A 57,671-nucleotide genomic window follows, 5' to 3' on the forward strand; every position below is an offset into this window, starting at 1 on the left:
AGTCGCGCCTGTACCGTGAGCGGACCGCTGACGCCCGCGACCGGAATGCTGTAGCGGGCCATATCGACATTGCGTAAGCGCTCGGAACCGGGTCGTTCTGGCGGATAGATCGCGCCCACCGGGGCGATCTCGACATCGTTGCCACCCGTGAACCCCAGCGGAGGAATGCGATTGTCCTTCGCCACGCAGTTGTTCAAGACGAAATGGAAGCTCGCCCTGCCCTGTGCGTCGGCGATGCGACAGCTGCCTGAGCCCGGATCCCAGATGCCCTGCTTGATCTCGTAGACGCGCGTCTGCGCATCCCGCTGCAGCTCGCCGGTCGCGGGATCCCAACTGCCGTTGCTGTAGACGAGGCTGCCCTGGGCATCGCGCACTTCCAACTCGATCCACATGCGACGGCCTTCGGAGTAGCCCGTGGGCAGCTTGTGGCCTGACCGATTGGTGACTTCAACCTCCACCTCCAGCGTCTGTCCATCGGCCGAGCGCTGGCCGCGCGCGGACAGCAGCGCGGTGCGCTGGGTGAGGAGTTGCGTCGACCACAGGATCGCCTGATCGAAGGCCTCGTCGTAGCCCAGGCCCGGGAACTCGCCCTTCAGGATCTTCGGGACCCAAGCGTTGGCGCCGGAGAAGTTGTGCACGGACAGCGTGCCGTTGCGGTTGGGGCCGTAGAAACAGGCCAGGAACTGCTCCTCGGGATTGTCGCTGCGCGCGATTTCCATGTGGCAGTCCTGGCAGGTCTGCTGCTGCTTGACCACGACGCCGGGCTGATTGCGCATCGGCGCAGCCTCCGCACCATCGGCGAACAGCGCGGAGCCGTAATCACTCTTGCGCCATTCGCTGTAGGTGCGCTCGATCGGGAAGGCGATGCCCGTGTCCACTCCGGCAGCGCTGACCAGCGTGCGCAGCGGTACACCGTTGTTGAGGGGCGAAGTCACGTCGTGGCAGCTGCCGCACATCTCGCTGCTCGACAGATGCGACGACTGCTTCCAAGGATGGGGCGGCGGTGAAGTGCCCTCGCGGGCATAGTCGTAGGGTCCGCCGCGGCACGGGCCGCTACCACCGTTCTCGCAGGGCTCGTCGTCCAGCCAGACGTCCCCGCTCTCCAGGTGGTTCGGCTCGCCGTTCGGGCCGTTCGGCTGGGCGCGATGACAGTAGTGACAGCCAACGCCCGCGTAATCGTTGCCAAAACCGGGCACGTCATCATGCTTGCCCTGCAGAAGGCAGCCATCGGTACCCTCCACGCGGGTGCCGCTCGCGGTCTTGCTGACGCGGCCGGCGAACCAGCCCTCGGGCACGTGGCAGCGGAGACACCAGTCGCCCACGCCGGGCACCCCGATGCTTTCTCCGTCGGCATTGGCAACGTCCAGCGCGGCCCAGAACACCGGGTCGCGGCCGGCATTGGCCATCATCGAACCCTTCCAGCTGGTGGCCGGGTAGTGGAATTCGAGGGTGCCACCGGCATGGCAGCCCATGCAGTCGCCGGAAGTCTCGATGGGATGCAGCAGCCCGGGCTGCGAGCCCCGCGCGGTCAGATCGGGCAGCAGAGTGCCCGCGTAGACCGCCAGCCCGAAGGCCAGCCCCACCAGCAGCGCCAGCGCGCCACCCCACAGCTTGCTTGCCCCCACGCCTTCCCCCACGGAAGTACGGCGCCCTGCAGGGCGCCGTCTGTCAAGAATCCGTCGAGGTTATGCGCGAAAACCGGACAGGGCAACAACCAGAAGGCGTGTACAGCGCGTCGCGCGGGCCGGGGAAGAATGCCACGCCCCGCATCTGCGAACCGGTTCGCGGTTCACTCCACGATGCTGAGCTCGCCCTGCATTTCCTCGGCGGCCTCCACTGCCAGCTTGCCGTCACGCACCACCACGGTGACGCGGCCACCGTTGACCAGCTTGCCGAACAGCAGCTCATCGGCCAGCGGACGCTTGACCTGGTCCTGGATGACGCGGGCCATGGGACGCGCGCCCATCTGCGGATCGAAGCCGTTCTGCGCCAGCCAGCGGCGGGCCTCCGGCTCGACGCTGAGCGCGACGTGCTTCTCCTGCAGCTGGGTCTCAAGCTCGATGATGAACTTGTCGACCACGCGCAGGATGTGGTCGAAGTCGAGTCCACCAAACTGCACCACGGCGTCGAGGCGGTTGCGGAACTCCGGCGAAAAGCTCTTGCGGATCACTTCCATGGCGTCGGTGGCGTGGTTCTGCTCGACGAAGCCGATGCTGCGGCGCGCAGCCTGGGCGGCACCCGCATTGGTGGTCATCACCAGGATCACGTTGCGGAAGTTGGCCTCGCGTCCATTGGTGTCGGTGAGCGTGCCGCGGTCCATCACCTGCAGCAGGATGTTGAAGACATCCGGATGGGCCTTCTCGATCTCGTCGAGCAACAGCACGCAGTGCGGGGTCTTGACGATCTTCTCGGTCAACAGGCCACCCTGGTCGAAGCCGACATAGCCCGGAGGCGCGCCGATCAAGCGGCTGACCGAGTGGGCCTCCATGTACTCGGACATGTCGAAACGCACCAGCTCGATACCGAGCTGCATGGCCAGCTGGCGGGTCACTTCGGTCTTGCCGACGCCAGTGGGGCCGGCGAACAGGAAGCTGCCGATCGGCTTGTCGGGGTTGGCGAGGCCCGAGCGCGCCATCTTGATGGCGGATGCGAGGGTGTCGATGGCCTCGTCCTGGCCGAACACGACCATCTTCAGGTTGCGATCGAGGTTGCGCAGCACATCACGGTCCGAGGCCGAGACCTGCTTCGCCGGGATGCGCGCCATGCGGGCGACGATGTACTCGATCTCGGCGACATCGATGATCGCCTTGCGCTTGTCCTCGGGCAGCAGGCGCTGGCGCGCACCGGCCTCATCGATGACGTCGATGGCCTTGTCCGGCAGCAGGCGGTCGCCGATGTGCTTGACCGAGAGGTCGACCGCCGCCTGCAGCGCCTCGCCGAGGTACTCGACCCGGTGGTGCTCCTCGAACTTGGTCTTCAACCCATTGAGGATGGCGACCGCATCGGCCACCGAAGGCTCGACCACGTCGATCTTCTGGAAGCGCCGCGCCAGCGCGCGGTCCTTCTCGAACACGCCGCGGTATTCCTGGAACGTGGTCGAGCCGATGCAGCGCAGCTCGCCGGAGGCCAGTACGGGCTTGATCAGGTTCGACGCATCCATGGTGCCGCCCGAGGCCGAGCCGGCGCCGATGATGGTGTGGATTTCGTCGATGAACAGGACGGCGCCCGGCTCCTTCCTGAGCTGGGCGAGCACGGCCTTCAGGCGCTTCTCGAAGTCGCCGCGGTACTTGGTGCCGGCGACCAGGGCGCCCAGGTCCAGCGCATAGATGGTCGCGTCCGCCAGCACCTCGGGCACCTCGCCATCGACGATGCGCTTGGCCAGCCCTTCCGCCAGCGCGGTCTTGCCGACGCCGGCTTCGCCGACCAGCAGCGGGTTGTTCTTGCGGCGGCGGCAGAGCACCTGGATGACGCGCTCGATTTCCTCGGCGCGGCCGATCAGGGGGTCGATCTTGCCGGCTTTGGCCTGCTCGTTGAGGTTGGCGGCGTACTCGGACAGCGGATTGGCCTTGCCCTCCTCGCCCTCGCCCTCCTTCTGCGCCTCTGGCTCGGCGGGCTTGACCTGCTCACTGCTCAACTTGGCGACGCCGTGGCTGATGTAGTTGACGACGTCCAGCCGGCTGATCTCCTGCTGGCCGAGGAAATAGACCGCGTGGCTGTCCTTTTCGCCGAAGATCGCGACCAGCACGTTGGCGCCGGTCACCTCCTTACGGCCCGAGGACTGCACGTGATAGACCGCGCGCTGCAGCACGCGCTGGAAACCCAGGGTCGGCTGGGTGTCGCGGGTGTCATCGGCGGCCAGCACGGGCACGGTCTCGCTGATGATGTTGCGCAGCTCCTGGCCAAGCCGGGTGAGGTCGGCCCCACAGGCGCGGAGCACGGCCACAGCGGAGGGGTTCTCCAGCAGCGACAGCAGCAGGTGCTCGACCGTCATGAACTCATGGCGCGCCTCGCGGGCCTGCTTGTAGCACTGGCCGATGCTGAACTCGAGATCTTTGCTGAACATGCCGGGGCTCCTTGCGCCTGACGGATATCGCTGCTGCCGCTGACTGCCGGTGCCCTCACCGGCAGACGAAGATTGCACTCTTACGCTTTTTCCATGCTGCACAGCAGCGGGTGCTGGTGCGCGCGCGAGAATTCATTGACCTGCTGGACCTTGGTTTCTGCCACTTCACGTGTATACACCCCGCAGACGCCCTTGCCGCGGGTGTGTACATGCAGCATCACCTGGGTGGCGCGCTCCGAGTTCATGCCGAAGAAGACTTGCAAGACCTCGACCACAAAATCCATTGGCGTGTAGTCGTCGTTCAGCAGGACCACTTGGTAGAGCGGCGGACGAGTGACCTCCGGTCGTGCTTCCTCCACCGCCAGACCGCGCTGCTGGGCTTCATCCGGAGCGCCGTCGGGGTCGCCGGCCATACGTGGAGACTGCGCCTGCGATGGCATCGGGAAACTGTGTAGGAAGTCAGGCAGTACGGTCATGGTGTGCTATGTGGTTGCGTTGCGGCCGGATGCAAGAGCCTGCTTCAGCTGCAGTCTGGCCCGCATCCCGTCGACCCGGCTTGAACCTGTGCAGGGAACGCGCTGCGGCCTGTTGTAAAGTTCCGCCTCTTTGCCAGCCGGCGTGTCTCGTGCCCAAGAGCGACATCCAGTTCAACCCGGACATCACCGTGGCCTGCGTCATCGTACGCGAGGGGCGCTTCCTGCTGGTGGAGGAGGAGGTTCGCGGTCGTCTGGTGCTGAACCAGCCGGCCGGCCACCTGGAACCCGGCGAGGGCCTGGTCGAGGCCGCCGCTCGCGAGGCGCTGGAGGAAACCGGCTGGCAGGTGCGCCCGCAGTGCTTCGTCGGCAGCTATCTGTGGCGGGCCGAGACTGGCAAGACCTACATCCGCTTCGCCTTCGGCGCCGAGGCCGTGCGCCATGATCCAGCGCGGCCGCTCGATGCGGGCATCACCCGCTGCCTGTGGCTGGCGCCCGCCGAAATCGACGCCGAAGCCGACCGCCTGCGCAGCCCGCTGGTGCAGGCGGTGGTGCGCGATTTCCTGGCCGGCCAGCGCGCGCCGCTCCAGCACGTGCGCCACGTGCTGGGCTGAGCCTGCATGCAGCCGGGAACCGTCATCGTCGGCATGTCCGGGGGCGTGGACTCCTCGGTCGCCGCGCTGCTGCTGCAGCGCGCGGGCACGCCGATCGAAGGCCTGTTCATGCAGAACTGGGAAGAAGATTCGCGCGAGGGCGGCTGTCGCGCCGAGGAGGACCGCAAGGACGCGATCGCGGTCTGCGGGCGCCTGGGCATCCGCTGCCACACCCGCAACTTCGCCGCCGAGTACTGGGACGGCGTGTTCGCGCACTTCGTCGCTGAATACCGCGCCGGCCGCACGCCCAACCCGGACATCCTCTGCAATCGCGAGATCAAGTTCCGCACCTTCCTCGATCACGCCCGCGCGCTCGGCGCCGAGCGCATCGCCACCGGTCACTACGCGCGCGTGCGCTGCGAGAACGGCCGCTGGCAGCTGCTGCGCGGCCTCGATGCGGCCAAGGACCAGAGCTATTTCCTCTACACCCTGGGTCAGGAGGCGCTCTCCGCCACCCTGTTTCCGGTCGGTGAGCTACCGAAGTCGGAAGTGCGCCGCCTCGCCGCCGAGGCCGCCCTACCCACCCATGCCAAGAAGGACTCGACCGGCATCTGCTTCATCGGCGAGCGCGATTTTCGCGAGTTCCTCGGCCGCTACCTGCCCGCCCGGGAAGGCGAGATCGTCGATCCGGAGGGCGTGGTGCTTGGCCGCCACGGCGGGGCCTTCTTCTACACTCTCGGCCAGCGTGAGGGCCTCAACCTGGGCGGCGTGCGTGGCCGGCCGCAGGCACCCTGGTTCGTGGTCGGCAAGGACATCGCCCGCAACCGCCTGGTCGTCGATCAGGGCCACGACAGCCCCTACCTGATGAGCCGGCGCCTGCGCACCGCCCGCCCCGACTTCGCCGACGGCGCACCGCCCGCCACCCGTTTTGAATGCACGGCCAAGACTCGCTATCGCCAGGCCGACGAATCCTGCAGCGTCGAAGTGCGCGAGGACGGTAGCCTGCGCGTCGAGTTCGCTCGCCCGCAGCGCGCCGTCACTCCTGGCCAATCCATCGTTTTCTATGCTGGCGAGGTCTGCCTGGGCGGGGCGGTCATCGAAGCCACCGATGCCCCGCTCGAGATCCATGCCATGGAGGTTGAATGAAAGACCGCGTGCTCGCGCTCGCCGGCCTGCTGCAGGCACTGACAGCCGTGCGCCAGATCGCCCACGAAGGCCGCGCCGACGCCGATCTGGTGCAGCCCTGCCTCGACAGCGTTTTCCGCCTCGATGCGGAAAGTGTCGAAGCGGTCTACGGCGGCGCCCCGCGCCTGCAGCCGGGGTTGATCTGTCTGCTGCGCCAGATCAGCGGCCAGGGTCGCGACGTTGCCCTATCGCGGATGGCCGTCACCGTCCTGCAGTTGGAGCGTCAGCTGGTCAAACAGCCGAAGATGCTGGACGCCCTGCGCCAGGGCATCGAGTCGATCGAGCGCCAGCGCGAGCACTTTGGCAGCGAGCACGGCAGCGTCAGCCAGCGCCTTGCCGACCTCTACGCCGATACGCTCAGCCAGCTCAAGCCGCGCGTGATGGTTCAGGGTAACCCGCTGCAGCTCGCTCAGTCGGCCGTGGTGGCGCAAATACGCGCCGCCCTTCTGGCCGCTGTGCGTTCGGCGGTGCTGTGGCGCCAGCTCGGCGGCAGCTACTGGGATTTCGCCCTGCGCCGCGGCGCGATGACGCGGGTCGCGAAAGGCCTGCTCGACGACTTTCCGAGGAGCTGACCACCGCTGGGGTGATGGACCCGCGCCTTGGCGCCTGCTCGGCACGGTGCGCCTTCAGCGCTTTCGCTCAAGCTCCGCGAGCAGGTCGAGCTGGATCTCCTGGATCTGCGCGAGGCGCTCCCACTGGTGGGAGAGCAGGTGGTCCATTTTCTCGTGCAAATGGCGAATCTCGAGCTCGGCCTTCATGTTGATCTGGTAGTCGTGCTGCGCCCTGGCACGGTCCTTCGCCTCCTGTCGGTTCTGGCTCATCATGATGATCGGAGCCTGGATCGCGGCGAGACAGGAGAGCAGAAGGTTCAACAGGATGAAGGGATACGGATCCGGCGGGCGCGCCACCAAGACGAACGTGTTGAGCGCGATCCAGGCCGCGAGGAACAGGCCGAAGCAGATCAGGAAGGCCCAGCTTCCACCGAAGGTCGCGATCCGATCCGCCAGGCGCTCGCCGAGCGTCCACTGCTGCTGCACGTCGAGGTCGACGTTGCGACTCAACAGATCATGGTCGCGCAGGCTGAGCAGCACTTCCTGTTCCAGCTGGGTCAGCTCGCCCCGCTCGGCCTGGAGCAGTGAGCGGACGTAGCGGGTCCGATAGGCCTGCAGATCCGGGGAACAGATCAGCGAGTCCTCGTTCCAATCCGGGTGGCTCTCGCGGATCAGCTCGGCGATGCCGTCACGCACCGCCAGTGCATGTGTGAGCTGGCGGCGCGCGAACCTGCGTCCACAGACTGCGCAGAAAGCGCTCGTGTCCTTGCCGGTCCCCATGCGCGCTCCAGAAACGAACCAAGCCCCAAGTGTGCATGAGGCGGGAGCCACGTGGGCGCAGCTGCCTCGCTCAGCGTCCCTCTCGCTCGGCGATGGTCTGCGCCACCTTGTCGCGGAGGTACAGAGGCTGGACGTCTTCCGGGTGCTCGGAATAGGCGCCGAGGTCGTATGCGCGCAGCGCCAGACGGGCCAGATCGGTGGCAGCTGGCAGGGCACCCGGCTCCAACCGCCAGCCCTGGGCCTGCAGACGCTGGCCGACTTCGCCCTGGCCTGCGGCGAGCCCGGTGCCGCGGGCCCAGCCATAGCTGTCCTCGGGCAGGCGCACCTCGTCGGGCCGCGCCAGCTGCGGCGCGTCGACGGGTTCGGGCAGGCCATCACGATGGATACGGAAGGCCGCGGCGTAGACCTCGCCCATGCGCGCATCGATGCTGGCGAACACGCCGTCACCCGGCTGCGCGCCGCGTGCGCCGGCCGCGAGGATCTGCAGGCTGCTGATGCCGATCAGCGGGCGCCCCAGCGTAAGCGCCAGGCCCTGCCCCAACGCCACCGCCAGACGCACGCCAGTGAACGCGCCGGGGCCGATGCCGACGGCGATCGCATCCAGTTGATTGCGGGCGATTCCGGCTTCCGACAGCAGCGCATCCGCCCACGGCAAGACCAGCTCGGCATGGCGGCGCGGCGCGATCTCGAAGCGCTCCAGCACGGCGTCGCCGCAGCGCAGGGCGACGCTGCAGGCTTCGGTGGTGGTGTCGATGGCGAGCAGGTTCATCGCGGGGCCGGACAACGGGAAACCGCCGAGTGTACGTGCAGGGGCCGGTCTGTCCAGCCGCGGGCCGCGCGAGATGCGGATTCGCGACCCTGCCCGCACTCAGACTGGATCGGGCTCGTCGATGTCGAAGCTGCGGATCAGGCTGGCGCTCGCCGCTGAACAGACGCCTTCGATGGGGAGGGGCGAAGCCGCGAAGAACGCGCGCACATCCTCGATGCGCTCGGTGCGCGGCAGCGGCGGCAGGCTGCTGAGGAAGCTGCGCCCATAGCCCTTGCGGTTCAGTCGCGGGTCGCCGAGCACCAGCACGCCGCGGTCGCTCTCGCTGCGGATGAGCCGCCCCACCCCCTGCTTGAAGGCGATCACCGCGGTCGGCAGCTGCCAGTCGCGGAAGGGGTTGCCGCCGTTGCGGCGGATGTGGTCCAGCCGCGCTTCGAGCACCGGGTCATCGGGCGCCGCAAACGGCAGCTTGTCGATCAGCACCAGCGACAGCGCCTCGCCGGCCACGTCGACACCCTCCCAGAAGCTGGCCGCCCCCAGCAGCAGGCCATTGCCCGACTCGCGAAAGGCCTGCAGCAGGCGATGTCGGGGCTGGCTCCCCTGCACGAACAGCGGAAAGCCGGGTGCGTTCGCTGCGAGCCACTCGGCGGCCTCGCGCAGGGCACGATGGCTGGTGAACAGCAGGAAGGCGCGCCCCTGCGAGGCCTCCAGCGCCGGCAGGCTGGCGCGCAGCAGGGCCGCGGTGTAACCGCGCTCGATCGGATCCGGCAGCGCCGGCGGCAGCCAGGCCAGCGACTGCTGTCCGTAGTCGAAGGGGCTGGGCTCCAGCAGGGTGCGTGGCTCGATCAGGCCCAGCTGATCGGCGAAGTGGCTGAAGCTGCCGCTGACCGCCAGCGTGGCCGAGGTGAAGATCCAGGCCGCATGCGCCTTCGCGCGGAACTCGGTGAGCGGCCCGGCGATATCCAGTGGAGTCACATGCAGGCTGAAGCCGCGCGACGCCAACTCGTACCAGCGCACCTGCGGCACGCTGTCGTCGCCCCGCGGATGCAGGGCCTGCATCCGCTGCTGCAGCGACTGCGCACGTACCAGGCAGGCTTCGAGGCCTGGGCTGCGTTCGGCCTGGCCTTCGATCGCGTGCAGCAGGTCGTCGAGCGCATGCTCCAGCACCTCCAGGCTGTCGGCACAGGGATCGTGGCGCAGGGCCTGTTCGATCGGACCGCGCGCGGGCAGCGGGTCCCAGGCCAGGCGGAACTCACGCAGGGCCTTGTCCATCGCCTCCACCGCCGGCTGCAGCGCGCCGGTGGCGCCGGAGGCCTGCTGCGCTTCGGCGAGCGCATCGCGGCCCAGCTCCTGCAGCTGGCGCGCGGAAAGGCTGCTGCCGAAGAAGCGCGTGGCGAGCTCGGGCAGCTGGTGCGCCTCGTCGATCACGAAGGCATGTGCGCCGGGCAGGATCTCGCCGAAGCCCTCCCGCTTCAGGGCCAAATCGGCGAACAGCAGATGGTGATTGACCACCACCAGATCGGCCGCCTGCGCGCGGGCCCGGGCCTTGGCGACGAAGCACTCGCCGTAGAAGGGACACTCGCTGCCGAGGCAGTTGTCCGGCGTCGAGGTGATCTGCGGCCACAGGGCCGAGTCCTCGGTGACGAAGTCGATGCCGGCGATGTCGCCGTCCTCGCTGGCACCGGCGAAGCTCCAGACCCGCGCAAGCTGGGCGGCCTGCTCACGCGAGCCGAACAGGCGATCGCTGCGCGCGCGGTCCATGCGGTACCAGCACAGGTAGTTGCTGCGGCCTTTCAGCAGGGCGGTCTTGAGGCCGACGCCCAGAGCCTCGCGCAGTCGCGGCAGGTCGCGGTGATAGAGCTGGTCCTGCAGGGCGCGGGTGCCGGTGGAGACGATCACCCGCAGGCCGGACAGAAGCGCTGGCACCAGGTAGGCGTAGGTCTTGCCGGTGCCGGTGCCGGCTTCGGCGATGAGTTCGCCGCGCTCCAGCATGGCGGTGGAGACGGCTTCAGCGAGCCGCTGCTGCGCCTCGCGCGCACGGAATTCCGGCCAGGCCCGCGCCAGCGGGCCCTGCGCGGACAGTGCCGCGGCCGTGGCGTCGAGCAGTTCCATGGGCCCGCATCTTAGCGGCTGCGCGTGAGGCTGCAGCCTTGGAGGACATCGAAGCGGTCAGGCGCGAGGAGAGCGCCGGACCTCACATGCGAATGACGGGCTCCGCCGTGCAGCGCTGCGACTGCGCGCGCGCGGTCTCGGCTTCAGCAGCGTTGCCACGCACTTCGCGGGCCAGTTGGATCGCGGCCCAGTTGCGGCGGCACAGTGGTCCCAGTCGTGGACCGTTCTCGAACGAGGCGATGGCGTACTGCTCGGCCTCGTCCAGCAGCTGCTGACCCAGGGCGACTTCGGCACGCAGCTGCAGCAGGTCCGGGCGGCCTGGGCGGATCTCCAGCGCCTGCGCGAGGTTGCGGGCGGCGAGCTCCAGGTCACGCAGGGCCAGTGCCTCATGCGCGGCGGCCCGCAGATCCTCGATTTCCGGGTCGGGCAGCGGCTCGACCACGATCGCGTCTTCAGCCTCGACCATCGCATAGAGCTCAGCGATCAGGTCGCGGGCCGGCGGTTCGGGCTCGGGCGCCTGCACGGTTTGCACCGGCTGGAACGTTGCGCAGCCGGAGAGCAGCAGGCCGGTGCACACAAGCAGGGTCAGACGCTTCACTGTTCGGGATCTCCGCCGCCGAACCATTCGCGCACGCGCGCCATCGGGCAGCCGTCATAGGTTTCTGGGGTATAGCCGCGGATGAAGGCGAAGCGGCGTGCGCCGGGACAGCCTTCATCGGTGAGCGCGAAATTGTCGGCGGCGAGCCAGGCGAACTCCAGCCCGTCCTCGCCGACGTTCAGCGGGGAGCTGGGTAGACGCTTGAACAGGTCGGTCCAGACCCGCATTGCACCGGAAGCGCCGTACAGCCCGGTCGGTGCATTGCCGTCGTTGCCCACCCACACCACAGCGAGATGGGACCCTGTGTAGCCGGCGAACCAGCTGTCCCGGCTGTCATTGCTGGTGCCGGTCTTGCCTGCCGGCTGCAGATGCCCCAAGCCTTCGGCGTACAGGCGCCGGCCGGTGCCGCTGCGCGCGGCTTCCTGCAGGGCCATGCCGATCAGGCGGGCGGCCAGCGCATCGCCCGGCTGCGCCGGATCGGACGCCTTCTCGTAGCGGGTCAGCGTCGAACCCTGTGCGTCCAGCACGCCGCGGACCGCGCGCAGCGGCTGCAAACGTCCACCGGAAGCGAGGAACTGGTAGAGCTGGGCCATCTGATAAGGGCTCATGTCGACCGCGCCGAGCAGCAGCGAAGGGTGCGCCGGCGGGCGGGTTCCGGACAGCGCTTCGATCAGCCGACTGGCGCGGTCCACCCCGAGCTCCATGCCCAACCGCACCGTCGCCTGGTTGTAGGACTGCGCCAGCGCCTGCAGCAGGGTCACCGTGCCGTGGCTGACGTCATCCGCGTTGGTGGGGGCCCAGGTCTGGCCATTCGGCAGGCGCAGCTCGATCGGCGCGTCCTCGAGTGGTGTGGCCAGGGCGAAGCGCCCCGGTTGGGCCAGCGCCAGCAGATAGACGAAGGGTTTGATCAGCGAGCCGACGGGGCGCTGCGCATCAAGCGCGCGGTTGAAGCCACTGCCCTCGCCTTCGCGGTCGCCGACCAGGGCGAGCACTTCGCCGCGCTCGCTGTCGGTGAGCACCACCGCGGTTTGCAGCTCGGGGCGCCCCTGCGTCTGCAGCTCGGCGAGCTGCTCGCGCGCGGCGCGCTCGGCCAGCGACTGCGCCAGCGGCGACAGCGTGGTGTGGATGGTGAGCCCTGCGCCGCGCAGGTCCTCGGCCTTGTAGTCCCGCTCCAGCTGGGTGCGCACCAAGGCCAGAAAGGACGGCGCACGGTTGCCGGCCAGCCCGACCTGGCGCTTGATGCCGAGTGGCAAGGCAGCCTCACGTTCGGCGGTCGCGGCATCGATCAGGCCGGTCTCGGCCATCTGGTTCAGCACGCGATTGCGTCGAGTCAGGGCACGTTCGGGGTGGCGGCGCGGGTCGTAGTAGGACGGCCCGCGGATCATGCCGATGATCAGGGCGATCTCATGCGGCTTGAGCTGGCCCAGCTCGCGACCGAACCAGAAATCCGCGGCTGCGGCCACGCCGTGGATGGCCTGGTTGCCCTGCTGGCCGAGGAAGATCTCGTTGAGGTAGGCCTCCAGGATCTGCGCCTTGGAGAAGCGGCGCTCCATCGCCAGCGCGTGCAGGGCTTCCTTGACCTTGCGCCACAGCGCCTGCTCGCGGCTCAGGTAGAGGTTGCGGGCGAGCTGCTGGGTGAGCGTGCTGGCGCCCTGCCGCACCTCACCCTCGCGCAGGTTGATCCAGGCGGCGCGCACGATGCCGCTGAAGTCGACGCCGATGTGATGCTTGAAGTCGCGGTCCTCGACCGCCTGCAGGCTCATCACGAACAGCGGCGGCACATCCTCCAGCCGAACCAGCCGGCGCTCCTCGCGCTTTTCGCCGTACAGGGTCGCGATGCGGGCGGGGTCGACTCGGAGTTCCCGCACCGCAGTGCCCGAGAGATTGGTGAGCGAGCGCACCTTCCCTTGCGCCAGCTGGACGCGCACGCTGCGTGACGATTGCGGGCCATCGACGTCGATGAAGGCGCGCGTGGTCAGCTGCACCGAACCGCCGTCCACGCCGTAGCTGCCGGCCTCGCGGCCCTGCCCGTCCTCGCGGTAGCCGGCCGCGTCCAGCTCGGCGCGCAGTCCGGCCAGATCCATCGGGACACCCACGTCAAGCCGCAGCGGCCGGGCCATGACCCGCGTCGGCACCTGCCAGGTCAGCGCCGCGAAGTCGGCGGCGACGCGCTGGTCGATCACGTAGAAGTAGGGCGCGAGGAAGCCCGCGCCGAAACCTAGACCGAGCAGCAGCACGGGCGCCAACAGTCGCCACAGAAGGCCTGGCCAGCGTCGTTGCTCGGCAGGGACGGGCGCCCTGCGGGTGGTGTTCTGTCGACTCAAGGGAGGGGTCCGATGCGGCTGCAGCCACTTGTCCAGCGCCGCAGTGTAGCGACCCAAGGGGGCCGGGCTGGCGTCCTGGCCGAGACCGGTTCTGGCAGGCGTCGGGCAGCGTCGCCTGCCTGCCGCTGGATCGTCCGCGCTGGCCTCGCCTGCACGCGGTTGCGATAATCCGCGCCGTCAATGCGCCCCACGCGCAGGAATCGCGCCCGCGGCCGCCTCACCGCCGCATCCAGCCATCGGAATTTCCTTGAACTCCAGTCTCCCCTCGGACGGCACCCACCCCGCCCTGCTCTGCGTTTACGCCAAGCATCTCGCGCCCGGCCAGACCCGTCTCGAGGCCCTGCCCCCGCTGCCCTGCCTCGCGGGTTTGCCCGCTGATCTGCAGGTGCTGCAGGCCAGCGACGCGGCCTCCGCGCTGCAGGCTGCGCTGCTGGCGCAGCCGGGCTGTCCAGTGCTGCTGCTGGACCTTGATGCGGAACTGCCGCCCTACACGGCGCTGCGCCTGCTGCGGCTGCCGCGGAGCGAGCGTGTGCTGAGCGTGCTGGATGCTGGTGCGCTCGCGCTCCAAGCCGGCGCTAGCGGCGTGGTCGATGCGGATAGCCTCGACCGGCTGTGCTGGCTGGCTGCGCCTGCCGAGCCCCTGCCCGACACCGGCTTCGATCCGCGCTGCTGCCGCCTGCCGGCGGCGCGCGTCGGCCAGTTTGCGGCACTGCTGGCCGCCGAGCCGTGGCCAGCCCTTCCTGCTGACTGCGAGGCCGAGCTCTATGCCCGTGTCTGCCTGCCGGCTGCGGACCAGGGCGCCCACCCCACCCGGTTTGATCCGCCAGTGCTGGCGGGGCTGCGTGCGCGGCTGCAGCCGCTGACCTCGGAATCCTTGCCCAAGGGCTATCCGGGACTCGACGGCAGGCCCGTCCTGCTGCATGCCCTGCACGGCTGGGGCGGCGGCAGCGAGCGTTTCGTCGGCGATTTGATTGAGTCCGACCTGCATGCGCATCACCTGCTGCTGCAAGCGGTGAGCGCACCGGACAGCAGGTTGACCGGAGTCGCCCTGGCGCTGCGACTGCGTCCCGGGGGCAGCGCCCTGCGCGAGCAGCCGCTGGCCGCGCCGATCGCAGCGACGGCGCTGCATTCGCGCGAGTGCGTCGACTTCCTCTCCGCAGTCTGCGTGGACTATGGCGTGGGGGGCGTGCTGGTGTCCTCGCTGATCGGGCTCAGCCTCGATCTGCTGCGCAGCGGACTGCCGACCGCGGTCGTCTGCCACGACTATCACCCCTTGTGGCCCAGCCTGCACGCTGACTTTGGCGCCGCCGACTTCGATGGCTCGGAGCCTGCGCTACGCGCCTGCGTCGCCGCGCAGGGCGCGGATTACCCCTTCGGCGAACGCCGGGCCGAGGCCTGGCTGGCGCTGCGCGCCGCCTACATCGAAGCGCTGCTGAAGGCCCGGGCGCGCCTGATCGCCCCCACCCGCGCCGTGCTCGGCAACTACCTGCGGCTGGCGCCGGCGCTTTCGGAACTGCCGCAGCAGTGCATTCCCCACGGCATCGCGCCCTTCGCTGCGCCGCTGCCGCCGCCGGCCAGCCGCGCCGGGCGTGCGCGCCTGCGGGTGCTGGTTCCGGGCCGGATCAACGGGGGCAAGGGTGAGCATCTGCTGGCGGAGCTGATTCCGCGCCTGCCCGAGCAGGTCGAACTGGTCCTGCTCGGTTGCGGCGCGGCGGGCATGCGCTTCTTCGGCGCCGATCGCGTGCATCTGCTGATGGACTACCAGCGCGAGGATCTGCCGCGCCTCGTCGCCGAGCTGAATCCCGACATCGCCCTGCTGCCGGCCAGCGTGGCCGAAACCTTCAGCTACACCTTGAGCGAGCTGCGCCTGCTGGGCCTGCCGGTGTTGGCGACCCGTCTTGGCAGTTACCTCGAACGCATCCAGCACGGCCGCGACGGACTGCTGGTCGAGCCCGATGCCGGCGCCATCGCGCGCGCCCTCGAGTTCATCGCCCGTAGCCCCGCCGCGCTGGCCAGCCTGCGTGCGCGGCCAGTAGCCGTGCAGAGCCTCGCCGACATGGCGGCTGCCTATGCCGAGGCCCTGAACATTCAGATCCGCTCGGCGCTGGCCGCTGCGAATGGCGTGCGCCCGCTGGTCGAGATCTCTGCGCTGGGCTTGGCCGCACGGCTCGCGGAGGCCAAGGCGCACATCGATGCCTTGAGCGCGCGCAGCCTCCATTGGGAAGCGCAGGCCGCCGAGCGGGCCCGCTGGGCACGCGACCAGGAAAAGCTCGCGCAGGAGCGCACCGCCTGGGCCGAGAACCAGGGGCTACGCATCACGGCGCTGGAGCGGGAGCTCGAAAGCGCTGGCGAATCGGTCGAGGCCTCGCGCCTGCGGCTGCTGCAGGTGCTACGTGCCGCCGGCGAATCCTCGGAACAGCTCGGCGACCGCACCAGCCTGAGCGAAGCCGCCGAGGTCGCCGCCGGTCGACTCGACGCGCTCGACCATGAAGTGCGCCGGCTCGGCGAGTGGGTGCAGTCGCTGGAGCGCCAGCGCGACGAGTTCGAGGCAGAGCGCAATCGCATCCTGCAGAGCAGCTCGTGGAAGCTGACCCGGCCGCTGCGCGGCGCCCGCAAGCTGATCGAGCGTGGCCTGGCCAGCTTGGGCTTCCGCCGCCAGCGCGCGGGCTCACTGGTGAGCCGCGGTCTGCGCAGCCTGCGCACGCGCGGGGTCAGCGGCACCCTGCAGCGCATCCGCGCCGAAGTGCGCCCCGAACTGCCGCCGACCGTGCTCGACATTCCAACGAGCCTGCCCTTCGCGCCCTTCGCCCTGCCCTGCCCCGAGACGCCGCGCGTCAGCGTGGTGATTCCGGTCTACAACCACCTCGATCACAGCCTGACCTGCCTGCGCTCGATCGCAGCGCACCCCTCGCTGATCGCCGCCGAGATCATCGTCGTCGACGACTGCTCCGCGGATGACACCGAAGCGACCCTGCCGCAGATCGAGGGCCTGCGCTACCAGCGCAATCCGCAGAACCTCGGCTTCATCGGCGCCTGCAATGCCGGCGCCGAGGCTGCGCGCGGCGAGTACCTGGTCTTCCTCAACAACGACACGGCGGTGCAGCCGGGCTGGCTGGACGCGCTGATCGAGACCTTCGAGACGGAAGCGCGCGTCGGCCTGGTCGGCGCCAAGCTCATCTACCCCGACGGCCGCCTGCAGGAAGCCGGAGGCATCGTCTTCAACGATGCTTCGGGATGGAACTACGGCCGCTTCGGCGACCCCGGCGCGCCGGAATACAACTATCTGCGCGAGGTCGACTACTGCTCGGGCGCGGCGATCGCCATCCGCGCCGAGCTGTTCGCCGAGTTCGGCGGCTTCGACCGCCACTACGCACCGGCCTACTACGAAGACACCGACCTCGCCATGAAGGTCTGGGCCCACGGCCTGCGCGTGCTCTACCAGCCGAAGTCGGCGGTGGTGCATTTCGAGGGCGTGAGCTCGGGCACCGACACCTCGACCGGGGTCAAGGCCTACCAGGTCGTCAACCAACAGAAATTCCTCGAACGCTGGGCCGAGCGGCTCAAAGCCCATCCGGCGCCGGGCACGCCGATCGAGTTGGCGCGTCAGCACCGCGACAGCCGCCGCGTGCTGATCATCGATGCCACCACGCCGACGCCCGACCAGGATTCCGGCTCGCTGCGCATGGTCAACCTGATGCGCGTGCTGCGCGCCGAGGGCGTGGCGGTGAGCTTCTTCGCCGACAACCGCGCCTTCGTCGAGCGCTACACCACCGATCTGCAGCAGCTTGGCGTCGAGGTGCTGTGGCACCCCTTCCTGGCCGACGTGCCGGGCTGGTTCGCCGAGCACGGGCGGCACTTCGACTTGATCGTGCTGAGCCGGCACTACATCGCCATCCAGTACGTCGACCTGGTGCGCCTGCACGCGCCACAGGCGCGGCTGGTGTTCGATACCGTCGACCTGCACTACCTGCGCGAGCAGCGCGAGGCCGAGCTGTCGGGGCGCGATGACCTGCGCCGCCAGGCCGCGCAGACCCGCGATAAAGAGCTGGATCTCATCCGGCGCAGCGACATCACGCTCGTGGTCAGCCCGGTCGAGCAGGCCCTGCTGGCCACGGAAGCCCCCGGCGCGCGCGTCGACATCCTCTCGAACGTCCACGAGGTGTTTGGCTGTCGCAAGCCCTTCGAGCAGCGCCACGACCTCGTGTTCATGGGCGGCTACCAGCACACCCCGAACGTCGATGCGGTGCTGTGGTTCGCCGATGAAGTGCTGCCGCTGATCCGCGCCGAGGCGCCGGAGATCACCTTCCATATCGTCGGCAGCAAGGCCCCCGAGTCCGTACGCGCGCTCGGCGAGCGCCCCGGCATCGTGTTCCAGGGCTTCGTCCCGGACGTCGCGCCCTTCATGGACGACTGCCGGCTGGCGGTGGCGCCCCTGCGCTACGGCGCCGGCGTCAAGGGCAAGGTCAACATGAGCATGAGCTATGGCCAGCCGGTGGTGGCCACCCCGATTGCGATCGAGGGCATGCACGCCGAGCCCGGGGTGGATGTGCTGGTCGCCGAGAGCGCAGAAGACTTCGCCAGGCAGGTTCTACGCGCTTATCGCGATCGCGAGCTCTGGCACACGCTGTCGGCGGGTGGCCTCGCCAATGTCGAGCGTCATTTCGGCTTCGAGAGCGCTCGCCGGGCCGTGCGCGGGCTGTTCGCAGGCTGAGCGCCCAGAGCCAACACCGCCGGATCTCCCCGCACCAGTGAAGCTCGCGGCGAGAGTCGAGCGACCCATGCCCCCGCTCCGGCGGCTGAAATCGAGAAGCGGCGCGCGTCGTGAGTCAGCGCTCGACCGGGGAGTCGCGCTCGGCAGCCGTGGCCTGCGGGCGCTCGGGGCCGCGATCGATCACCTCGATCTTGGGCGCATCCCAGCTGCCTTCGACGCTGTAGAGCGTGCGGTTCATCTGCTTCATCGGCGCTTGCAGAACGGCCTGCGCGACGGCGCCCACCGCCGCGCCGGCCGGCCCCGCGGTGATGGCCCCCAACGCCGGCAACACACTGCCGGTGCGCGGCAGAACTTCCACCTGCAGGGCGTAGTCGCGGGTGGCGAGGCCGGTGCGCCCGCGCAGCTTGATCTCGGCGGCCGGACCGTCTATCCGCAGGTCGTCGGTCACGGCATTACCGCCGAGCAGCTGGAAGCTGCCCTCGATGCTGTTGAAGGCCAGCCCGGAGCGGAAGAAGTCACTGAAATCCAGGGCCAGACGACGCGGGATCTCGGCGAGGCTGAGCAGGCCGATGAAGCGCCCGGCCCCCGGCTCCAGTTCGGGCACGCGGCCCTTGCCCACGGTCAGGCGCAGCTGGCCATCAGCCACCGAGAAGGCGAAGTTGGCCGGGCCGCCCTGCCAGCGCAGGTCCATGTCGGCGCGGGTCTTCCCGCCCTGCACCAGCGGCGTGATGCCCAGCGCGGCCAGCATGCGGCCGAGGTCATCGCCGCTGAAGCCGAGGGTGAAGCGGCTTTCGCTGCCCTGCAGGGTCCGGCTCCAGTCGCCGCGGATGTCGATGGCCAGATCGGGCGAGCGCGTCTGCAGGCGCTCGACCAGCTGGCCGTCCGGGCCACGGCGAGTCAGCAGCTCCAGTCGGCCCAGCTTCATCTTGCCGAAGCTGGCATCCTCGACCAGCAGGTCAAGGGGCGGCAGCGCGGTGGGATCGGGCTCCTGCACCTGCCGCGGCGGTGCGTTCGGATCCTCGTCCGGGCCCGGCGGCCAGGACAGGCGCTCGAAACGCCCCAGCACCGGCAGCGTCGCGTCCACGGGCCATTCGATGCGTCCCTGCGCGGACGCACCATCGAGCAGGATCTCGCGGACGCCATCCTCGCGCAGGCGGTAGCGCAGGCGCTGGTCGACCAAGCTCCGCTCGCCCACGCGCAGCTGTCCGGCGACGAGATCGATGCTGTCGAGCGCGACGCCCTGTCCACCGCCGGCACCGGCGACGGCGATCCAGGCCGGCGCATCCAGCACCGAGGCGCTGCCGCGCACGGCCAGCCCGTGCTCCGGCAGGTCGAACGGCGGCTCGCCGCCAAATGCGGCAAGGCCGCGGAACTCGGCAGCGCTGGCGCCCGGTCGGCCCAGCAGCCGCAACAGCTGGCCCAAGCGCAGATCGATTGAACCGCCTGCCAGCGGCATGTCGATGCGCAGGTCCAGCGGCAGGGCGTCATTGGCGGTCTTGCGCAGCGGCGCTGGCAGGCGCAGTTCCGTGCCGGCGAGGTCGGAGCGCACGCGCAGCTGCGGGCCGGGAGCGTCAGTGCGGGGGGCGGCGGCAACGGCATCTGCAGCGGTGGACTCGGTCACGCCCGGCGACGGCACGTGGAAATCGAGCGACCAGGTCGAGAGCCCGGCGAGATAGGGTTCGAGCCAGTGCAGCTCCGGGCGCAGCGCCAGCAGCGAGTCCGGGCTGAAGCTGCCGCTCAGGCTGGCCTCGAACACGTGGGCAGGTTCAGCACAGAAGCGCCCGGCGGCCAGGCTCAGGCTGGCCGGCTGGCCGTCAAAGCGGACGCCGAGCGCATCCGCACTGAAGCCTTCGCGGGTGAAGCGAAGCCGTCCCGAGGCCTCGCCGAAGCGCAGGCCCCATTGGGTGTCGACCAGGTCGGCCTGGGCGAGGTCGACCTGGCCTTCCAGCGCCAGCTCTCCAAGCTCGCGGCGCAGCGGTGCCTCGATGCGCACCCGCGCCTCGCCGCGACCACCGACGCTCAAGCCGCGCATGTGCGGGCCGAAGCGCTGCCACAGGGGCGTTTCGCGCAGCAGGGCCAGCAGCCGTCCGCCTTCGGCGCCGCCCTCCAGATCGAGACGCAGCACGGGGGCGCCGAAGTCGGCGATGCCGCCAGCGGCGCGCCGCACCGGCACGCCCAGCACGCGCGCGGACACTTCACCGTCGAGGCTGGTGTTGAGGAAGCGCGCCCAGCCCTCCAGGCGGGTACCGATCGGCCAGTCGGGCAAATAGTCCATGACGACCTCGCGCACCTCAGCGCGGGCATCGAACACGCCCTCGAAATTGCGGAAGGGCCAGTCGTCGAGATCGCCGCGGATCAGGGCCACGCCGGACACCAGTTCGCCCTCGACCAGCGCCCGCTGCAGCCACTCGACGGTCTTTGGCGGCATCCGGTTGCGCACCCAGAAGCGGCGGGCCGCGCTGATCGGGCCGGGATCGACGACCGCGCGCAGGTCCAGGCTGGGCCTGCGGCCCGTGCCGTCCAGCCAGGCCATGCCCTCGATCGTGGCGCCGAAGTCGGGGCCGGTGATGCGCAGCGGACTGAGCTCGATGTAAGGCACCTCGTCCTCGCGCCAGACGCTGATCTGGCCCGACAGTGCGGCCGGCACCGGGCCGCGCAGGCTCTCCGGCGCATCGAGGATGAAGGCCGGCGCATCCAGCTCGACGGACAGCAGGCCGCCCTCGCCCTGCACCCGGCCGCTCAAGCCGGAAAAGCCCGGCCGCGCACCGACCGCCGACAGGCCCAGATCGGACAGCCGTGCCGACAGCGCGACCTGGCCGGCGCCGTCCACGCCCAGCTCCAGCGCCTCCAGCCGGCCGCGCGGATGTGCCGCATGCAGCCAGGCGAGCAGCTCGGGGTCGATCGGCATGAGCGCCGGCAGCAGTTCGGCGAATGCCGCGAACTCCAGCGCATCGAGGCGCAGGGCGAGGCGATCGTCCTGCCAGCGCAGGTCGAGCCCGCTCAGCGAGCGCGCGTCGTCCGAACTCAGCTCGAAGCGCGGCAGGCTGAGCCGCCAGCCCTCGCCCTCGCGTTTGAGCCACAGCTGCAGGGCGAGCGACTTTAGTTCGGCGGCGGGTGCCTCCGGGCCGGCCGAGGCCGCGCGCATCCGCAATTCGCTGAGCTGGGCGACGCTGTCGACCTCGACCAGCCGGCCCGCCTCGACGCGCAGCCAGAGATCGATGTCCGAGTGCCCGGATTCGAGTCCCAGGCCCGCGAGGCGGCTGCCCTGCAGCCACGCCGGCAGGTCGAGGCCACGAGCACCAAGGTGCAACTCTCCGTCCTGCAGCCGAGTGTCCAGCTGGCCGGTCAGGCGCAAGGGCGCGCTGTCCTCGGCGTGCACGCGCAGGGCGAAGCGAAAGCTGCCGCCCGCCGTTCGCAAGCGCGCGTCGATGCGGTCCAGCTCGACATCGAAGTCGGCGTAGCGGTCTTCGAGCACCAGCGCGCCATCGAAAAGTTCGATCTCGCCGACACGCTCCAGCTGGGCGAGGGCCTGCTCGATGTCGATACCGGCACCGCCCGCGAAACCGCGCGCCTGCCATTGCCCTTCCAGGGTGCGCGCCAGTTCGAGGCGCAGGCCTTCGACGCGGAGGCTCAGCAGAGGCAGGCCCGGCAGAATCCCGGTGTAGACATTGACCCGCACCCGCGCACTGCCGATGTCGAGCCCGGAGCCCGGGCTGCCGTCACCACCGATGCGCAGATCGCGCAGGTCCAGCAGCGGGCCGCGCCGGCTCCAGCGTGCGCTGACGCCGCTGATGCTCACCGGCTGACCGATGCGCGCCTCAAGCCATTGCGCGACCTCCGCCGGATGGCGCTCCAGCACGGGCAGCAGCTGATGCGCGAGCGCCACCAGCACCGCCATACAGATGAGCAGCAGGGCCGCCGACAGCCCCAGCCACCGACGCAATCGCCGCCCAAGGCGGCGCAGCGGCTGGGTCACAGCAGGACCACGTCGTACTGCTCCTGCGCGTAGTTCTCATCCGGCTGGAAGCGGATGGTCTTGCCGATGAACTCCTCGAGTTCGGCCACCGCGCTCGACTCCTCGTCGAGGATGCGCGCCACCACCTTGGGCGAGGCCAGCACCAGCAGCTTCTGCGCGTCGAACTGGCGCACCGCGCGGGTGATCTCGCGGAAGATCTCATAGGTGACCGTCTCGGCGGTCTTGACCGTGCCGCGCCCGCCGCAGGCATTGCAGGGCTCGCAGAGCTGTCGCTCCAGGCTGTCGATGGTGCGTTTGCGGGTCATCTCGACCAGGCCCAGCGGCGAGAACTCGTAGACCGTGGTCTTGGCGTGGTCGCGGGTCAGCGACTTCTCGAGCTGGCGCAGCACCTGACGGCGGTGCTCGGCGTCGGTCATGTCGATGAAATCGATGATGATGATGCCGCCGAGGTTGCGCAGGCGCAGCTGCCGCGCCACCGCCTGCGCCGCCTCGAGGTTGGTCCGGTAGACGGTCTCCTCAAGGTTGCGGCTGCCGAGGAAGGCGCCGGTGTTGACGTCGACCGTGGTCATCGCTTCGGTCTGGTCGATCACGAGATAGCCGCCGGACTTCAACGGCACCTCCTTCTGCATGGCGCGCTGGATCTCGTCCTCGACGCCATAGAGGTCGAAGATCGGCCGCTCGCCGGGGTAATGCTCGATGCGCGGCGCCAGCTCGGGCATGAACTGGCTGGCAAAGCGCAGGGTGCGCTCGAAGGTCTCTCGTGAATCGACACGCACCTTCTCGACCTCGTCGTGCAGCAGGTCACGCAGCGCGCGCAGCGGCAGGGAAAGGTCCTCGTAGATGCAGCTGCCGACCTTGCTCTGCTGCGAGCCCGCCTGGATCGCATCCCAGAGCTTGCCGAGATAGGCGAGGTCGTCGGCCAGGGCTTCGGCCGGCTGGCCATCGGCATTGGTGCGGACGATGTAGCCCAGGCTGGCCCCCTGCGAGAGCTCGGCGATCGCCGCCTTCAGCCGCGCCCGCTCGGTCTCGTCCTCGATGCGCGCCGATACGCCCAGAACACGGCTGTAGGGAAGCAGCACCAGATAGCGCGAGGGAATGCTGAGCTGGGTGGTCAGACGCGCGCCCTTGCTGCCGATAGGATCCTTCACCACCTGCACGACCACTTCTTGGCCTTCGCGCACAAGCTCCGAGATCGGCGGCGTGGGCGCCGGCGCCGGCGGCTCCTCGCCGTCGGGCGGCAGCGGCAGCGCCGTGGGCAGGCGCAGGATGTCCGAGGCGTGCAGGAAGGCTGCCCGCTGCAGGCCGATCTCGACGAAGGCGGCCTGCATGCCCGGCATCACCCGGATCACCTTGCCCTTGTAGATGTTGCCGACGTAGCCGCGGCGCGAGGCCCGCTCGATGTGGACCTCCTGCAGCATGCCGTTTTCCACAACCGCCACCCGCGTCTCGCGGGGGGTGACATTGATCAGGATCTCTTCGGACAAGGGAGGGCCGCGGACAGAAGTCGGAATCCCGGCACTTATAGCCGACGCGGACTGAACCGGCCAGAGCAGCCTGTGCACCGCATCGCGCTTTCAAACGCGGCGGCGAGATCTGCCCCCCCCGGCCGCCCGGGCGACGCACAGGTGCCAGTCCCGCCTGCCGTCGGCTCGGCCGGCGCAGCCGCGATCAAGCCTCCGGGACGGCCGCGCCGGCACTCTCCGCAGTCTCCCGCTTCGGAACGATCACCGCGAAGCGCGCGGTGCGCATTTCCGGCCGCAATTCCGCGAGCCTCCGCGCGAAACCCTGGCGTATCTCATAGCCGGCCGGCGCGAGCAGCTGGCCGCCCTCGGTGTACAGCGGCTTGGCCAGCACCATGCCGGCCTCCAGCGCCGCCAGTCCCACCTCGCGCAGCTCACCGCCCTGATCACCGCTGCCGACCAGGGCCGCCAGCGCTTCGGTGAGCGTCGGATCGAGGCTCGGTCGCAGCTTGGCCACCGCGGCATCCGCCGGGAAGCCGTTGGCCTCCAGCCGCACGAAGCTGCGCGCCGTGCGCAGGATGGCCGACCACTGCCGGATCGCCTCGCGCTGGTCCGGCTGCCATTCGAGGTTGCCGCCAGACAGCGGCTCGGCAAGACGGATCACGTCACGCACCGGGCCCAGCCTCGGGACCTGCTGCAGGCTCTCCAGGGCGTGGCTGAAGCCTTGCGCGACCAGCTGCCGCTGCCGTGGATCGGGGTCCTCGCCCTGCAGCAGGCGTTTCTGGATGTCTTCCGGCAGGCTGACCAGGCCGAGGTGCAGCAGCATGGCCGCGATCTCCAGCACCCAGTCGCTGCGCCCATTGAGCCGCACGGCGAGCGCGGCGCACAGGCTGCGCACGCGCTGGGCCTGCCCGAACACCGCCGGGCTCGCCATCGCCAGGGCATCGGTCATGGCGTCTATCGCCCCCTTCAGCGTGTGCTCCAGCAACTCGCGCTCGGCGCGGACCAGCTCGTGCTGGCGCAGCCCATCGCGCACCGAGGCGTGAAGCACCTCACGCTCGCAGGGTTTGGTAAGGAAGCGGAAGATGCGGCCGTGGTTCACGGCCGCGATCGCGTCGGAGATGTCGGTGTAGCCGGTCAGCAGAATGCGGGTGGCGTCCGGATGGGCCTGGTGGAAGTCCTGGAGGACCCGCGCGCCATCGCGCACCGGCATGCGCATGTCGCAGATCACAAGGGCGAGCCGTGGCAGGCGGGACGCGATATCGAGCGCCTCCGCTCCGGATTCGGCGGTATGCACTTCGCCCGCGCCATGCAGGCTGAGTTCCAGACCCTCGAGCACGGCGGGTTCGTCGTCGATGCAGAGAATCTGTGGTCTCAAAGCCATGACTCCCCTCAGGTCTGCCAGTCGGCAGCAGCGCGTTCAGCCGCATCCAATCGCGCCTCATCGATCCGCCCCGTGGCGAGCAGGTCGCCGTCGAACCCCGGTTGCCCGGACCATGCCACCCGCTCTGCCGTGGCCAGCCGGCGCGTGAGCACGAGCGCGAGGTGCAGGGTCACCGCCGGGTGGTCGCCGTCGCAGCCGAGCAGGGACGGCCGATCAGCAAAGGCCACCGTCTGCACGAGACCGAAGGGCAACCCCCAGAGCGACAGCAGGTAGCCCGCGAGTTCGCCATCGGCGACGTCGGCATGGCCCAGCTCGGGAAGGGAAAGCCGCTGCAGTCGTCCCACGCCGTAGAGGACGGCGGCGGTGAACAGCCGTCGCCGGTCCTGCGACGGCAGGGCGATGGCCGAGGCGATATAGGCGCAGCGCAGGGTTTCCCGCTGGCACTCGGCGACGCGGGCGTGCAGCGCGCTGCCGCGCTCGATGCGCGAGTACAGCTCCTCGCTCAGCACCAGTCCGCGGATCAGCTCGAAGCCGAGGCGGGTGATGGCGGTGCGCAGGTCGGTGACCTCGCCGGCGCCCCGGAAGAAGGGCGAGTTGGCCACATGCAGGATGCGCGACACGATGGCCGGGTCCTCTTCCAGGATGTCGGCCACGTCCTGCGCGAAGGTGCCTTCGTCCAACAGCGCGATTTCAAGCCGGGCGCTGATCTCAGGCAGGCTCGGCAGCACCATCAGGTCGTGCACGGCGCTGACCACTTCCTCGCTGTGCAGGCGCCCCTGCAGCTGCAGGGTTTCGACCATCAGGCGCTGCAGGGCAACGAGGTCGCAGGGTTTGGCCAGCACCTGGTGGGCGACCGCGGCGGCGCGCAGGAAGCCCCGCGCGCCTGTTTCGCCGGACAGGATGATGCGAACCGTGGTGGGAAAACGCAGCTTGACCACTTCCAGCAGTTCCGCGCCGTCCATTCCGGGCATGCGCATGTCGGACACCACCACGTCTGCGGGCTTCTGGTTCAGCAGTCTCAGGGCTTCGACGCCGGATTCGGCGAAACGGCAGCGCCAATCCGAGCGAATGGCATAGAGCCGGTTCTCGATGCCTTCCAGCACGTCCGGCTCGTCGTCGACGAACAGCACTTCGATGGCCATCAGGCGCCCTCCTTTGGCGGGCCTGCGATCGGCAGGCGGATCAGGAAGCGCGTGCCGTGCGGGACGACCCTCACGAAACCGAGTTCGCCACGCAGCTTGTCGACCACGATGGCGCGCGAGATCGAAAGGCCCTGCCCTGTCCCGGTGCCCACCGGCTTGGTGGTGAAGAACGGATCGAACACGCGATGCGCGATGGCCTCGGGGATACCGCAGCCGTTGTCTTCCACCGCGATCTCGACCTGCCCCTGGTCAGGCAGATGGCGCGTGCTGATGCGCAGCAGGCCGCGCTCGCCACGCTCGCCGAATTCAGTCTCCATGGCGTGCGCGGCATTGGTGATCAGGTTCAGCAGCACCTGGCCGAGGTCACCACGCACGGCGGGCACGGTGGGCACGTCGGACAACTGCAGGTCGAGATCCGCGATGTACTTGAACGCGTTGGCGGAGACGGTCACCGCGTTCTCGATCAGTGCGTTGACATCGACATGCTCCAGGGCCACGCCCGGATGCGCGAACAGGCGCATGGCGCCGACAATCCGGCTGACCCTCAGCACGCCGTCGTGGGCGCGTTCGATGGCGCGAGGCAGGCGCCGGCGCAGGAAATCGAGGTCGAGGTCCTCCCGCCGACGCTGGCCGTCAGCAAGGGCAAGCAGGTCGTTGGCGCACTGCTCGATGAAATGCAGGTTGTCGCTGATGAACTGCATGGGCGTGTTGATCTCATGCGCCACCCCCGCCGCCAACTGGCCGATCGACTCGAGCTTCTGCGCATGCCGCAGCTCCAGCTCCAGCCGCTTGCGCTCGCGCAGGTCGAGCCCGACCAGCAGCAGGCTCTGCAACTGCCCATCCTCGTCGTACTGGGCAGCGCTGCTGAGCAGCACGGGCAGATCGCTGCCATCCGCGCAGCGGAAGGCGAACTCGCCTCGACGGGAGGCGCGCTCGCAGCCGCTGAGGAAGGGCTGGGTGACTTCGGCGGCCGCGGGCAGCAGCCGGTCCAAGGGCCTGCCCTTGAGCGCGACTTCGGCGTAGCCCAGGAGCTTGCTTGCTTCGGTGTTCGCGCGCGTGACCCGCAGGCTTCCATCCAGCACCAGCAACAGGCCGGGAATCAGATCGTAGAGCCCCGCCAGGTAGGAGAACACCCGCGACATCTGGCTTTCGGTGACCTGCAACTCAAGCAGTTTCGCCTGCAGTTCACGGCGCAGAGAGGCGTTCTCGGCACGCAGCGACTCGGGGCTGGGCTGCGGCGTGTCGCTGTCTGGACTGGCGTTCATGACGGGCTTCTCGCGCGGGCGCTTTCCAGCGAGTGCAAGTCCCGTTCCGTGCTTTGAGGGATGGCGTTGCCGGATTTCGTGTCGGTGCCGCTCCTACCGCCGGCACTGCTGGCCGCTAGGCCCCACCGTGCGCGCCGCCGCGTGGCTGAGCCTCTCTGCGCCTTCGGGTCGAGGACAGATCCCCGCGCACTCAAGCGCCGCGAGCCCATGCACCGCGGCAAGTGGCATGACAGATCTCCGGCCCTGCTTCAGACTGAAGCGGCCTCGCGTCGGCGGTGCAGCACCGAGGACCAGATCGACAGCGCGATCAGCACCACGCCGGCCAGACCGGTGAACACCTCGGGGATGTGGTGGAAGGTGCTGACCAGCATCAGCACCGCGAGGATGCCGATCGCGTAGTGCGCGCCATGTTCGAGATAGATGAACTTGTCGAGCGTGCCGCGGTTGACCAGATGCACGGTCATCGAGCGCACGAACATGGCACCGATCGCGAGCCCCAGCATGATGATCACCACGTCCTGGGTGATCGCGAACGCGCCGATCACGCCGTCGAAGGAGAACGAGGCGTCCAGCACCTCCAAATAGATGAAGCCGGCAGCGCCGGAGCGGCGCACGGTCTGCACGGCGGCCGCGCCCTCCTCCGGGCTTTCGAAGAACACATCCAGGCTGCCCACGCCTACGTAGAGCAGGATGCCCCAGGCGCCGGCGATCAGCGCATCCATGCGCGACTCCGCCGGCAGGAAGCCCTGCAGCGTCAGCAGGGCCAGGATGGCGAGGCCGACATTGACCGAATCGGCGCGGCCCACCGCGGACAGTCGGCGCTCCAGTGGGCCGAACCAGTGGGTGTCCTTGTCGGCATCGATCAGAAAGTTCAGGAACACCAACAGGAGGAACATGCCGCCGAAGGCGGCGATCGGCACGTGGCTTTCCATCAGGTGCCGCGAGTACTCCGCGGGCGACTGCAGCGCCATGTCGATCACTTCGAGCGCGCCAAGCCCCGTGGCCACGGCGACGATCACGATCGGGAAAACAAGACGCATACCGAACACCGCGATCAGGATGCCGACGGTGAGGAACATCTGCCGCCACCATTCGTCCATGTCGCGCAGCACGCGCGCGTTCACCACCGCATTGTCGAAGGACAGGCTGACCTCGAGGACCCCGAGGATCACCGTGATCAGCAGCGCCGACCATAGGCCATCGGCGGTATGCGCGCCCCACCAGGCGGCCAGCACGAGACAGATCGCGGTGACGAGGAAGGAGTAGCGGAAATCTTTCACGCGTGCGGCCCGGGGCGGGAGGTAGCGGCGCGCAGTCTACGCCTCTGCCCGATGTGGACAGGCAGCAGGGCCACTCGGCCTGCTGCCTTCAGGGCTCGACAGCCGGGGGCACGACGGGCACAGGGGCCGCGACCGCCGTTGCCCGCCTGCTACAAACGCAAGGCCCCGCTGTGCGGGGCCTTGGCGAATGGGACGCTGCGCCCAGGAAGATGTGCGGCTCAGAACGGGATGTCGTCTTCTTCGAAGTTGTCCACCGGCGGCGCCTGGCGCGACGGTGCCGGGGCGCCGCCGCGCGGCGCCGAGGCGCGCTCGCCGCCGCGCGAATAGCCGCCACCCTGCTCACGCATGCCGCCGGAGTCACCGCTGCGCATGCCGCCGCCCTCACCCCCGGCACCGCCCAGCATCTGCATCTCGTTGGCGATGATGTCGGTGCTGTAGCGCTCGATGCCGTCCTTGTCCGTGTACTTGTCGGTGCGAAGACTGCCTTCGATATAGACCTGCTTGCCCTTCTTGAGGTACTCGGCAGCGATCTCGGCCAGTCGGCCGAACATCTTCACGCGGTGCCACTCGGTGCGCTCCTGCTTCTGGCCGGTCTGCTTGTCGGTCCAACTCTCGTTGGTGGCCAGCCGCATGCTGGTGATGGCCGAGCCGGAGGCGGTGTAGCGGGTTTCGGGATCGGCGCCGAGGGTGCCGACGATGATGACCTTATTGATGCCACGGGCCATGGGCGCTGTGTCCTTGTATCTTGCGGCCGCCGGCGCGGCCTGGTTGCGGAGAGCCCAAGCGGGCTCCAAGGTGGGGCGCAGTATACCGGGCAGGCTTCGGCGACGGGCCGCCAGCCCAGCGCCGGGTCTTCGCGCCGGAGGGTAGGAAAAGCGCCCGCAATCGCATCGGCCTCGCGCACCCCCTCGCTATAATCGCGCCCCATGAACGCCGCCGTCCTGACTGAGAGCCCCCGCCCCGCCCTGCGCCTGCCCGAGATCCAGCAGCTGGTGGCGGCCGACATGGAAGCGGTCAACCGCCTGATCCGCCAGCGCCTGTCTTCCGACGTGGTGCTGATCAACCAGATCTCAGAGCACATCATTGCCGCCGGCGGCAAGCGTCTGCGACCGATGCTGGTGCTGCTGGCCGCGCGCGCCCTGGGCTATGCGGGCTCGGACCATCTGCAGATGGCGGCGATCATCGAGTTCATCCACACCTCGACCCTGCTGCACGACGACGTGGTGGACGAGTCCGACCTGCGGCGCGGCCGCAAGACCGCCAACGCGCTGTGGGGCAATGCGGCCAGCGTGCTGGTCGGCGATTTCCTCTACTCGCGCAGCTTCCAGTTGATGGTCGAGCTCGATCGCATGCCGGTCATGCGCATCCTCGCCAACACCACCAATGCCATCGCCGAAGGCGAGGTGCTGCAGCTGCTGCATGTCCACAATCCGGACACTGACGAAGCCGCCTACCTGCGCGTCATCGAGCGCAAGACCGCCGTGCTGTTCGCAGCCGCCACGCGGCTCGGCGCCCTGCTGGCCGGCGCTTCTGAAGACCAGCAGACCGCAATGGAGCGCTTCGGGCTGGCGCTCGGCTATGCCTTCCAGATCGCCGACGACGTGCTCGACTACACGGCGGACGCCAGCACGCTCGGCAAGAACCTCGGCGACGACCTCGCCGAAGGCAAGGCGACCCTGCCCCTGATCCATGCCCTGACCCGCGTCGACGCCGACTGCCGTGCGCGCATGGCGCGGGCGATTGAACACGGCGATACCGAAGCCCTGCCCGAGATCGTCGCCGCGATCCGCGCCAGCGGCAGCCTTGACTACAGCCAGCGCGTCGCTCGGCGGTATGCCGACGAGGCGATCGAAGCGCTCGACGGCTTGCCGGAAAGCCCGCAACTCGCGGCCCTGCGTGGGCTGGCGCTGTACTCGGTGGAGCGGGAGTACTGAAGGGCCGGGAATAGAGAAACGGGAATCGAGAATCGTGGAAGCATGCTTCGATTCCCGATTCCCGATTCCCGATTCCCGGCTCTCAAAACACCTCGGCGAAGAAGTCGTCCATCATCCGGTAGGCGCGTTTGGCGCTGCGCTCGTGGTACTGGCAGCCGGGCGAATTGGCGTCCGCCTCGGCGAAGCAGTGCACGGCATCAGCGAAGTTGACGAACTGCCAGTCGGCGCCGGCTTCGGTCATTTCCTTCTGCAGGCCGGCGATCTCCTCGGCACTGACATAGGTGTCGGCGGCGCCGTTCAGCACCAGCACGCTGGCCTGCACTTCACCGGCCTTGGCCGGCAACGATGTGCCGAGGCTGCCGTGGAAGCTGACCACGCCGGCGATGTCCTCGCGGCCGCTGCGGGCCAGCTCCAGCACCGTGGCGCCGCCGAAGCAGAAGCCGATCGCACCGATCTTGCCCTCGGCGAAAGTGCTGGCCTCGGGCTGGGCCTTGAGCTGGTCGACCGCTGCGCCGGCGCGGGCGCGCAGCAGCGCGCGATTGTCGTACATGGAGCGCGCCGCCTGACCGGCCTCCTGCGCGTTGGCCGGGCGCAGGTCGGCACCGTAGACGTCGGCCAGCAGCACCGCATAGCCGCGACCGGCGATGGCCTTCGCCTTGTCGAGCGCGGAGTCGGTGACGCCCATCCAGTTCGGCACCATCACCAGGCCGCCGCGCGAAGGCGCCGCATCATCGTGGACGAAGTGCCCACGCATGGGCACGCCCTCGACTTCCCAGCTGAGTTCGCGGGAGACGATCTCGGCCTGCGCGGGCAGGGACAAGGCAAGCACAGTCGCAGCAAGCAGCAGTCGCATGGCGCACTCCGTCATCGTGGGAAACAGCCCACAGTGTAGGAGCCACCGACGTCGCGGCGACGTGTGCGCTGCACCTCAGTCGGCGTCCGGATCGAGGGCGCGCGCCTGGATCCGGTCGAGGTAGCTGTCGAGCTCTTCCACCGAGCGGAATATTTCCCGTACCGGCACCGCCTTGACGATGTCGAACACCTTCTGCACCTGGGGCTGCGGGTTGACCACCAGCACCCTGCCCTCGCGCAGACCGAGCGCCTTGCGCGCCCGGAAGATCGAACGCAGGCCGGCGCTGCTGATGTAGTCCAGGTCCTGCAGGTCGAGCACCAGGTTCTGCAGGTTCGTATCGTCCAGCAGCGGCTGCAGCTCGCGGTCGAGGTCGGCGTGGTTGCTGCCATCCAGCCGCCCGACGATCCACACGTGGGCGCGCGCGGGCTCGGATTTCTGGATGCGGATCTCAAGGCTCATGTCGGGCGTCCGGTTTCACGGGGTTCTGGGGTCGATGGAGCGGCACGCGGCGCGTGGCGGGGCAGCCAGAGGATGAGGCGGTTCAGGCCGTCGCGGCGCTCGTAGTGGGCATCTCGCGCCAGCTCCCGTACCAGCAGCACGCCGAGGCCGCCGATGCCGCGTTCCTCGATCGGGATGTCCACGTCAGGCAGGTTCTGTGCCAGAGGATCGAAGGGCGATCCGTCGTCTTCAAAGCGCAGGCGCACGCGCTCGGGCAAGAGCTCGAAGCCGACGCGGGCGCCGACGCCGAAGGTGCTGTGGCAGCCGTGTGTGAGCGCGTTGCTGACGATCTCCTCGGCGACCAGGCGGACATCGTGCAGGGTTTCGGCATCAAGGCCGCGTCCGGCGAGCTCGGCTTCCAGCTCCAGCAGCAGGTCAGGCAGGGCGGCCACGCCGAGCGAAGGCAGCAGGCCGACCTCGCCACAATGGACTTCGGCATCCAGGGGCCGCTGTAGACACAGCAGGGTCAGGTCATCGGCCGGGCTGGCCTGGCGGTGCTGCTGGACGGCCGCAGTCAAGGCATCGACCAGGCGTTGCGGTGCGATCTCCGGCACGGCGGCCATCACCTCGGCGATGCGCGCCTCGCCGAAAGCTGTGCCCCGCGCGTCCTCGGCCTCGCTGAGGCCGTCGGTGAACATCAGCAGAGCGTCGCCGGGGCGCAGGCGCAGCTGCACCTGCGGATACTCCGCCTCTTCCTCGAAGCCGAGTGCCGGTCCGGTGTCCAGCTCCACCCGCTGGACCCGACCATCGCCAGTGCGCAGCAGCGGCGGGTCGTGGCCGGCACTGGCGAGCACCAGCAGGCCCGAATCGAGGTCCATGCGCCCGATCAGGACGGTGACGAACATGCCGTTCGGATTGTCCTGGGCGAGCACCCGGCCGACGCGCTGCAGAGTCTCGGAAGGTGACTCGCCGCGCCCCGCACCGGGCTCCAGCAGGGTCATGGTGCGCGCCATGAAAAGCGCCGCTGGCACGCCTTTGTCGGACACGTCACCAATGAAGAACGCCACCCTCTCGCTGTCCAGCGGCAGCACGTTGAAGAAATCGCCGCCGACCGCCCGCATCGGCTCCAGCAGGGCGGCCAGCCTGAGCCCGGGCCAGCCCTGCAGGCGACTGCGCGAGGGCAGCATCGCCATCTGGATCTCGCGCGCGGCATCCAGTTCGCCCTCCGCCCGCAGGGCCTCGGCGCGCGCCTCGGCGAGCTCCGCGCGCAAGGCCGATTCCTTCGCGAACTCCTCCTGCAGCTGCTGGTAGCTGTCGCCGAGGCGCTGGCCGAGGCGCAGGAACGCACCTTCCAGCCGCGCGAGCTCGCTCAGATCGCTGCGATGGCGGAAGCGCTCCGGGTGGCTCGACAGCGACAGGCGATCCATGCGGAGGGCAATGTCCTCGAGCGGGCGCAGGAAGCGCAGCACGAATCGCCGGCCGGCCACCAGCGCAAGGCCCGCCATGGCCAGCAGCGACAGCAGCACGACGGTCAGGTCGAGCAGGGTGCGCTCCAGCAGCACTTGCCTCGGCAGCAGCGCGAGCACGCGCCAGCCCAGTCCGGTCGGCTGCTCCAGCAGCAGCACATCACCGTCGGGCAGCCCTGGGATATCGGGGCGCTGGAAGCTCGGCAGGCTGAGCGGCAGATCGCGGCTCAAGCCTTCCGGCGCCGCCTCCAGGGGCTTGAGGCCGAGCCCCGGGCTGGCCCAGGCGACCCGGCCCTCAGGATCGAGGATCACCAGGCCCAGGCCCTCGGAGTGGCTGGCCGCTGCGAAGGCCGCGCTCAGGTCGAGGAGGCGGATGGAGCCTTGCACCACGCCGGCGAAGCCACCGTCGGCGGACTGGATCGGCGCGGAGACCGCGCACAGCGCGTCATCGCCGAAGCCCCGGCCCTGGAATACGCCAGTGACGAGCGACGTGCGCGTCCGCCTGGGCTGCTGGAAGTAGGCCCGATCGGACACGTCCGCGCGGTGCCAGATCGTGCGGTCGATGCCCGTGCGGTTGTCGAAGGAGCCGGCAATGACCAGACCCTCGGCATCGGTTGCGAGCATGGTCAGGAAGCCGGGGAAGGCCTCGCGCGTCCGCCGCAGGCGTTCGACGAGGTCGGACTCGTCGCCGGGCGAGCGGGCGAACTCGGCGGCCAGCTGCTGCACGGCGCTACGGTGGGCGACCAGGAACAGGTCCAGGTCGGCGCTGGCGGCGGTGACTGCGGCACCCAGTGAAGTCTTCGCCTGGTGGAGGCGCACGAGGTAGTCGCCGGCGCCGGCGATGAGGCCAAGCAGCAGCAGGGGCAGCAAGCCGAAGGCAGCCAGCGCGCGGGTCAGGATGCGCTGCAGACTGGCGTGCCGGGGCGAGGCCTCAGGCGCTTCGGCCGAGGCATTGGCCGTCAAATTGTCGTCGCCCTCTGGGAACGGAATCTGCATCGGGGTCCTTGTCGCGCGCCACGGCTGGCTATAGCGCGGTCCAGCGGCTTTGGACGTGCTGCAACCGGCGTGCCCACCCTACCCCGATCCTGGCCTTACGGACTTCCGCATGCTGATCATCGTTGGTGCCATCCTCGTCACTCTCTGCGTGTTTGGCGGCTTCATCCTGGCCGGTGGCCACATCATGACGGTGGTGGAAGCCGCCGCGATCGAGCTCTTCATCATCGGCGGTGGCGCCTTCGGCGCCTTCGTGATCGCCAACTCGATGAAGACCCTGAAGGGCGCGATCGGCGGCACGCTCGCCCTGCTCAAGCCGGCCAAGTTCCAGCGCGCCGACTACATCGATCTGCTCAAGCTGCTGTACGAGATCCTGCAGAAGATCCGCAAGGACGGCCTGATGTCGATCGAGGATCACGTCGAGAATCCGGCGAACAGCGCGATCTTCCAGAAGTACCCGAAGGTGCTGGAAGACCATCACCTGCTTGACTTCACCACCGACTGCCTGCGCCTCATCATCGGCGGCAATCTCGCCCCGCACGAGTTGGAGGGCCTGCTGGAAGTCGAGCTGGAAACCCACCACAAGGAAGCGCATACCCCCAGCCACGCCATCCAGAACGTGGCCGATGGTCTGCCGGCTTTCGGTATCGTCGCCGCCGTGCTTGGCATCGTGAAGGTGATGAGCATCGTCGGCGATGCGCCGCCCGCGGTGATCGGCCAGAAGGTCGCCTCCGCCCTGGTCGGCACCTTCCTTGGCATCCTGTTGGGCTATGGCTATGTCGGCCCGGTGGCGAATGCCCTGGGCGCGCGTGCGGACGAGGACAGCAAGCCTTTCGAAATCGTCAAGATGGCGTTGATCGCCTACCTGCGCGGCTATCCGCCGCAGGTCGCCATCGAGTTCGCGCGCAAGCTGCTCTTCAGCGACGTGCGACCGAGCTTCCAGGATCTCGAAGCCGAACTGAAGGCCGCCAAGTGAGGCCTGCCGCGATGCATACGGCATCCATCCTGCGGGAGCCTGTCCATGGCTGACGCCCAGCAGCCGATCATCATCAAGCGCGTCAAGAAGGTCGCGGGCGGCCACCACGGTGGTGCCTGGAAGGTGGCTTACGCCGATTTCGTGACCGCGATGATGGCCTTCTTTCTGGTCATGTGGCTGGTGGTGTCCCTGCCGGAAGAGAAGCTCTCGGGCATCTCCGAATACTTCAAGAACCCCAGCGTGCTGCGCGGCACCTCGCAGGCACCGCCACCGGCGGCGATGGGCGCCGGCGGTTCCGGCACCAACCCGGTCAGGGTCGGCCCTTCCAACATCTCGCCGACCATGGACGGCGAAGGCCCCAAGATCGGCGAGGTCGAGGAGGTGCCCGATGCCGAGGAGGCCAAGCGCCTCGCCGAAGAGCAGGAGAAGCGCGAACTGCAGTCCCTGAAGGAGGAGCTCGAGGCCGCGATCGAGAAGAGTCAGGCCCTGCAGCCCTTCAAGGATCAGCTGTTGCTCGACATCACGCCGGAGGGGCTACGCATCCAGATCGTCGACGAGCAGAACCGGCCGATGTTCGACAGCGGCAGTGCGACGCTCAAGGACTACACGCGCGAGATCCTGAAGGAGCTCACGCCTTACATCGACAGCGTGGACAAGCGGATCAGTCTTTCAGGCCACACCGACACCACGCCCTATGCCAGCCGCAACGGCTACTCGAACTGGGAGTTGTCGGCAGATCGCGCCAACGCGGCGCGGCGCGAACTGGTGCGCGCCGGGCTTCCGGAAGACAAGGTGTCACGCGTGGTCGGCCTTTCCTCATCGGTGCTGTTCGACAAGGACCAGCCGACCAATCCGATCAACCGGCGCATCAGCATCATCATCATGAACCGCGCTGCCGAAGACGCCGCACGGCGCACCGATGGCTTCGGCGCCGAGAGCGCAGCAGGCGAGGATCTTCCGCCCGCCCTTGACGCAGGCAATGCCGGCGGCGATGCAAGCGGCGATGCCCCAGCGGAAGGTGTGGCCTTGCCGGCCCGCCCCGATCTGGGCGCGGCCGCACGCGCCCTGCAGGAGCAGGGCATCGAAACCCGGCCGCGCAACTGACCGCCCCTGCGCCGCTCGACGCCCGCTCAGGCGCGGGCGGCCTCGGCGCGCAAACGTTCGGTTTCCTCGCTGCCCAGCCAGCGCTTGATCAGCAGGCGCGCGACGTACAGCAGCGGAATCAGCGCCAGCGCCATCGCCACCTTGTAGGCGTAGTTGACCGTGCCCACCGCGAGGAACTGCGCGATCGGCCACTGCTGCGGGCCGATCACGAAGGCGATATAGAGCACGATGAAGCTGTCGAAGAACTGCGACACCAGCGTCGAGCCGGTCGCGCGCAGCCAGATCAGGCGCTCACCCGTCAGGCGGCGGATGCGCTGGAACACCGCCACGTCGATCAACTGGCCGATCAGAAACGCCGTGACCGAGCCGCCGATGGTCCACAGGCCCTGGCCAAAGATCGCCGCGAATGCCGCCTGCAGATCAGGCACACCCTGCCCTGCCCCCGCCGCGCGCCACCAGCCGGCCGGCGCCAGCGCGATGGCCGCATAGGCGAACAGGAAGGCGTAGAGGATCAGCCCCACCGTCAGCCAGGACACGAAGCGCACGCCGCGCGGGCCGAAGTACTCGTTGATGACATCGGTCATCACGAACACCACCGGCCACAGCAGCACGCCGGCGGTGAAGCTCAACGAGCCGCTCTGGCCGAACAGGTTCCAGTTGAAGGGGGCGAGGCCCAAGGTGTCCTCCAACGCGAAGATCTTGACGCCGATGAGCTCGGCCAGGATCGCGTTGGCGACGAAGAAGCCGGCGAGGACGACGAACAGACGCTGGCTGCGCGGGCTCATGGCTTGGACGTCTCCACCGGCTGACGGTCGAACGGGATCTCTTCGGGGCTGACGGCACCGCCGGAAATGATGAAGGCCATCGCCTGGTCGACCGTCCATTCGGTCGGTGTCAGGTACTCAACCGGCACGATTTCGAGGTAACCCGAAGTGGGGTTGGGCGTGGTAGGCACGTACACGGCCGCCAATTCGCGGCCGGTGCCTTCCTCCCGGATCACCCTTGTCACAAAGCCGATCACCTTCATCTGCCGGTGCGGGAAATCGATCAGCACCACGCGTTGCGCCCCCTCGGGCTTGGTCTGCAGCACCGACAGCAGCTTCTTGGTGCCGCCGTAGATCGCCTTGACCAAGGGGATGCGATCGATCAGGGCGTCAAGTGCGGTCAGCAGGCGCTTGCCGACGACGCGATTGGCCAGCCAGCCCAAGCCGTACAGGCTGAGCAGAGTCAGCACCACCGCGAGGCTGAAGCGCAGCGAGCCGATGTCGAATAGACGCTCGACGTTCGGGAATACCCGTGTCATCGCCACCATCAGCGCATCGACGAAGGGCGCGCCGAAGCGCGAGAGCTGGCGCAGCAGAAACTCGAACACCACCCAGGTCAGCCACAGCGGAAACACCGTCAGCAATCCGGTAATCAAATAACGCTGGATGTGCAGGTTGGGACGGCGTGGTGGAGGGCTCTGGATGGGTGCGTCGGGTTCTGCCGACTCAGGTGGCGATGACTTCTGCATTCAATCCATATCCCTTAAGGGTTCAAGGCTCGGCGTCGGGCAATCGGTCGCCGTCGATCTCACGCAACAGGCGCAGGCCGACATCGTCGTAGCCCCGTATGCGCTCACCCTCGGCGACGGCAAGGCGCAGATCCGGGGCGAAGCTCTCGCGCCACGAGCCGCCAGCGATCAGATAGCGCTCGCAGTTGGAGCCACGCGCGCAGTCGGCCAGCCACTCGGCGACGTTGCCGGCCAGGTCGGCGAAGCCCAGCGGATCGGCGCGGAAGCGTCCCGAAGCGTTGGTGTAGCGCACGCTGTCGCGACAGCCGTCGCGCTCGGACAGGTTGGCCTCGGCGCAGCGCCCGGGGCGTTGGCCCGCCTGCGCGGCGTGCCGCCATTCCCCCAGGGTGGGCAGGCGATAGCGCGCGCCGGTACGCGCACTCAGCCACTCGGCGTAGGCGCGGGCGTCGGCCTGGCTGACGCAGACCACGGGCTCCTCCTCGCTCTGTTCGAAGCCGGGATCGCGCCAGCGCCGACGAAAAGGCGACGGGATCAGGCTGTCCCGGCGCCGACAGGGCGCAGCCTCGCGGCGGGTTGCTGCTGCGAAACGGGCGTACTCGGCGCGGGTGAGCTCGCGCTGCATCAGCGCGAAGGGCCGTTCGACGCGTGAACCCTCGAGCCGCGCTGGCACCAGCAGCAGCGGCGGCCCGCCGGCATCGGCAAGGCGCATGCCCGCGGCAGGCAGGCCGGCGATTCGATCCGCCAGAGCCTCCAGCTCGGGGCCCGTGCCGCCCAGCTCACGCCAGCGTCGCAGCAGGGCCTCGGCGCCCTGGCGATCGAGCACCTCAAGGTTTGCCTCGATGCGTTCGCGCATCAGCGCGCCCAGGGCGCCGGCGAAGCGCTGCCAGCCCGGCCGGGCATGCAGACGCGCGCTGTCGGCCAGCAGGCGAGCCTCCTCGACGCGCTGCAGCGCTTCATCGTCGCGCCCCGCGCTCAAGGCCGCGACCGCGCGCTGGGACAGGCCATCGAACACCGCATCGAGGCCCAGCAGGGCGTCCTCGCGCGCCGGATCGGCTTGCAGAACGGACAGATAGCTCTCGGCGGCGTTGGCACCTGCCGGCGTGACCAGATCGCCGCGCGCCAGCTGCAGCGCGGCCTCATCGAGTCGACGCTGGATTGCCGCCATGGCGTTTGCGTCCAGTGCAGCCGCCGCAGTGCCCGCGGGATCGACTGCGGTCGCTGGCGCCGCGCCGCGCCGCGACTCCAAAGCCACGACCAGCAGCAGGCTGAGACACAGGCCCGCCAGCAACAGGACCGGCGGCGACCGCAGCGGCTGGGCCCGCGCCTGCAGCCAGATCCGGCGCAGGTTGAAGCCCGACAGCGTGCGCGCGGCAAGCGCATCCAGGGCGCGCTGCATGGCGTGCGCGTTGCGGAAGCGCCGGCGCGGATCCTTGGCCATGGCCTGGTCGATGAAGCCCTGCCAATGGGCCAGCCCCTGCGGCAGCCTCGGCACAGGGCTTTGTGCGTGCATCAGGGCGAGGGTCAGCGGATCGCTGGCGCGGAAGGGCAGCTCGCCGGTCAGCAATTCATAGGTCAGCACGCCGAGGCTGTAGAGATCGGCGCGGCCGTCGACGTCTTCGCCGCGCGACTGCTCTGGACTCATGTAGCCGCCAGAGCCCATGGCCAGTCCATCGCTCGTGATCCGCGCATTGACGCTGCGCCGCGACAGCGCGATCCCGAAATCGGCCAGCTGCGGCCGTCCGCCGCTGTCGAACAGCACGTTCTCGGGTTTGACGTCGCGATGCACGATCCCGCGCGCATGCGCGTAACCCAGCGCATCGAGCAGGGCCGTCAGCACATCGATCACCTGGTCTTCGTCGGCGCTGAGGTCGCGCTGCGCCAAGTCACCCCGGGCGAGATACGGCATGACGTAGTAGGGCCGTCCATCCACCGTGCGACCGACCTCGTGGATGCCGACGATGCTGGGATGTTCCAGCCTCGCGATGATCCGCGCCTCGCGCTCGAAGCGCTCGGCGCGCTCGGCATCGACGCTGGCCTCCTGCGCCATCACCTTGATTGCCACCTCGCGATCCAGCGAGAGCTGTACCGCCAGATAGACCAAGGCCATGCCACCGCGGCCCAAGGGGCGCAGCAGGCGGTAGCCGGGAATCTGCGGCAGGCCATCCAGCACGGAGGTCGAGGCGGCGGGGTCGGAACTCATGAAGCCTGGTTCGCCAACGGCAAGCGGGCCCGCGAGCATAGGCGAGGCTTGGCCGGAGGGCGAGCTTCGCTACGGTTTCAGCCGCTCTCGCGCTTGCGGCGGATGTAGAGCTGCTTGCGCACGCGCGCCACAGTGTCGCCGGCTTCGTCCACCACGTCGGTCTCGAACCAGTGCAGCACCTTGCGCTCATGGCGCGCTTGTTCGCGCAGGCGGTGCACCAGATCCGGCTCCAGGTGGAACTCCGCGCTCACCCGGCCGCGGCCGGGTTTGACAAATTCGATCTCGCCCGCCTTGTCCCAGACGATGAACTCGTGCCCCAGCGACTCCATGGCAAGCAGCATCCAGAACGGATCCGTCATCGCGAACAGGCTGCCGCCAAAATGCGTGCGCACATAGTTGCGGTTGTACCAGCGCAGATCCATGCGCACCCGCGCACGACTCCAGTCGGGGGCGATGTGCTCGACGCGGATGCCGGCGAACAGGAAGGGGGGCCAGAGGTTGAAGATCCAGCGCAGGCGGCGCGGCGTGATGCGCATCGACGGCTTCCGTACGGTGAGGTGAGGGCGCGCAGTTGTAGCGGATGCCCTCGGTGCGCGACCGTGCCGAAGGCCGCGCATCGCAAAAGCACCCGCGGCGATGACATCGCGCAAACAGAAAGGGCGGGCCCTGCGGCCCGCCCTTTCCATTTGGCAGCCGGGATCCCGGGGGATCAGCCGGCGGCTTCGTCTTCCAGCACGGCCTTCATCGACAGGCGGATGCGGCCCTGCTTGTCGACCTCAAGCACCTTGACCTTGACGATGTCGCCTTCCTTCAGCTTGTCGGACACCTTCTCGACGCGCTCGGAGGAGATCTGCGAGACATGCACCAGACCATCCTTGCCGGGGGCGATGGTGACGAACGCGCCGAAGTCCATCAGCTTGGCGACCTTGCCCTCGTAGATCCGGCCCGGCTCGACGTCGGACGTGATCTGCTCGATGCGCGCCTTGGCGGCCTGCGCCTGGGCGGCGTTGACCGAGGCGATCACGATGGTGCCGTCATCCTGGATGTCGATCTGGGTGCCGGTTTCCTTGGTGATGCCCTGGATGGTGGCGCCACCCTTGCCAATGACCTCGCGGATCTTGTCCGGGTGGATCTTGATGGTCAGCAGGCGCGGGGCGTACTCGCTCATCTCGGCGCGCGGCGCGTTGATGACCTTGTTCATCTCGCCGAGGATGTGCAGTCGACCGGCCTTGGCCTGGTCGAGCGCGATCTTCATGATCTCCTCGGTGATGCCCTCGATCTTGATGTCCATCTGCAGGGCGGAGATGCCGTTCTCGGTGCCGGCGACCTTGAAGTCCATGTCGCCCAGGTGATCTTCGTCACCGAGGATGTCGGACAGCACAGCGAAGGCGTTGCCTTCCTTGATCAGGCCCATGGCGATACCCGCCACCGGCGCCTTGATCGGCACGCCCGCGTCCATCAGGGCCAGCGAGGAACCGCAGACCGAGGCCATCGAGGACGAGCCGTTCGACTCGGTGATCTCGGACACGCAGCGGATGGTGTACGGGAACTCTTCCATCGACGGCATCACCGCCAGCACGCCGCGCTTCGCCAGACGGCCATGGCCGATCTCGCGACGCTTCGGCCCCATCATCGGACGGGTCTCGCCGGTGCAGTAGGGCGGGAAGTTGTAGTGGAACAGGAAGTGTTCCTTGTACTCGCCCGACACCGCATCAATGATCTGGCCGTCGCGCGCGGTGCCCAGGGTGGCCACCACGATCGACTGCGTCTCACCGCGGGTGAACAGGGCCGAACCATGGGTGCGCGGCAGCACGCCGGTACGCACCGAAATCGGGCGCACGGTGGTGAGATCGCGGCCGTCGACACGGCTCTTGGTCGCCAGCACCATGGCGCGCATGGTGTGGTACTCGAGGTCGCCGAATTCGGCGGCGAACTGCTTGGCCGTCCAGCCATTGGCCTCGAACTGCGGCTCCAGCGCAGCCAGCACGTCCTTGCGCAGGGCGCTGATGGCTTCGCGGCGCTCGGCCTTGGCCTGGATCCGGTAGGCCTTCTCCAGGCGATCGCCCACCGCCGCCTTGATGGCGTCGATGAAGGCAGTCGCCGGCTCCGGCGCCGTCCACGGGAAGGCGCTGACGCCGACTTCGGCGACCAGCTCGTTGATCGCATTGATCACCGTCTGCAGCTGCTGGTGGCCGAACATCACCGCGCCCAGCATGACTTCCTCAGAGAGCAGCTTGGCCTCGGACTCGACCATCAGCACTGCGTCCTTGGTGCCGGCGACGACCAGCTCCAGGTCGGAGGTGGCGAGTTCGCTGGCGGTCGGGTTCAGCAGATACTGGCCGTTCTTGTAGCCGACCTTGGCCGCGCCGATCGGGCCCTTGAAGGGCACGCCGGTGAGGCACAGGGCGGCGGAGGCACCGATCATGGCCGGTATGTCGCCGTCCACTTCCGGGTTCATGGACATCACCGTGGCGATGACCTGGACCTCATGACGGAAGGTTTCCGGGAACAGCGGGCGGATCGGACGATCGATCAGGCGCGAGGTCAGCGTTTCCTTTTCGGTCAGGCGGCCTTCGCGCTTGAAGAAGCCGCCCGGGATGCGGCCGCCGGCGTAGAACTTCTCCTGGTAGTCGACCGTGAGCGGGAAGAAGTCGATGCCGTCGCGCAGGCCCTTGTTGGCAACTGCCGTGACCAGCACGACGGTGTCGGCCATCTTGACGAGGACCGCACCGCCGGCCTGGCGGGCGATTTCACCCGTCTCCAGCGTGACCTGGTGGTTTCCGTACTGAAAGGTCTTGGTTACTTTCGCCACGTTTGACGTCCCCTTATGGGCTTAGCGACGGATGCCGAGGCGCTCGATGAGCGTCTTGTAGCGATCGCCATCCTTGCCCTTGAGATAGCTCAGGAGACGACGGCGCTGGTTGACCAGGCGGATCAGGCCGCGACGGCCGTGGTGGTCGAGCTTGTGGATCTTGAAGTGCTCGGTCAGCTGCTCGATGCGAGCCGACAGCAGGGCCACCTGCACTTCCGGGGAGCCGGTGTCGCCGGGGCCGCGCTTGAAATCTTCGATGATCTTCTGGGTGTCGATGGACATGTGAACCTCTTGGATGCGGGAACCGCAGGAACTCCGGACTGCGTGCGATGAAACACGCTCGGAGCACCGCGAGAACCGCCGTGGTGGGGGTGTGGGTTTGCCGCCTCGAAGGCTGGGGGCAGGAAGCGCGCCAGCCCAAGGGGCGCGCAAGTGTAGTCCACGCGGGGGTTTGCCCACAACCGCGAGGCGATGTACCGGCCTGTTCCTCGACGCTTCTCGCGGCGATCGATCGCGGCGGACCCTGCCGCGCATGACCATCGGGCATCGCCGAAACGCAGCACAGCGCACATCCTGCAACAGCTATCGTGTGGGGTCAGTCGGCAGGCGACGGATTTCCGTCGCCGCCGCGTTGCAGATCCTTCACTGCCATCCCTCCTCCGAGTCCCGCACTTCATGAATTCGCGACCCGCTGCCTCACGCCGCTTCCGCCCTGCCCTGTTCCTGTACGCCGCCATCTTCGCCAGCGTCCTTGGTGGCATCTATTACTGGACCAGCCGGAGCGGCGGCACAGCACTCAGCTACAAGACCGTGCCGCTCGCGCGCGGCGATCTGCGCGTGGCGATCTCGGCCACCGGCGCCCTCAAGGCACTGTCGACGGTCGATATCGGTTCGCAGGTGTCAGGCCAAATCCAGGAAGTGCTGGTCGATTTCAACGACCGCGTCAGCCGCGACCAGATCATCGCCCGGCTCGATCCCGCCAACTACCAGGCCCGGCTGACCCAGACCCGGGCAGCGCTGGCCAGCGCGCGCGCCAGCCTGCAGGAGGCGCTGGCGGCACAGAAGAACGCCGAGGCCGACTTCGCGCGCAAACAGGAGCTGGTCGGCAGGCAGCTGGTCTCGCGCGCCGACCTGGATCTCGCCATCGCCGCGCGCGAGCAGGCAGTGGCGCGGGTGGCCTCCGCCCGCGCGCAGATCGAGCAGGCCGAGGCCAACGTCGCCGATGCCGAGCTCGACCTCGACTACACCGTGATCCGCTCGCCGGTCGATGGCGTCGTGCTGAGCCGCACGGCCGAGCCCGGCCAGACCGTGGCCGCGAGCTTCCAGTCGCCGGTGCTGTTCCAGATTGCTGAAGACTTGAGCCAGATGCAGATCGAGTTGAGCGTCGACGAAAGCGATGTCGGCCAGATCCGCGCGGGCCAGCCCGTCAAGTTCACGGTCGATGCCTTCGCCGGCCGCGACTTCCGCGGCGAAGTCAGACAGGTGCGGCTGGCGGCGGTGAACACCCAGAACGTCATCACCTACCCGGTGATCATCGCTGTCGAGAACCCCGACTTCAGCCTGCTGCCGGGCATGACGGCCAACGCCAGCATCGAGGTCAGCGAGCGCCGCGGTGTACTGCGGGTGCCCAACGCGGCCCTGCGCTACAAACCCGCCGACGCCCCCGCCGAGAACCCGATGGCGCGGATGTTCGGCGGCGGCAATCTCGCCGATGAGCTTGCCCGCATCGCCGATGGGCTGGAACTCAACCCGACCCAGCGCGCAGCCTTCGATGCCGATGCCGCGGCTGCGCGCGAGCGCGCCGAGCGCATGCGCCAGCAGATCCAGCAGCGCATGGCCCAGGGCGGTGCCGGCGGCGCGCCGATGTTCACCATGAGCAGCGGCGGCCCCAGCCAGGCGCAGATCGCGGCGGGGATGACGGCGCGCATCCGCGACGGCTATGCGGGCTTCCTCGCAACCCTGGACGCGGACCAGCGCGAGCGCTTCGATGCGCAGCTGAATGAACTGGCGAACGCGCGCGCGATCACCGTCTACGTGCTGCGCGACGGCAAGCCCGAGCCGGTGCAGACGCGCGCCGGTCTGTCCGACAGCAGCCACACCGAGATCGTCGGCAGCGCGCTGGCCGAAGGCGAGGCCATCATCACCGGCAGCGAGGGCGGCGCATGACGGCAGCCGCGCCCGTCATCCATTGCGAGCACCTGCGCAAGGTCTACGCCGAGGGCACGGCGGCCGAAGTCGTGGCCCTGCGCGGGGTCAGCTTCGACATCGCCCACGGCGAGTTCGTCGCCATCATCGGCCCTTCCGGCTCGGGCAAGTCGACCCTGATGAACCTGATCGGCTGCCTCGATTCGCCCAGCGCCGGCCGCTACCTCTGCGACGGCGTGGACGTCGCCGAACTTGATGCGGCCGGCCGCGCGCGCCTGCGACTCGAGAAGATCGGCTTCGTGTTCCAGGGCTTCCACCTGCTGAGCCGGATGTCGGCGCTGGACAACGTGATGCTGCCGCTGACCTATGCCGGCGTACCGCCGCAGGAGCGCCGCCAACGGGCCCAGCAGGCCTTGGCCGAGGTCGGCCTGGGTGAGCGCGGCAAGCACCGCCCCAGTGAACTCTCGGGCGGCCAGCAGCAGCGCGTGGCGATCGCCCGCGCGCTGATCAACCGGGCGCCCATCCTGCTGGCCGACGAGCCCACCGGCGCGCTGGACTCGCGCACGGGCGAGGAGATCCTGAAGCTGTTCCAGAACCTGCAGGCGCAGGGCCATACCATCGTGCTGATCACCCACGATCCCGACGTGGCGGCGCGTGCCGATCGCGTGCTATCGATGCACGATGGCGAACTGAAGGAGCTGCCGCGATGAGCCCGAACCCACCCCAGGCTTTCGTGCCGCCCGGTCGCGTGCGCTTTCGCGACATCCTCTACATGGCCCTGTTCGCGCTGCGCGGCAACTGGCTGCGCAGCACCCTGACCGCGCTCGGCGTGATCATCGGCATCGCCGCCGTCATCGTGATGGTGTCGGTTGGCCAAGGCACCCAGGCGCAGCTGGATCAGACCATTTCCCGACTGGGCTCGAACCGGATCGACGTGATGCCCAACTGGGGACGCCAGGGGGCCGTCCGCATGGGCGCGGGGAGCATCTTCTCGCTGACCATGGACGACGTCGAAGCCATCCGCGAGCGCATTCCCGAAGCGCGCTTCGTCAGCGCCACGGTGCGCGGCAGTGCGCAGGTGATCCAGGCCGAGCAGAACTGGAGCACCCAGTGGCAGGGCGTGCAGCCGGACTTCTTCCGCATCCTCGACTGGACCCTGGCCGCCGGCGACGAGACGGAGCTGGCGAGCTTCGACGGCACCGACACCGTGGTGGTGCTCGGCCAGACCGTGCGCGAGAAGCTGTTCGGCGAGGACGATCCGATCGGCGCCACCATCCGCATCGGCCGCGTGCCCTTCACCGTGGTGGGCGTGGCGAATCCGAAGGGTCAGAGCGGCTGGGGCGGAGATCAGGACGACACGGTCTTCGTGCCGCTCGACACCGCGCGCCGTCGTCTGATGGGCCAGATGCAGCTGCCGCCCGGCACGGTGCAAGGCATCGTCGTGGGCACCGCCTCGTCCAAGGACATGGCCAAGGTTGAGGCCGATCTCAACGCGGTGCTCAAGGAAACCCACAAGATCCCGCCCGGCGGCGACGACGACTTCATCGTCCGCAACCTGACCCAGCTGGTGAGCGCGCGCAACGAAACCACCCGGCTCATGTCCATGCTGCTCGGCGCGGTGGCAGGTATCTCGCTGGTGGTCGGCGGCATCGGCATCATGAACATCATGCTGGTCTCGGTCACCGAACGCATCCGCGAGATCGGCCTGCGCATGGCGGTCGGAGCCGGCCCGAAGGAGATCCAGCGCCAGTTCCTCGCCGAGGCCATGATGATCTCGCTTGGCGGCGGCATCATCGGCATCGCCATCGGCATCGCCGGCGCCCTGCTGGCTGGACGCATCGGCGCCCTGCCCGTCGAACTCAGCTTCGAAGTGATCGCCCTTGCCACCGGCTTCGCCGTCGCCACCGGGCTGTTCTTCGGCTACTACCCGGCGCGCAAGGCCGCTCAGCTGGATCCGATCGAGGCGCTGCGGCATCAGGGCTGAGTGCCGGGATTCGGGATTCGGGATTCGGGATTCGGGATTCGGGGAGAGCGTACGCACGCTTGGGGGCTGTTGGCCGTGCGAAGACACCTGCCCATGCCCCTCGCGAAGCGGCCGCTCATCCCCGCCGGAGCGGGAATGACCGGCTTGCGAACAGCTGCCCTTAGCAGCTTGTTGAAGAACTCCCTTCCGGGGAGTTTTTGAAGTCGGCGATCCGGCGCAGGTCCGTACCGCCTCGCGACACCTCAATCGCTCACGCGCTTGCTTCGTCGTCCCGGCCATCCCTGGCCGGGCTAACAGGCTGTTTTTGAGCAGCCTGCTAGGGCTTGTCAGCCTTGAAGTAAGCGATCATGTCGAGCACTTCCGGCGTCACGCGGCGGATGCCGTTGACGTACACATCGCTCGCCGTGCATGTCGTGCAGGTCTGGGTGCTGACCACGCCGAACACGACATGCCCCGAACCGTTCCAGGCATCGGTGAACACCGCCGAGCCGGAGTGGCCGCGGCTCAGGTCGCAGTTGGTGGAGAAGCGCGCCGCCCAGCCGTCCGCACCGTTGCTGCCGAAGCTGCCGATCTCGCAGGGCTGGGTGTCCTGGTAGGCCCAACCTTGCAGGCTGTTGTTGAGGCGACATTCGAGCGGCGCCTCGTTGAAGCCGCAGGCCGGGTAGCCGCGGTTGTAGCACTGACCGCCGAGGAAGCCGGGGCCGAAGGGCACCTTGTCGCAGTAGTCCTCCAGCGACCCCTGGGCGATCGCGGCATAGCCCAACCAGCCGGTCTGACTGCCCGGCGTGCCGTCGAGCACGATCAGGCCGTAGTCGTGGTTCCAGGCGTTGCGGCTGGCACGCCAGGCGGCCGGCGTGTAGTACCAAACGCCTTGCTGTTCGCCGTAGGGCTCGCAGCTGGCGTTGTTGCAGCTGCCCTCGCGGCCCGCACGGAAGCGCCCACCGAGGGTCCAGGTGCCCTCGAAGCTGCCGTCGTCCTGCTCGATCCAGCCAAACAGGCAGTGGGCAGCCGTCAGCACATGACGACGCCCGACCAGGGTGCCCGAGCAGCCCCAGTCAAGGCCGCCACCGATCTGGCCCATGGCGCGATAGGGATAGCTGGTGTTGTCGAAGCGACGGGTGCGGCTGTCCTTGCCATGGCTCCAGCCCTTGGCGTCGCCCAGCAGCGGCATCTGCATCTCAGCGCCGGCGACGGTCGAAGTATTGGCGAGGCCTTCGTAGCCCTGCTCCCAGCCGGCCTTGGCAGAGAGCATGCGCAGGCTGCGAGCGGTGTCGAGCGGCAGCTCGACCAGGTACTCGTCGCCGGTGCGCAGATTGACCGCCACCCAGTGACGCGCGTCCAGTTCAGCGGATACGGCTTTCAGGCGGTCTTCGACCTCGTTCTCGCCGCCCTCGGGCAGCGGTGACTCTGCGCCCAGGGTGTCGATGTCGCCGAAGCGGGCCTTGCCGAAGCGCTCCCAGCGAACCTCCACGTGCGACTTGGTGGGCACCAGCTCGCTGCCGAAGGCGGCCTGCAGGTCGAGGCTGCGGTATTCGACCTGGGCGCATGCGGCGTTGGCAGCAATCCCAAGGCCAAGCAGCAGGCCGCTGCGGATCAGGCGCATCGTGTTCATGGTGGATCTCCTCAAGCATCAATACGGTCCGACGTCCCGGCGGGCAGCGCTGCACCGCGCGTCGTCAGCCCCGTACACGTGGCGCCGCATCGAAAACGACAGCGAGCCGGAATCAAGCGGTCGGGGCAGGCCCGCGCGGTGCGCAGCGGCAGGTTGCGCCTCGACATTCCGCAGCGCGGCCCATGCCCGCCGTATGATTCCGCCTGCACACCACTGCCCGGGACGCGATGGACGCCGACATCACCCAGCTCCTGCAGCGCCACCGCAGCGGCGAGCGCGCCGCCTTCGACGCGCTGGTCCCCATGGTCTATGGCCGGCTGCGCGAGATCGCCAAGCGCCAGCGCCGCCGCGATGGGCTGGGCGGTGAGACGCTGTCGACCACCGCCCTGCTGCAGGAGGCCTGGCTGCAGCTGGTCGACGAGACCGGCGTCGACTGGCAGAGCCGCACCCACTTCTTCGCGATCTGCGCCCGGGCGATGCGGCGCATCCTGGTCGACGCCGCGCGCGCACGCTGCCGCGACAAGCGCGGCGGCGGCCAGCCCGACCTGACCCTGACGCCCGACCTGGTGGCCATCGATACCCAAGCCGAGGACATCCTCGCGGTGGACCTCGCACTGGAGCAGCTGCGCCAGTTCAACGAACGCCTGGCCCAGGTGGTCGAGTGCCGCTACTTCGGCGGCCTGAGCGAGGAGGAAACCGCGGCCGCACTCGACACCTCCCTGCGCACCGTGCAGCGCGACTGGCTGCGCGCCCGCGCCTGGCTGCTAAAGGCCTTCCAGGGCGAGCCGTGAGCCTCGACCGCCGCATCGAGATCGATCGCCTGCTGATGCAGGCCCTGGAGCTGGAGGACGATGCACGCCCGGCTTTTCTGGCCACCATCGACGACGCCTCGCTGCGTGCCGATGTCGAGGAGATGCTGGCCCTGTGCGCCTCCGATACCGACCCGCTGGCGCTCGATGCCGCTGCAGCAGCGCGCCTGATCGATGCCGCGGTCGAGCAGGGCAGCCCTGCCCTGTCGGCCAGCCTTGGCTTGGAGGACAGCGCCCTACCCGAACAGATCGGTGGCTGGCGCATCCTGGAGCGGATAGGCCAGGGCGGCATGGGCGAGGTGCTGAAGGTCGAGCGCATCGACGCCGGCTTCGAGCAGCTCGGCGCCATGAAGCTCATTCGCAGCGGCTTCGCGATCGGCGAGTTCGCGCGGCGCTTCCTGCAGGAGCGGCAGATCCTCGCGCGTCTGAACCACCCGGGCATCGCCAGCCTGCTCGACGGCGGCCGCGATGCGCAGGGCCATCCCTACCTGGTGATGGAGTATGTCGACGGCGCCCCCATCGACCAGTACTGCGACAGCCAGCGGCTCGGCGTCGAGGCCCGCATCGAGCTGTTCATCGAGGTCTGCCGCGCGGTGGCTCACGCGCATCGCAGCCTGGTCATCCATCGCGACCTGAAACCCTCGAACATCCTGGTGCGGGCGGATGGACGGGTGAAGCTTCTGGATTTCGGTATCGCCAAGGTGCTGGGCGATGGCGAAGGCGGGGACCCGCTGGCCACGCGCATCGAGCAGCGCATGTTCACCCCCGACTACGCCTCGCCCGAGCAGGTGCGCGGACAGCCGGTGACCACCGCCAGCGATGTGTATCAGCTGGGACTGCTGCTGTACGAACTGCTCTGCGGCCATCGCGCCCAGCGCGTCGGCCACACCGGGCCCGCTTCGATCGAACGAATCGTCTGCGAGCAGGACCCGACCCGCCCCAGCCAGCGCATCGGCAGCGGCGACACCGAACTCGCCCTGCGTCGCCACCTGCAGCCGCGACAGCTCCGCCGCCGGCTGCGTGGCGATCTCGACACCATCGTCGGCAAGGCCCTGCAGAAGCTGCCGGAACGGCGCTACGGCACGGTCGACGAGCTAATCGACGACCTGATCCGCTCGCGCCAGGGCCGCACCCTGCACGCGCGCCCCGACACCTGGCGCTACCGGATGGGTCGCTTCGTGCGCCGGCATCCCGTGGGTCTCGCTTTCGCGGTGTTGACCCTGGCTCTGCTCAGCATCTATCTCGTGACCCTGAACCTGCAGGCGCAGGCGCTGGAGCGTGAGCGCGACCGTGCGCAGGCGGAGGCTGCCAAGGCACGACAGGTGCAGAGTCTGGTGCAGCGCCTGTTCGAAGGCATCGACCCCGACGTGAGTGGCGGCGAACCCTTGAGCGTGCAGGCCCTGCTGGACCGCAGCTTCGGCCAGATCGAGGGCGAGCTGGGCGCACATCCCGAAGTGCGGGCGGAGCTGCTGCTCACGGTCGGAGACGTGTACGCGGCATTGGGGAACTATGCCCGCGCCAGTGAGCTGCTGACGCAGGCCTTCGGACTCGTCGAGGCGTTGGAGGCGGAACAACCCCTGTTGGCTGCCAAGGTGTATCGCAGTCGAGGGCGGCTGTTGGGTCAGGGCAATGAGCTTGATGAGCCCGAAGCACTTCTCAGGCGCGCACTTGGACTCTTCCGATCCGCAGAATCAGGCGCGGCGCACGAAGTCGCCGAAACGCTTTTTCGTCTTGCCGAGCTGTTGATGCGCAAAGCTCGGCGAGAAGAGGCACTGGCCGCAAGCCGCGAGGCATTGGCGCTGCGGCGGGCCCGCGCCGACACGCCGCCGCTCGATCTGGCCCGAAGCCTGCTGCAGACTGTGATGCTGGAGCAAAGACTTGGAAGGAACCCCAACGCCTCGATCATGCTTCAGGAGTCATTGGACCTGCAGCATCGCGTCCTGCCGCCGCAGCATCCCCTGATAGGCGAAACTCAGGCCAGCCTTGCCCTGGCCCTTCAGGGCGAGGGCCAGTTGGAGCGGGCCCTACCCTTGCATGAAGCCGCGATCCGCAACCTCGAAGCGGCACTGGGCTCAGAGCATCCTTCCTTGGGCATCGCCCTCGGGAACTTCGGGACGCTGCTCTCCCAGCTTGGCCGCCCGGAAGACGCAGAGAAGATCCATCGCCGCGCGCTGCAGATCCATCTTTCAAACTTCGGCCCGGTGCATGCGCGAGTCGCATTGAGCCAGAACTCGATAGGGCGCAGCCAACTCGCGCAAGATCGCTGGACAGAGGCGGTTGAAAGCTTCCGCGCGGCGCTTGCGTCCGCGCCTGACACGCATCGCGTCAACTGGTCGCCCACCTTTGGCTCGAATCTGGCGACTGCCTACCTGGAGTTGGGCAACGCGCGCGCCGCACTCGACGTTCTGGAACAGGTGGAGGTCGACCTTCCGGAGAGTCCGCTCAGCCGAGCCAAATTCAAGGTTCTGCAAGCACGGGCTTGGATCGCGGCAGACGATCCCATCCAGGCTGAGCGGTACGCTCGAGAAGCCATCGAAAGCTTCGAGCAAGTACCAGACCTCGCCACGGAACACGCGGACGCCCATGCATGGCTTGCTGAGGCCTTGGTGCTGCGCGGAGACCTGGCGAACGCAAGGCTGGAACTGGAGCTCAGCCGGGAACTTCACAGATCGCTGCCCGATCCGGACCCGGCAGAGCTGGCGCGGATCGAAGCTCGGCTGGCTGAACTTCGAAACCCTCGCCCGCGCTAGGTCAACGCTGATGCATTCAGCGTTGTCGCGCGCCATGTAGAGCGCGCCCGCGGGTCGAGCACGCACGTGCTTTGGCCAGCGTAAGCGAGTCCGGACCCGTGCCGGACTCGCGACCACGGATCAAGGCCGGGCGGGTCTTGATCCGTGTTGCCCTGGAGCGGGATTGGAAGAGCCCTCCTTGGGTCCATCCGGCTCTCGAACAGTGGCCGCGCATCGCGGAAATGCGCGGACGCAGCCTGGCTGGATGGAGCACCTCAGGGCCCATCGCAAGCTGCGCCCACCATGGAACGGGGCGAGTCGCCTGCCTCTTCCCACTTGATCCGGTTCGCACCGCCGAACAGAGACGCGAGCCGAGAACACCAGCGACCGGAAAAGTGGCATGGGGTCATTGCACCGTGGCCACGGCAGGTCACGAGGAGACGCTCCGCCTCACAACCCGGAGCAGTCGCCTGAGACATTCACCAGCACCGATCGGGCATTGTTCAGGGCGTCATATTCGCCAACCCGGCCACGACTGTCGGCGTGCACGAAGACCCGCCACAAGCCGGCAGGCAAGCCCAGCACGCCTGTGACCACGTGACGTCCACCGGGTGCGAGGGCCGGAAGCGGCTGGCGATCAAGCTGGAGGCCCAGTCGCCGCTCCAGCAGCACGCTGGTGTCGGTTGGACCGGATGTCGCCCAACCGACGTTCTCGATCACGAACGCATAGTCGAAAAAGCAACGACCGTTTTGGGTTGCCAGCGCGCGCGCGGCGGGCAGCGAGAGCACCCGAGTCCAATCGGCTGCAATGCCACCGATCCGGGGCTTTGCGCCAGGACGCATCTCAGGTCTGGCAGTGAGCGGCAGCTGCGGCGGCGGCGGTGCACAGGCCGGGTCATTGTCCGTTTGCTCCGATAGGCTTACCTCTTCGGGCGGGGCACATTCCAGCTCCTCCGGCGGCTTACGCGGCGCGGCAAGCTCCAGCGCTGCAAGTGCGCCCTGCAGCGAGCACCCCGATGACCCGGATCGGATCTCCAAGCGCAGGACATTGAGACCCGTCTGACCGGCTCTTGCCTGTGCATTGAGCACGGCATCCGACCCCAGCCCGGCGGCGCAAGATGGGCCACCGGCCAGTTCAAGCGACTCGGCAAGGAACTCATTGCTGGGGCCCCGCAGACGCCCCTCGAATCGACCTGAGGCGTCACGCTGCAGCTGCAGCAAATAGCGCCCAGGGCGCAGGTCCAGACCCTGTTGGGCCGCGGCGGGCGCGTAGTCGAACTCCAGCACCTGGATATCCGGGGTGGGCGCGGTCTGGGCGAGGCTCGGCGGCGCCGCGAACGCGGTGGCGCAAACGGCAGCGACAGCGGAAGCGAGGATGCGGGCGGGGGTGCAGAAGGACATGGCGGTCTCCGTGGAGCGTGGGTATATGGGCGCGAGTGCCGGAAAGGTGTCGAGTCCGAGCTTTCTTGCGTCCTGCCCATGAGAGTCGTCGGCGCGCGGCAAAACCCGCCACGTGATCTTCAAGTCGGTGCTGGATTCAGTCGCAGGCCCGAGGAGACCGCCGTCCGGCACGCTTCGGCGGACCCGAAAGCGCGATGCATGCCGCGAGCCCCGATAGGGTGGACCCTGGCCCATCCTGGCGAGCAGCAGCGCTGCCGGTGCATCGACCTCTGGCCACCTCGACTGGGGAGGTCGCGCGGTCGACGGCGATGACCGGCGCGAGCGTCCAGCGCATGGTGGGCCGGGCTCACCCTGTGGGCGACCAAGATTTCGCATCGTCGAGCCTGGGCGAACGGGATGAAGTGGCGGGATCAGGGGCGCCGCGTCGACTTGAAGCAGGACCGTCCCGGTCATGCCCCCTGTCAGGAGCCCGCCATGCACAGTCCCGATGCACGTCCCCACAGCCCCCCTTCCACGGTCGGACAGAAAGCCGCAGCGCGCTCGCTGTCGGATCTGTACGCCCGACTGAAGCGCATCGCCGGTCGCCAGCTCGGCCAGGCGCCCTCGCCTGCCACCCTGTCGGCGACGGTGCTGGTCCATGAAGCCTATTTGCGCGTGGCCGGGGGCGGTCTTCTCGAAGCTCGCGACGAATCGCACCTGCTCTCGCTGTGGACGCGAACGATGCGACATGTGCTGATCGACTATTGCCGCGCGCGCGCCACCGCCAAGCGTAGCGGCCACAAACTCGACATCGACGAACTCGACTGCGCGCAGCGCGCCGATCCGGACGCCCTGCTCGCGCTGGAGCAAAGCCTGCGCGCGCTGGATGCGCACGACCCTCGGCTCGCACAGGTGATCGAGCTGCGCGTGTTCGCCGGGCTCGACACCCACGGAATCGCGGCACAGCTGGGCCTCGATGTGCGCACGGTGCAGCGCGATTGGGTGCGCGCCAGGGCCTGGCTGCAGGACAGTGTCGCCCCCTGCTGAGGGCCGGCCGACAGTGCCGGCGATTGAGGCCGTCGGGAGCCTTGGGGCCGCGGTCCCCGCTGTGCATCGGCCTGTGCCTTTGAGGACGCCCCCCCCTGCGAGGCGATCTCGGAAAGCGCTGACGGCCCCCAGCCTTGCGGAGAGGCGAGCCCCGATTCAGCCCGTCCCCAGCGCGTCCCACTGTGCGTCGCTGAGTTCGGTCAAGGCCTCGAATGCCGGGCGCGCGATCAGGTAGCCCTGGAAGAGTTCAATGCCGAGATCGCGCAGCGCGGCGAGCTCCTCGCGCGTTTCCACGCCTTCCGCGATCACCGTCGTCTGCAGGTCCGCTGCGACCCCACAGATGCCACGCACGATGGCGCGACGCGCGTGATCGCGGTCGATACCCCGCACCAGCGCGAGGTCGAGCTTGATCAGGTCGACGCGCACTTCCGCCAGCAGATTGAGGCCCGAGTAGCCGGCGCCGAAATCATCGATCGCGGTTCGGAAGCCACGGCTGCGGTAGTACTCGACGATATTGCGGAGGTGGCGCTGGTCGTCGATGCGCTCAGCCTCGGTGATCTCGAAGATGATCTGTTCGATCGGGAAGCCGAAGGTCTCGGCAGCCTCCAGCGTCGTGCGGATGCACAGCTCGGGCCGGTACACCGCGTTCGGCATGAAATTGATGCTGAGCAGGCTCTGCATCCGCAGGCGCGAGGCCAGCTCGATCGCCGTGCAGCGACAGGTCTGGTCGAAGCGGTAGCGGTTGGCGTCAGAAACCTGGGCGAAGATGCTGGCGGCGGATTCCCCTTTCGGACCACGCACCAGGGCCTCGTGGGCGAACACCTGGCGGCGCGCCACATCCACGATCGGCTGGAAGGCCATCGACAGCTCAAAGCCCAGTGCGGTGCCGTCGCGGCACTGGCGACAGCCCAGGGCGCGGAAGTCTGGCGGCATGGGGCGCGGTTCGACGCTCATCGGCACTCCGGGTGTGGGGACGGGGCCATGGCCCAGGGCCTGGACGTGCAAGCAGCGTACCCGGTTGCCACGCGGGAAGCGGAGCCCGGGCGAAGACACCCTGGCCCGACCCGAGCGCGCCTCGGGCGAGAGCGCGAATCGCGCCCGCAGTGCCGAGGCGCTCGCCATCAGCGCGAAACAGCCGACCCGGTGGCCGGCGTCCAGCTCGGGTGGGCAGGGCCCACCCCGTGCGAGATCAAGGGCGCGCAGCGATTCGCCTGGCGCTGGCACGCGTGATTCGCGGAGCGAACAGCGTGCCGGCAGGCTTCAAGCGAGAAGCGTCGCGGCTAGGCCCCAGGCCGAAGAGCCACCGGGCTTGGTCGGAGCCGCCAGCGACTCCTGCGAATCCCGAATCCCGAATCCCGAATCCCGGAGATGGCCCTCAGGCCAGCGACCTGCCCGCCGCGATGATCTCCTCGTCGCCCGGCAACACCAGGAAGGCCGCGCCCGCCAGCGGGGTGAAGGTGTCGGCGCCAACGACGCGCTTCAGCGGCGTGGCGCCGAAGCCGGCTTCGACGATGGCGGTGATGATGCCCTCGCCGACGCCCGCCGAGCGACGGCCTTCGTCGACCACCAGGATGCGCTTCGCCGTCTTCGCCTGTTCGGCGATGAAACCTTCGTTGAGTGGCTGCAGCCAGCGCAGGTCGATGACGCGGCTGCTCCAGCCGAGCTGCTCCTTCCATGCGCGCTGGGCGCGCAGGCACATGGGCACGGCGTTGCCGAAGGTGAACACGACGAGGTCATCACCCGCGCTGCCGTCCTCGGGCGCATACACCCTGCCCTCGCCCAGCGGAATCGCCTGATCGGGCGCGGGGTATTGGGTGAGCCAGCCGCCGTCGCCCGGCGCGTGCAGGTCCTTGGCCATGTACAGCGCGATCGGCTCCAGGAAGGCGCAGACACGACCGTCGACCTTGGCCAGAGCCATCAGCGTGCGCAGCATCATCGCCGCGTCATCACCGCGCGAAGGACACGCCACCACGAGGCCGGGAATGTCGCGCAGGGCGGTGATCGAGTTGTCGTTGTGGAAATGGCCGCCGAAGCCGCGCTGGTAGCCCAGCGAAGCGATGCGCATGACCATCGGGTTGCGGTACTGGCCGTTGGAGAAGAACTGCAGGCTGGCCGCCTCGCCGCGGATCTGGTCGCAGGCGTTGTGGAAGTAGGCCAGGTACTGGATCTCGGGCAGCGGCAGCATGCCCATGTTGGCGTAGCCCTGGGCGAGACCGAGGATCATGGTCTCGTCGAGCAGGGTGTTGAACACGCGCCTGCCCGAGAAGGCCTTGAATAGGCCCTTGGTCACCGTGTACACGCCGCCCTTCTGCGCCACGTCCTCGCCGAACAGCAGGCTCTCCGGGTACTTGGCCATGAGATCGTGCAGAGCCTGGTTGATCTGGATGGCCAGATGCTTGGGTGCCTGCTTCTCCGGCAGCTTGTCCTCGCTGCCGAACACCTTGAGGCGCGCCTCGGCATAGTCCGCGCGCGCGGCTTCGGCCTGCACCTTGTGGGGCGTGTACGGCGCCAGCGGCGCCATCACATCTTCAAGCGTGGTGAGCCGCGGGCGACGGTCCGCATCCTCGGCCGCCGCGAAGCAGCGGCGACGGGTGTCTTCGTACAGTTCAAGCAGCGAATCCGGGGTGTACAGGCCCGAGCGCAGGGCGATGTCCGCCGACTTCAGCAGCGGGTCGGTGGCCTCGACCTGCACGAGTTCCTCGATCGAGCGCCACTCGATCTCGAAGTCCGTTCCGGCGTGCCCCATGATGCGCGTGGTGCGCAGGTGCAGGAAGGTCGGTCGACGGGTGCGCCGGCAGTGCTCGACGGCGCGCTGCACGTCGGCCCAGCCGTGGGCCAGGTCGAGACCGTCGGCATAGAAATAGTCGAGATCACGGCGGCCTTCGAAATTGGCGCGCACCCAATCCCGCGGCGTCTTCACCGAGATCCCGATGCCATTGTCCTCGCAGACGAACAGCACCGGCGCCGGCAACCCCTGATAGGCCGTCCACGCAGCGGCGTTGAATGCGGTCTG

Annotated in this window: 41 protein-coding genes and 1 pseudogene (2 of these 42 running past the window's edge); 14 read left to right on the forward strand and 28 right to left on the reverse strand. The window is 68.6% G+C overall.

Annotated features, from left to right (window positions below; all coding sequences use genetic code 11):
• From BLP83_RS04425 to clpS, 3 genes are all read right to left on the reverse strand, one after another.
• Positions 1-1,625, reverse strand: the 5' portion of a protein-coding gene (locus tag BLP83_RS04425) for a hypothetical protein (protein WP_091239268.1). 229 nt of this gene lie to the left of the window's left edge; 1,625 of the gene's 1,854 nt are visible here — the first part of the coding sequence; it begins with the start codon at positions 1,623-1,625; its stop codon lies beyond the left edge, outside the window.
• Between the two features lie 164 nt (positions 1,626-1,789).
• A complete protein-coding gene (gene clpA / locus BLP83_RS04430) occupies positions 1,790-4,063 on the reverse strand; it encodes an ATP-dependent Clp protease ATP-binding subunit ClpA (RefSeq protein WP_091239269.1) in 2,274 nt (757 codons plus the stop codon).
• Between the two features lie 80 nt (positions 4,064-4,143).
• A complete protein-coding gene (gene clpS, locus BLP83_RS04435) occupies positions 4,144-4,476 on the reverse strand; it encodes an ATP-dependent Clp protease adapter ClpS (RefSeq protein ID WP_091239270.1) in 333 nt (110 codons plus the stop codon).
• 212 nt (positions 4,477-4,688) lie between these two features.
• Here clpS and BLP83_RS04440 point away from each other — a divergent pair, with 212 nt between their 5' ends.
• Genes BLP83_RS04440 through hflD form a run of 3 tightly spaced genes read left to right on the forward strand, consistent with a single transcriptional unit; the run spans position 4,689 to position 6,886 of the window.
• A complete protein-coding gene (locus BLP83_RS04440; protein ID WP_176763997.1) occupies positions 4,689-5,150 on the forward strand; it encodes an NUDIX domain-containing protein in 462 nt (153 codons plus the stop codon).
• A gap of 6 nt (positions 5,151-5,156) precedes the next feature.
• Positions 5,157-6,275: a tRNA 2-thiouridine(34) synthase MnmA gene (mnmA, locus tag BLP83_RS04445; protein ID WP_091239273.1), complete on the forward strand. Its 1,119-nt coding sequence runs from the start codon at positions 5,157-5,159 to the stop codon at positions 6,273-6,275.
• On the forward strand, positions 6,272-6,886 hold the full coding sequence (hflD, locus tag BLP83_RS04450; RefSeq protein ID WP_091239275.1) for a high frequency lysogenization protein HflD: 615 nt from the start codon (positions 6,272-6,274) through the stop codon (positions 6,884-6,886). The genes mnmA and hflD overlap by 4 nt, the downstream gene beginning before the upstream one ends.
• Before the next feature lie 54 nt (positions 6,887-6,940).
• Here the strand turns inward: hflD and BLP83_RS04455 are convergent, their stop codons facing one another.
• The 5 genes from BLP83_RS04455 to mrcB form a co-directional block, all read right to left on the reverse strand.
• Positions 6,941-7,645, reverse strand: a complete 705-nt coding sequence (locus BLP83_RS04455) for a DUF1003 domain-containing protein (protein ID WP_091239277.1) — start codon at positions 7,643-7,645, stop codon at positions 6,941-6,943.
• Between the two features lie 70 nt (positions 7,646-7,715).
• The gene (gene tsaB / locus BLP83_RS04460) at positions 7,716-8,414 is read right to left on the reverse strand and encodes a tRNA (adenosine(37)-N6)-threonylcarbamoyltransferase complex dimerization subunit type 1 TsaB (RefSeq protein WP_091239278.1); all 699 of its coding nucleotides are present in this window, start codon (positions 8,412-8,414) and stop codon (positions 7,716-7,718) included.
• Between the two features lie 99 nt (positions 8,415-8,513).
• Positions 8,514-10,523 carry a DNA repair helicase YoaA gene (gene yoaA, locus BLP83_RS04465; protein WP_091239280.1) on the reverse strand — a complete coding sequence of 670 codons (2,010 nt, stop codon included), beginning with the start codon at positions 10,521-10,523 and terminating at the stop codon, positions 8,514-8,516.
• An 82-nt stretch (positions 10,524-10,605) separates the two neighbouring features.
• Positions 10,606-11,121 carry a hypothetical protein gene (locus BLP83_RS04470; protein WP_091239281.1) on the reverse strand — a complete coding sequence of 172 codons (516 nt, stop codon included), beginning with the start codon at positions 11,119-11,121 and terminating at the stop codon, positions 10,606-10,608.
• Positions 11,118-13,445, reverse strand: a complete 2,328-nt coding sequence (gene mrcB, locus BLP83_RS04475; RefSeq protein WP_176763998.1) for a penicillin-binding protein 1B — start codon at positions 13,443-13,445, stop codon at positions 11,118-11,120. The genes BLP83_RS04470 and mrcB overlap by 4 nt, the downstream gene beginning before the upstream one ends.
• Positions 13,446-15,048: 1,603 nt before the next feature.
• Between mrcB and BLP83_RS18950 the strand changes: the two are divergent.
• Positions 15,049-15,435 (forward strand): annotated as a pseudogene (locus BLP83_RS18950) (glycosyltransferase); the annotation flags it as partial.
• A gap of 630 nt (positions 15,436-16,065) precedes the next feature.
• Positions 16,066-18,156, forward strand: a complete 2,091-nt coding sequence (locus BLP83_RS18955) for a glycosyltransferase (protein ID WP_245679962.1) — start codon at positions 16,066-16,068, stop codon at positions 18,154-18,156.
• Between the two features lie 115 nt (positions 18,157-18,271).
• On the opposite strand, the gene BLP83_RS04485 is transcribed toward BLP83_RS18955, so the two are convergent.
• The 7 genes from BLP83_RS04485 to ssb form a co-directional block, all read right to left on the reverse strand.
• Positions 18,272-22,132, reverse strand: a complete 3,861-nt coding sequence (locus tag BLP83_RS04485) for a YhdP family protein (RefSeq protein ID WP_091239287.1) — start codon at positions 22,130-22,132, stop codon at positions 18,272-18,274.
• Positions 22,129-23,616: a ribonuclease G gene (rng, locus tag BLP83_RS04490; protein WP_091239288.1), complete on the reverse strand. Its 1,488-nt coding sequence runs from the start codon at positions 23,614-23,616 to the stop codon at positions 22,129-22,131. Before rng ends, BLP83_RS04485 begins: the two co-directional genes overlap by 4 nt.
• A 184-nt stretch (positions 23,617-23,800) precedes the next feature.
• On the reverse strand, positions 23,801-24,976 hold the full coding sequence (locus BLP83_RS04495; RefSeq protein WP_091239290.1) for a response regulator: 1,176 nt from the start codon (positions 24,974-24,976) through the stop codon (positions 23,801-23,803).
• Positions 24,977-24,984: 8 nt separating this feature from the next.
• Entirely contained in the window at positions 24,985-26,118 is a 1,134-nt protein-coding gene (locus tag BLP83_RS04500) for an HDOD domain-containing protein (protein ID WP_091239292.1), read from the reverse strand.
• Positions 26,118-27,383: a two-component system sensor histidine kinase NtrB gene (locus BLP83_RS04505; RefSeq protein ID WP_091239294.1), complete on the reverse strand. Its 1,266-nt coding sequence runs from the start codon at positions 27,381-27,383 to the stop codon at positions 26,118-26,120. The genes BLP83_RS04500 and BLP83_RS04505 overlap by 1 nt, the downstream gene beginning before the upstream one ends.
• Before the next feature lie 248 nt (positions 27,384-27,631).
• On the reverse strand, positions 27,632-28,663 hold the full coding sequence (locus BLP83_RS04510) for a DUF475 domain-containing protein (protein ID WP_091239296.1): 1,032 nt from the start codon (positions 28,661-28,663) through the stop codon (positions 27,632-27,634).
• Positions 28,664-28,881: 218 nt separating this feature from the next.
• Complete coding sequence (ssb, locus tag BLP83_RS04515) at positions 28,882-29,388, reverse strand: single-stranded DNA-binding protein (RefSeq protein WP_091239297.1); 507 nt, start codon at positions 29,386-29,388, stop codon at positions 28,882-28,884.
• Between the two features lie 201 nt (positions 29,389-29,589).
• Between ssb and BLP83_RS04520 the strand changes: the two genes are divergently transcribed.
• Entirely contained in the window at positions 29,590-30,597 is a 1,008-nt protein-coding gene (locus BLP83_RS04520; protein ID WP_176763999.1) for a polyprenyl synthetase family protein, read from the forward strand.
• Positions 30,598-30,679: 82 nt separating this feature from the next.
• Here BLP83_RS04520 and BLP83_RS04525 read toward each other — a convergent pair whose 3' ends face one another.
• From BLP83_RS04525 to BLP83_RS04535, 3 genes are all read right to left on the reverse strand, one after another.
• Positions 30,680-31,450, reverse strand: coding sequence for a dienelactone hydrolase family protein (locus BLP83_RS04525; RefSeq protein ID WP_245679948.1), 771 nt, complete (start codon positions 31,448-31,450; stop codon positions 30,680-30,682).
• A gap of 75 nt (positions 31,451-31,525) precedes the next feature.
• Positions 31,526-31,909 (reverse strand): STAS domain-containing protein, encoded by a 384-nt coding sequence (locus BLP83_RS04530; RefSeq protein ID WP_091239301.1) that lies wholly within the window; start codon positions 31,907-31,909, stop codon positions 31,526-31,528.
• Positions 31,906-34,350: a SpoIIE family protein phosphatase gene (locus tag BLP83_RS04535; protein ID WP_091239302.1), complete on the reverse strand. Its 2,445-nt coding sequence runs from the start codon at positions 34,348-34,350 to the stop codon at positions 31,906-31,908. The genes BLP83_RS04530 and BLP83_RS04535 overlap by 4 nt, the downstream gene beginning before the upstream one ends.
• Before the next feature lie 109 nt (positions 34,351-34,459).
• Between BLP83_RS04535 and motA the strand changes: the two genes are divergently transcribed.
• Positions 34,460-35,323, forward strand: coding sequence for a flagellar motor stator protein MotA (motA, locus tag BLP83_RS04540; RefSeq protein ID WP_091239304.1), 864 nt, complete (start codon positions 34,460-34,462; stop codon positions 35,321-35,323).
• Positions 35,324-35,368: 45 nt separating this feature from the next.
• Positions 35,369-36,427 (forward strand): flagellar motor protein MotB, encoded by a 1,059-nt coding sequence (gene motB, locus BLP83_RS04545; RefSeq protein ID WP_176763928.1) that lies wholly within the window; start codon positions 35,369-35,371, stop codon positions 36,425-36,427.
• A gap of 26 nt (positions 36,428-36,453) precedes the next feature.
• Here the strand turns inward: motB and BLP83_RS04550 are convergent, their stop codons facing one another.
• The 6 genes from BLP83_RS04550 to rpsO all read right to left on the reverse strand — a co-directional run bounded on the left by BLP83_RS04550 (position 36,454) and on the right by rpsO (position 43,234).
• Positions 36,454-37,212 (reverse strand): queuosine precursor transporter, encoded by a 759-nt coding sequence (locus BLP83_RS04550; protein ID WP_091239306.1) that lies wholly within the window; start codon positions 37,210-37,212, stop codon positions 36,454-36,456.
• Positions 37,209-37,940 carry a DUF502 domain-containing protein gene (locus BLP83_RS04555; protein WP_091239308.1) on the reverse strand — a complete coding sequence of 244 codons (732 nt, stop codon included), beginning with the start codon at positions 37,938-37,940 and terminating at the stop codon, positions 37,209-37,211. Before BLP83_RS04555 ends, BLP83_RS04550 begins: the two co-directional genes overlap by 4 nt.
• Before the next feature lie 22 nt (positions 37,941-37,962).
• Positions 37,963-40,140 (reverse strand): bifunctional serine/threonine-protein kinase/formylglycine-generating enzyme family protein, encoded by a 2,178-nt coding sequence (locus tag BLP83_RS04560; RefSeq protein WP_218121187.1) that lies wholly within the window; start codon positions 40,138-40,140, stop codon positions 37,963-37,965.
• A gap of 77 nt (positions 40,141-40,217) precedes the next feature.
• Positions 40,218-40,676 carry a DUF4442 domain-containing protein gene (locus BLP83_RS04565; RefSeq protein ID WP_091239309.1) on the reverse strand — a complete coding sequence of 153 codons (459 nt, stop codon included), beginning with the start codon at positions 40,674-40,676 and terminating at the stop codon, positions 40,218-40,220.
• A gap of 173 nt (positions 40,677-40,849) precedes the next feature.
• On the reverse strand, positions 40,850-42,952 hold the full coding sequence (pnp, locus tag BLP83_RS04570; RefSeq protein ID WP_091239311.1) for a polyribonucleotide nucleotidyltransferase: 2,103 nt from the start codon (positions 42,950-42,952) through the stop codon (positions 40,850-40,852).
• A gap of 21 nt (positions 42,953-42,973) precedes the next feature.
• Entirely contained in the window at positions 42,974-43,234 is a 261-nt protein-coding gene (gene rpsO, locus BLP83_RS04575; RefSeq protein WP_091239312.1) for a 30S ribosomal protein S15, read from the reverse strand.
• 393 nt (positions 43,235-43,627) lie between these two features.
• On the opposite strand from rpsO, the gene BLP83_RS04580 reads away from it, so the two are divergent.
• From BLP83_RS04580 to BLP83_RS04590, 3 genes are read left to right on the forward strand one after another with little or no spacing between them, the layout of a single operon-like run.
• Positions 43,628-45,118 (forward strand): efflux RND transporter periplasmic adaptor subunit, encoded by a 1,491-nt coding sequence (locus BLP83_RS04580; protein ID WP_091239314.1) that lies wholly within the window; start codon positions 43,628-43,630, stop codon positions 45,116-45,118.
• The gene (locus BLP83_RS04585) at positions 45,115-45,807 is read left to right on the forward strand and encodes an ABC transporter ATP-binding protein (RefSeq protein WP_091239316.1); all 693 of its coding nucleotides are present in this window, start codon (positions 45,115-45,117) and stop codon (positions 45,805-45,807) included. The genes BLP83_RS04580 and BLP83_RS04585 overlap by 4 nt, the downstream gene beginning before the upstream one ends.
• Entirely contained in the window at positions 45,804-47,081 is a 1,278-nt protein-coding gene (locus BLP83_RS04590) for an ABC transporter permease (RefSeq protein WP_245679949.1), read from the forward strand. Before BLP83_RS04585 ends, BLP83_RS04590 begins: the two co-directional genes overlap by 4 nt.
• Positions 47,082-47,397: 316 nt before the next feature.
• On the opposite strand, the gene BLP83_RS04595 is transcribed toward BLP83_RS04590, so the two are convergent.
• The gene (locus BLP83_RS04595; protein WP_091239318.1) at positions 47,398-48,693 is read right to left on the reverse strand and encodes a trypsin-like serine peptidase; all 1,296 of its coding nucleotides are present in this window, start codon (positions 48,691-48,693) and stop codon (positions 47,398-47,400) included.
• Between the two features lie 227 nt (positions 48,694-48,920).
• On the opposite strand from BLP83_RS04595, the gene BLP83_RS04600 reads away from it, so the two are divergent.
• Positions 48,921-49,484, forward strand: a complete 564-nt coding sequence (locus BLP83_RS04600) for an ECF-type sigma factor (RefSeq protein WP_091239319.1) — start codon at positions 48,921-48,923, stop codon at positions 49,482-49,484.
• Positions 49,481-52,252, forward strand: a complete 2,772-nt coding sequence (locus BLP83_RS04605) for a serine/threonine-protein kinase (protein WP_091239321.1) — start codon at positions 49,481-49,483, stop codon at positions 52,250-52,252. The genes BLP83_RS04600 and BLP83_RS04605 overlap by 4 nt, the downstream gene beginning before the upstream one ends.
• A gap of 429 nt (positions 52,253-52,681) precedes the next feature.
• On the opposite strand, the gene BLP83_RS04610 is transcribed toward BLP83_RS04605, so the two are convergent.
• A complete protein-coding gene (locus tag BLP83_RS04610; protein ID WP_143006537.1) occupies positions 52,682-53,632 on the reverse strand; it encodes a hypothetical protein in 951 nt (316 codons plus the stop codon).
• A gap of 474 nt (positions 53,633-54,106) precedes the next feature.
• Here BLP83_RS04610 and BLP83_RS04615 point away from each other — a divergent pair, with 474 nt between their 5' ends.
• A complete protein-coding gene (locus BLP83_RS04615) occupies positions 54,107-54,658 on the forward strand; it encodes an ECF-type sigma factor (protein ID WP_176764000.1) in 552 nt (183 codons plus the stop codon).
• A 156-nt stretch (positions 54,659-54,814) separates the two neighbouring features.
• On the opposite strand, the gene BLP83_RS04620 is transcribed toward BLP83_RS04615, so the two are convergent.
• Together BLP83_RS04620 and BLP83_RS04625 are read right to left on the reverse strand one after the other, a co-directional pair.
• Positions 54,815-55,612, reverse strand: a complete 798-nt coding sequence (locus tag BLP83_RS04620; protein ID WP_425388958.1) for an EAL domain-containing protein — start codon at positions 55,610-55,612, stop codon at positions 54,815-54,817.
• A gap of 421 nt (positions 55,613-56,033) precedes the next feature.
• Positions 56,034-57,671 carry the 3' portion of a thiamine pyrophosphate-dependent enzyme gene (locus tag BLP83_RS04625; protein WP_091239326.1) on the reverse strand. Its footprint extends 651 nt past the window's final position, so 1,638 of the gene's 2,289 nt are visible here — the last part of the coding sequence; its start codon lies beyond the right edge, outside the window; its stop codon occupies positions 56,034-56,036.

Source organism: Aquimonas voraii (assembly GCF_900101825.1).
Classification (GTDB): domain Bacteria; phylum Pseudomonadota; class Gammaproteobacteria; order Xanthomonadales; family Xanthomonadaceae; genus Aquimonas; species Aquimonas voraii.

Bases quoted from the DNA above. Each gene is read 5' to 3' on its own strand.
- BLP83_RS04590 (WP_245679949.1), top strand. From the start codon at position 45,804: ATGAGCCCGAACCCACCCCAGGCTTTCGTGCCGCCCGGTCGCGTGCGC.
- rpsO (WP_091239312.1), bottom strand. From the start codon at position 43,234: ATGTCCATCGACACCCAGAAGATCATCGAAGATTTCAAGCGCGGCCCC.
- BLP83_RS04615 (WP_176764000.1), top strand. From the start codon at position 54,107: ATGCACAGTCCCGATGCACGTCCCCACAGCCCCCCTTCCACGGTCGGA.
- yoaA (WP_091239280.1), bottom strand. From the start codon at position 10,523: ATGGAACTGCTCGACGCCACGGCCGCGGCACTGTCCGCGCAGGGCCCG.
- tsaB (WP_091239278.1), bottom strand. From the start codon at position 8,414: ATGAACCTGCTCGCCATCGACACCACCACCGAAGCCTGCAGCGTCGCC.
- BLP83_RS04620 (WP_425388958.1), bottom strand. From the start codon at position 55,612: ATGAGCGTCGAACCGCGCCCCATGCCGCCAGACTTCCGCGCCCTGGGC.
- BLP83_RS04455 (WP_091239277.1), bottom strand. From the start codon at position 7,645: ATGGGGACCGGCAAGGACACGAGCGCTTTCTGCGCAGTCTGTGGACGC.
- BLP83_RS04525 (WP_245679948.1), bottom strand. From the start codon at position 31,450: ATGCGACTGCTGCTTGCTGCGACTGTGCTTGCCTTGTCCCTGCCCGCG.
- BLP83_RS04555 (WP_091239308.1), bottom strand. From the start codon at position 37,940: ATGCAGAAGTCATCGCCACCTGAGTCGGCAGAACCCGACGCACCCATC.
- BLP83_RS04500 (WP_091239292.1), bottom strand. From the start codon at position 26,118: ATGGCCATCGAAGTGCTGTTCGTCGACGACGAGCCGGACGTGCTGGAA.
- BLP83_RS04600 (WP_091239319.1), top strand. From the start codon at position 48,921: ATGGACGCCGACATCACCCAGCTCCTGCAGCGCCACCGCAGCGGCGAG.
- mnmA (WP_091239273.1), top strand. From the start codon at position 5,157: ATGCAGCCGGGAACCGTCATCGTCGGCATGTCCGGGGGCGTGGACTCC.
- clpS (WP_091239270.1), bottom strand. From the start codon at position 4,476: ATGGCCGGCGACCCCGACGGCGCTCCGGATGAAGCCCAGCAGCGCGGT.
- motA (WP_091239304.1), top strand. From the start codon at position 34,460: ATGCTGATCATCGTTGGTGCCATCCTCGTCACTCTCTGCGTGTTTGGC.
- hflD (WP_091239275.1), top strand. From the start codon at position 6,272: ATGAAAGACCGCGTGCTCGCGCTCGCCGGCCTGCTGCAGGCACTGACA.
- BLP83_RS04560 (WP_218121187.1), bottom strand. From the start codon at position 40,140: ATGAGTTCCGACCCCGCCGCCTCGACCTCCGTGCTGGATGGCCTGCCG.
- BLP83_RS04520 (WP_176763999.1), top strand. From the start codon at position 29,590: ATGAACGCCGCCGTCCTGACTGAGAGCCCCCGCCCCGCCCTGCGCCTG.
- BLP83_RS04610 (WP_143006537.1), bottom strand. From the start codon at position 53,632: ATGTCCTTCTGCACCCCCGCCCGCATCCTCGCTTCCGCTGTCGCTGCC.
- ssb (WP_091239297.1), bottom strand. From the start codon at position 29,388: ATGGCCCGTGGCATCAATAAGGTCATCATCGTCGGCACCCTCGGCGCC.
- BLP83_RS04495 (WP_091239290.1), bottom strand. From the start codon at position 24,976: ATGGCTTTGAGACCACAGATTCTCTGCATCGACGACGAACCCGCCGTG.
- BLP83_RS04580 (WP_091239314.1), top strand. From the start codon at position 43,628: ATGAATTCGCGACCCGCTGCCTCACGCCGCTTCCGCCCTGCCCTGTTC.
- BLP83_RS04530 (WP_091239301.1), bottom strand. From the start codon at position 31,909: ATGAGCCTTGAGATCCGCATCCAGAAATCCGAGCCCGCGCGCGCCCAC.
- motB (WP_176763928.1), top strand. From the start codon at position 35,369: ATGGCTGACGCCCAGCAGCCGATCATCATCAAGCGCGTCAAGAAGGTC.
- BLP83_RS04565 (WP_091239309.1), bottom strand. From the start codon at position 40,676: ATGCGCATCACGCCGCGCCGCCTGCGCTGGATCTTCAACCTCTGGCCC.
- BLP83_RS04550 (WP_091239306.1), bottom strand. From the start codon at position 37,212: ATGAGCCCGCGCAGCCAGCGTCTGTTCGTCGTCCTCGCCGGCTTCTTC.
- BLP83_RS04595 (WP_091239318.1), bottom strand. From the start codon at position 48,693: ATGAACACGATGCGCCTGATCCGCAGCGGCCTGCTGCTTGGCCTTGGG.
- clpA (WP_091239269.1), bottom strand. From the start codon at position 4,063: ATGTTCAGCAAAGATCTCGAGTTCAGCATCGGCCAGTGCTACAAGCAG.
- BLP83_RS04585 (WP_091239316.1), top strand. From the start codon at position 45,115: ATGACGGCAGCCGCGCCCGTCATCCATTGCGAGCACCTGCGCAAGGTC.
- BLP83_RS04535 (WP_091239302.1), bottom strand. From the start codon at position 34,350: ATGCAGATTCCGTTCCCAGAGGGCGACGACAATTTGACGGCCAATGCC.
- BLP83_RS04505 (WP_091239294.1), bottom strand. From the start codon at position 27,383: ATGAACGCCAGTCCAGACAGCGACACGCCGCAGCCCAGCCCCGAGTCG.